Source organism: Brevundimonas sp. FV1ye4L (genome assembly GCF_058681255.1).
Genome location: NZ_CM178734.1, coordinates 2081121 through 2136056 on the forward strand (window position 1 = coordinate 2081121; position 54936 = coordinate 2136056).

Annotated in this window: 57 protein-coding genes, 1 tRNA gene and 1 pseudogene (1 of these 59 cut by a window edge); 31 read left to right on the forward strand and 28 right to left on the reverse strand. The window is 64.5% G+C overall.

All coding sequences use genetic code 11. The features are described from left to right. Positions 1-71 precede the first annotated feature (71 nt). The gene (mmcB, locus tag ACW17X_RS10045) at positions 72-518 is read left to right on the forward strand and encodes a DNA repair putative endonuclease MmcB (protein WP_492097037.1); all 447 of its coding nucleotides are present in this window, start codon (positions 72-74) and stop codon (positions 516-518) included. Between the two features lie 371 nt (positions 519-889). Here mmcB and ACW17X_RS10050 read toward each other — a convergent pair whose 3' ends face one another. Together ACW17X_RS10050 and ACW17X_RS10055 are read right to left on the reverse strand one after the other, a co-directional pair. After that, on the reverse strand, positions 890-1693 hold the full coding sequence (locus ACW17X_RS10050) for a C40 family peptidase (RefSeq protein WP_492097039.1): 804 nt from the start codon (positions 1691-1693) through the stop codon (positions 890-892). 84 nt (positions 1694-1777) lie between these two features. Continuing rightward, positions 1778-3157 carry a leucyl aminopeptidase family protein gene (locus ACW17X_RS10055; protein WP_492097041.1) on the reverse strand — a complete coding sequence of 460 codons (1380 nt, stop codon included), beginning with the start codon at positions 3155-3157 and terminating at the stop codon, positions 1778-1780. Between the two features lie 75 nt (positions 3158-3232). On the opposite strand from ACW17X_RS10055, the gene ACW17X_RS10060 reads away from it, so the two are divergent. Then, positions 3233-4033: a tetratricopeptide repeat protein gene (locus ACW17X_RS10060; RefSeq protein WP_492097043.1), complete on the forward strand. Its 801-nt coding sequence runs from the start codon at positions 3233-3235 to the stop codon at positions 4031-4033. 39 nt (positions 4034-4072) lie between these two features. Beyond that, a complete protein-coding gene (locus tag ACW17X_RS10065) occupies positions 4073-4744 on the forward strand; it encodes an HAD-IA family hydrolase (protein WP_492097045.1) in 672 nt (223 codons plus the stop codon). A gap of 7 nt (positions 4745-4751) precedes the next feature. Here the strand turns inward: ACW17X_RS10065 and ACW17X_RS10070 are convergent, their stop codons facing one another. Then, on the reverse strand, positions 4752-6470 hold the full coding sequence (locus tag ACW17X_RS10070; RefSeq protein ID WP_492097046.1) for a methyl-accepting chemotaxis protein: 1719 nt from the start codon (positions 6468-6470) through the stop codon (positions 4752-4754). A gap of 216 nt (positions 6471-6686) precedes the next feature. Further along, positions 6687-7886: an OprO/OprP family phosphate-selective porin gene (locus ACW17X_RS10075; RefSeq protein ID WP_492097048.1), complete on the reverse strand. Its 1200-nt coding sequence runs from the start codon at positions 7884-7886 to the stop codon at positions 6687-6689. An 876-nt stretch (positions 7887-8762) separates the two neighbouring features. On the opposite strand from ACW17X_RS10075, the gene ACW17X_RS10080 reads away from it, so the two are divergent. After that, positions 8763-9821, forward strand: a complete 1059-nt coding sequence (locus ACW17X_RS10080) for a DUF2332 domain-containing protein (RefSeq protein ID WP_492100460.1) — start codon at positions 8763-8765, stop codon at positions 9819-9821. On the opposite strand, the gene ACW17X_RS10085 is transcribed toward ACW17X_RS10080, so the two are convergent. Continuing rightward, complete coding sequence (locus tag ACW17X_RS10085) at positions 9818-10609, reverse strand: SDR family oxidoreductase (RefSeq protein WP_492097050.1); 792 nt, start codon at positions 10607-10609, stop codon at positions 9818-9820. The genes ACW17X_RS10080 and ACW17X_RS10085 overlap by 4 nt on opposite strands. Positions 10610-10747: 138 nt before the next feature. On the opposite strand from ACW17X_RS10085, the gene ACW17X_RS10090 reads away from it, so the two are divergent. Then, positions 10748-11131, forward strand: coding sequence for a hypothetical protein (locus ACW17X_RS10090; RefSeq protein ID WP_492097051.1), 384 nt, complete (start codon positions 10748-10750; stop codon positions 11129-11131). A 123-nt stretch (positions 11132-11254) separates the two neighbouring features. On the opposite strand, the gene ACW17X_RS10095 is transcribed toward ACW17X_RS10090, so the two are convergent. The 3 genes from ACW17X_RS10095 to ACW17X_RS10105 form a co-directional block, all read right to left on the reverse strand. Next, positions 11255-11545 (reverse strand): hypothetical protein, encoded by a 291-nt coding sequence (locus tag ACW17X_RS10095; RefSeq protein WP_492097053.1) that lies wholly within the window; start codon positions 11543-11545, stop codon positions 11255-11257. Between the two features lie 87 nt (positions 11546-11632). Next, positions 11633-11866: a hypothetical protein gene (locus ACW17X_RS10100; protein WP_492097055.1), complete on the reverse strand. Its 234-nt coding sequence runs from the start codon at positions 11864-11866 to the stop codon at positions 11633-11635. Positions 11867-12100: 234 nt separating this feature from the next. Continuing rightward, positions 12101-12616 carry a hypothetical protein gene (locus ACW17X_RS10105; RefSeq protein ID WP_492097057.1) on the reverse strand — a complete coding sequence of 172 codons (516 nt, stop codon included), beginning with the start codon at positions 12614-12616 and terminating at the stop codon, positions 12101-12103. A gap of 212 nt (positions 12617-12828) precedes the next feature. Here ACW17X_RS10105 and ACW17X_RS10110 point away from each other — a divergent pair, with 212 nt between their 5' ends. Beyond that, positions 12829-13089, forward strand: a complete 261-nt coding sequence (locus ACW17X_RS10110) for a helix-turn-helix domain-containing protein (RefSeq protein ID WP_492097058.1) — start codon at positions 12829-12831, stop codon at positions 13087-13089. Positions 13090-13152: 63 nt separating this feature from the next. On the opposite strand, the gene ACW17X_RS10115 is transcribed toward ACW17X_RS10110, so the two are convergent. Together ACW17X_RS10115 and ACW17X_RS10120 are read right to left on the reverse strand one after the other, a co-directional pair. Next, positions 13153-13314, reverse strand: a complete 162-nt coding sequence (locus ACW17X_RS10115) for a hypothetical protein (RefSeq protein ID WP_492097059.1) — start codon at positions 13312-13314, stop codon at positions 13153-13155. A 717-nt stretch (positions 13315-14031) separates the two neighbouring features. Beyond that, the gene (locus ACW17X_RS10120; RefSeq protein ID WP_492097061.1) at positions 14032-14442 is read right to left on the reverse strand and encodes an SMI1/KNR4 family protein; all 411 of its coding nucleotides are present in this window, start codon (positions 14440-14442) and stop codon (positions 14032-14034) included. A 410-nt stretch (positions 14443-14852) separates the two neighbouring features. Between ACW17X_RS10120 and ACW17X_RS10125 the strand changes: the two genes are divergently transcribed. After that, positions 14853-15269, forward strand: coding sequence for a hypothetical protein (locus ACW17X_RS10125; RefSeq protein ID WP_492097063.1), 417 nt, complete (start codon positions 14853-14855; stop codon positions 15267-15269). An 86-nt stretch (positions 15270-15355) separates the two neighbouring features. Here ACW17X_RS10125 and ACW17X_RS10130 read toward each other — a convergent pair whose 3' ends face one another. After that, entirely contained in the window at positions 15356-15682 is a 327-nt protein-coding gene (locus ACW17X_RS10130; RefSeq protein WP_492097065.1) for a DUF6966 domain-containing protein, read from the reverse strand. 450 nt (positions 15683-16132) lie between these two features. Between ACW17X_RS10130 and ACW17X_RS10135 the strand changes: the two genes are divergently transcribed. Together ACW17X_RS10135 and ACW17X_RS10140 are read left to right on the forward strand one after the other, a co-directional pair. Beyond that, on the forward strand, positions 16133-16840 hold the full coding sequence (locus ACW17X_RS10135) for an SOS response-associated peptidase (protein WP_492097067.1): 708 nt from the start codon (positions 16133-16135) through the stop codon (positions 16838-16840). Next, complete coding sequence (locus ACW17X_RS10140; RefSeq protein WP_492097069.1) at positions 16837-17034, forward strand: hypothetical protein; 198 nt, start codon at positions 16837-16839, stop codon at positions 17032-17034. Before ACW17X_RS10135 ends, ACW17X_RS10140 begins: the two co-directional genes overlap by 4 nt. A 61-nt stretch (positions 17035-17095) precedes the next feature. Here ACW17X_RS10140 and ACW17X_RS10145 read toward each other — a convergent pair whose 3' ends face one another. Next, positions 17096-17422 carry a helix-turn-helix domain-containing protein gene (locus tag ACW17X_RS10145; RefSeq protein WP_492097071.1) on the reverse strand — a complete coding sequence of 109 codons (327 nt, stop codon included), beginning with the start codon at positions 17420-17422 and terminating at the stop codon, positions 17096-17098. A gap of 25 nt (positions 17423-17447) precedes the next feature. Between ACW17X_RS10145 and ACW17X_RS10150 the strand changes: the two genes are divergently transcribed. After that, a complete protein-coding gene (locus ACW17X_RS10150) occupies positions 17448-18086 on the forward strand; it encodes a hypothetical protein (protein ID WP_492097073.1) in 639 nt (212 codons plus the stop codon). Between the two features lie 847 nt (positions 18087-18933). Here the strand turns inward: ACW17X_RS10150 and ACW17X_RS10155 are convergent. The 3 genes from ACW17X_RS10155 to ACW17X_RS10165 form a co-directional block, all read right to left on the reverse strand. Continuing rightward, the gene (locus tag ACW17X_RS10155; protein ID WP_492097075.1) at positions 18934-19851 is read right to left on the reverse strand and encodes a hypothetical protein; all 918 of its coding nucleotides are present in this window, start codon (positions 19849-19851) and stop codon (positions 18934-18936) included. A 528-nt stretch (positions 19852-20379) separates the two neighbouring features. Continuing rightward, positions 20380-20910, reverse strand: coding sequence for a hypothetical protein (locus ACW17X_RS10160; RefSeq protein WP_492097076.1), 531 nt, complete (start codon positions 20908-20910; stop codon positions 20380-20382). Positions 20911-21052: 142 nt separating this feature from the next. Next, positions 21053-21601 carry a recombinase family protein gene (locus ACW17X_RS10165; protein WP_492097078.1) on the reverse strand — a complete coding sequence of 183 codons (549 nt, stop codon included), beginning with the start codon at positions 21599-21601 and terminating at the stop codon, positions 21053-21055. A gap of 197 nt (positions 21602-21798) precedes the next feature. Here ACW17X_RS10165 and ACW17X_RS10170 point away from each other — a divergent pair, with 197 nt between their 5' ends. Then, a complete protein-coding gene (locus tag ACW17X_RS10170; RefSeq protein WP_492097080.1) occupies positions 21799-25692 on the forward strand; it encodes an NACHT domain-containing protein in 3894 nt (1297 codons plus the stop codon). A gap of 44 nt (positions 25693-25736) precedes the next feature. Here ACW17X_RS10170 and ACW17X_RS10175 read toward each other — a convergent pair whose 3' ends face one another. The 3 genes and pseudogenes from ACW17X_RS10175 to ACW17X_RS10185 form a co-directional block, all read right to left on the reverse strand. Next, positions 25737-27473 carry a site-specific integrase gene (locus ACW17X_RS10175; protein ID WP_492100461.1) on the reverse strand — a complete coding sequence of 579 codons (1737 nt, stop codon included), beginning with the start codon at positions 27471-27473 and terminating at the stop codon, positions 25737-25739. A gap of 21 nt (positions 27474-27494) precedes the next feature. Next, a pseudogene (locus tag ACW17X_RS10180) lies at positions 27495-27671 on the reverse strand (DUF6538 domain-containing protein); the annotation flags it as partial. Positions 27672-27740: 69 nt separating this feature from the next. Continuing rightward, positions 27741-27816 (reverse strand) — tRNA-Ala (locus ACW17X_RS10185). Positions 27817-27982: 166 nt separating this feature from the next. On the opposite strand from ACW17X_RS10185, the gene ACW17X_RS10190 reads away from it, so the two are divergent. The 6 genes from ACW17X_RS10190 (at position 27983) to ACW17X_RS10215 (ending at position 34023) form a co-directional block, all read left to right on the forward strand. Beyond that, the gene (locus ACW17X_RS10190) at positions 27983-28288 is read left to right on the forward strand and encodes a YggT family protein (RefSeq protein WP_492097082.1); all 306 of its coding nucleotides are present in this window, start codon (positions 27983-27985) and stop codon (positions 28286-28288) included. 105 nt (positions 28289-28393) lie between these two features. Beyond that, complete coding sequence (locus ACW17X_RS10195) at positions 28394-29275, forward strand: 3-hydroxybutyryl-CoA dehydrogenase (protein ID WP_492097083.1); 882 nt, start codon at positions 28394-28396, stop codon at positions 29273-29275. Further along, a complete protein-coding gene (locus tag ACW17X_RS10200) occupies positions 29272-29829 on the forward strand; it encodes a phthalate transporter (RefSeq protein WP_492097084.1) in 558 nt (185 codons plus the stop codon). Before ACW17X_RS10195 ends, ACW17X_RS10200 begins: the two co-directional genes overlap by 4 nt. Positions 29830-29867: 38 nt before the next feature. Further along, positions 29868-31121: a DUF418 domain-containing protein gene (locus ACW17X_RS10205; protein ID WP_492097086.1), complete on the forward strand. Its 1254-nt coding sequence runs from the start codon at positions 29868-29870 to the stop codon at positions 31119-31121. A 41-nt stretch (positions 31122-31162) separates the two neighbouring features. Then, positions 31163-33046, forward strand: a complete 1884-nt coding sequence (gene cobT / locus ACW17X_RS10210) for a cobaltochelatase subunit CobT (RefSeq protein ID WP_492097088.1) — start codon at positions 31163-31165, stop codon at positions 33044-33046. Beyond that, on the forward strand, positions 33043-34023 hold the full coding sequence (locus ACW17X_RS10215) for an esterase-like activity of phytase family protein (RefSeq protein WP_492097090.1): 981 nt from the start codon (positions 33043-33045) through the stop codon (positions 34021-34023). The genes cobT and ACW17X_RS10215 overlap by 4 nt, the downstream gene beginning before the upstream one ends. Position 34024: 1 nt before the next feature. On the opposite strand, the gene ACW17X_RS10220 is transcribed toward ACW17X_RS10215, so the two are convergent. From ACW17X_RS10220 to otsB, 3 genes are read right to left on the reverse strand one after another with little or no spacing between them, the layout of a single operon-like run. Continuing rightward, entirely contained in the window at positions 34025-35437 is a 1413-nt protein-coding gene (locus ACW17X_RS10220; protein WP_492097092.1) for an alpha,alpha-trehalose-phosphate synthase (UDP-forming), read from the reverse strand. Positions 35438-35490: 53 nt separating this feature from the next. Further along, positions 35491-37275 carry a glycoside hydrolase family 15 protein gene (locus ACW17X_RS10225; RefSeq protein ID WP_492097093.1) on the reverse strand — a complete coding sequence of 595 codons (1785 nt, stop codon included), beginning with the start codon at positions 37273-37275 and terminating at the stop codon, positions 35491-35493. Between the two features lie 4 nt (positions 37276-37279). Next, positions 37280-38038 (reverse strand): trehalose-phosphatase, encoded by a 759-nt coding sequence (gene otsB / locus ACW17X_RS10230; protein WP_492097095.1) that lies wholly within the window; start codon positions 38036-38038, stop codon positions 37280-37282. A gap of 170 nt (positions 38039-38208) precedes the next feature. On the opposite strand from otsB, the gene ACW17X_RS10235 reads away from it, so the two are divergent. From ACW17X_RS10235 to truA, 10 genes are all read left to right on the forward strand, one after another. After that, complete coding sequence (locus ACW17X_RS10235) at positions 38209-39201, forward strand: KpsF/GutQ family sugar-phosphate isomerase (RefSeq protein WP_492088706.1); 993 nt, start codon at positions 38209-38211, stop codon at positions 39199-39201. A gap of 10 nt (positions 39202-39211) precedes the next feature. Then, complete coding sequence (locus tag ACW17X_RS10240; protein WP_492097097.1) at positions 39212-40495, forward strand: glycosyltransferase family 4 protein; 1284 nt, start codon at positions 39212-39214, stop codon at positions 40493-40495. Positions 40496-40525: 30 nt separating this feature from the next. After that, positions 40526-41698, forward strand: a complete 1173-nt coding sequence (locus tag ACW17X_RS10245; RefSeq protein ID WP_492097099.1) for a polysaccharide biosynthesis/export family protein — start codon at positions 40526-40528, stop codon at positions 41696-41698. A 1-nt stretch (position 41699) separates the two neighbouring features. Beyond that, positions 41700-42290 carry a hypothetical protein gene (locus ACW17X_RS10250; protein WP_492097101.1) on the forward strand — a complete coding sequence of 197 codons (591 nt, stop codon included), beginning with the start codon at positions 41700-41702 and terminating at the stop codon, positions 42288-42290. Between the two features lie 34 nt (positions 42291-42324). After that, positions 42325-42726, forward strand: a complete 402-nt coding sequence (locus tag ACW17X_RS10255; protein WP_271165442.1) for an acyl-CoA thioesterase — start codon at positions 42325-42327, stop codon at positions 42724-42726. 84 nt (positions 42727-42810) lie between these two features. Then, entirely contained in the window at positions 42811-43080 is a 270-nt protein-coding gene (locus tag ACW17X_RS10260; protein WP_492097103.1) for a hypothetical protein, read from the forward strand. A 59-nt stretch (positions 43081-43139) separates the two neighbouring features. After that, positions 43140-43718 carry a peptide deformylase gene (def, locus tag ACW17X_RS10265; protein WP_492097105.1) on the forward strand — a complete coding sequence of 193 codons (579 nt, stop codon included), beginning with the start codon at positions 43140-43142 and terminating at the stop codon, positions 43716-43718. Continuing rightward, a complete protein-coding gene (locus tag ACW17X_RS10270; protein ID WP_492097107.1) occupies positions 43718-43960 on the forward strand; it encodes a hypothetical protein in 243 nt (80 codons plus the stop codon). Before def ends, ACW17X_RS10270 begins: the two co-directional genes overlap by 1 nt. 27 nt (positions 43961-43987) lie before the next feature. Next, positions 43988-44911: a methionyl-tRNA formyltransferase gene (fmt, locus tag ACW17X_RS10275; RefSeq protein WP_492097109.1), complete on the forward strand. Its 924-nt coding sequence runs from the start codon at positions 43988-43990 to the stop codon at positions 44909-44911. Next, a complete protein-coding gene (truA, locus tag ACW17X_RS10280; RefSeq protein WP_492097111.1) occupies positions 44911-45654 on the forward strand; it encodes a tRNA pseudouridine(38-40) synthase TruA in 744 nt (247 codons plus the stop codon). The genes fmt and truA overlap by 1 nt, the downstream gene beginning before the upstream one ends. 18 nt (positions 45655-45672) lie before the next feature. Here the strand turns inward: truA and ACW17X_RS10285 are convergent, their stop codons facing one another. Continuing rightward, positions 45673-46716, reverse strand: a complete 1044-nt coding sequence (locus ACW17X_RS10285; protein WP_492097113.1) for an aspartate-semialdehyde dehydrogenase — start codon at positions 46714-46716, stop codon at positions 45673-45675. Positions 46717-47719: 1003 nt separating this feature from the next. Here ACW17X_RS10285 and ACW17X_RS10290 point away from each other — a divergent pair. Beyond that, positions 47720-48184: a nuclear transport factor 2 family protein gene (locus ACW17X_RS10290; protein ID WP_492097115.1), complete on the forward strand. Its 465-nt coding sequence runs from the start codon at positions 47720-47722 to the stop codon at positions 48182-48184. After that, complete coding sequence (locus ACW17X_RS10295) at positions 48181-48762, forward strand: TetR/AcrR family transcriptional regulator (protein WP_492097117.1); 582 nt, start codon at positions 48181-48183, stop codon at positions 48760-48762. Before ACW17X_RS10290 ends, ACW17X_RS10295 begins: the two co-directional genes overlap by 4 nt. Before the next feature lie 126 nt (positions 48763-48888). Here the strand turns inward: ACW17X_RS10295 and ACW17X_RS10300 are convergent, their stop codons facing one another. The 4 genes from ACW17X_RS10300 to ACW17X_RS10315 all read right to left on the reverse strand — a co-directional run bounded on the left by ACW17X_RS10300 (position 48889) and on the right by ACW17X_RS10315 (position 51821). Further along, positions 48889-49347: a GNAT family N-acetyltransferase gene (locus ACW17X_RS10300; protein ID WP_492097119.1), complete on the reverse strand. Its 459-nt coding sequence runs from the start codon at positions 49345-49347 to the stop codon at positions 48889-48891. 4 nt (positions 49348-49351) lie between these two features. Then, positions 49352-50569: a beta-ketoacyl-ACP synthase I gene (fabB, locus tag ACW17X_RS10305; protein WP_492097121.1), complete on the reverse strand. Its 1218-nt coding sequence runs from the start codon at positions 50567-50569 to the stop codon at positions 49352-49354. A 64-nt stretch (positions 50570-50633) separates the two neighbouring features. Next, on the reverse strand, positions 50634-51170 hold the full coding sequence (gene fabA, locus ACW17X_RS10310; RefSeq protein WP_008263519.1) for a 3-hydroxyacyl-[acyl-carrier-protein] dehydratase FabA: 537 nt from the start codon (positions 51168-51170) through the stop codon (positions 50634-50636). A 78-nt stretch (positions 51171-51248) separates the two neighbouring features. Then, positions 51249-51821, reverse strand: coding sequence for an SH3 domain-containing protein (locus ACW17X_RS10315; RefSeq protein ID WP_492097123.1), 573 nt, complete (start codon positions 51819-51821; stop codon positions 51249-51251). A 63-nt stretch (positions 51822-51884) separates the two neighbouring features. Here ACW17X_RS10315 and ACW17X_RS10320 point away from each other — a divergent pair, with 63 nt between their 5' ends. After that, positions 51885-52871, forward strand: coding sequence for a 2-hydroxyacid dehydrogenase (locus ACW17X_RS10320; RefSeq protein WP_492097125.1), 987 nt, complete (start codon positions 51885-51887; stop codon positions 52869-52871). 12 nt (positions 52872-52883) lie between these two features. Here ACW17X_RS10320 and ACW17X_RS10325 read toward each other — a convergent pair whose 3' ends face one another. Beyond that, positions 52884-54089, reverse strand: coding sequence for a DUF6880 family protein (locus tag ACW17X_RS10325; protein ID WP_492097126.1), 1206 nt, complete (start codon positions 54087-54089; stop codon positions 52884-52886). Positions 54090-54207: 118 nt separating this feature from the next. Between ACW17X_RS10325 and ACW17X_RS10330 the strand changes: the two genes are divergently transcribed. Next, complete coding sequence (locus tag ACW17X_RS10330; protein WP_492097128.1) at positions 54208-54465, forward strand: hypothetical protein; 258 nt, start codon at positions 54208-54210, stop codon at positions 54463-54465. Between the two features lie 3 nt (positions 54466-54468). On the opposite strand, the gene ACW17X_RS10335 is transcribed toward ACW17X_RS10330, so the two are convergent. Beyond that, positions 54469-54936, reverse strand: partial view of a HesA/MoeB/ThiF family protein gene (locus tag ACW17X_RS10335; RefSeq protein WP_492097129.1) — the 3' portion only. 270 nt of this gene lie beyond the right edge of the window; 468 of the gene's 738 nt are visible here — the last part of the coding sequence; its start codon lies off the right edge, out of view — the gene reads right to left on this strand; it ends in the stop codon at positions 54469-54471.

A 54936-nucleotide genomic window follows, 5' to 3' on the forward strand; every position in this document is an offset into this window, starting at 1 on the left:
CCGCAGACAAGCCTGTCGTCCCTGACGACAGGCCGCTTGCGTTAGGAACATATCCGGAACATAAATCGGGCATGGCCGCCGCCGCCCTCCATCTCGAACTGGTCTTCAGCCGGCCGGAAACCACCCTGTCGGTCACACGCGGAGCGGCGCGGTTGATGCTGGATCTGGGCTATGCGCCCCTGCTGGAGGTCGGCCTGCCCAACGGGCGGCGCGCCGACGTCATGGCCATCGGGCGGCGGGGCGACATCGTCATCTGCGAGGTGAAGTCGGGGGTCGACGACTATCGCGTTGATCGCAAATGGCACGAGTACGCTCCCTTCTGCGACGCCTTCTATTTCGCCGTCGCGCCCGAGTTTCCGCAAGACATCCTGCCGGACCAGCCGGGCCTGATCGTCGCCGATGGCTTCGGCGGGGCCGTGGTGCGCGAGGCGCCGGCGACGCCCCTGGCGCCCGCCCGCCGCAAGGCCCTGACCCTGGCCTTCGCCCGGCTGGGGGCGATGCGGACGATGCGGGACTAGGGTTCAGCGCGCGCGATTCTGAGAAGAAGACCGCGTCGATTCAAGACCATGAAGAAATCCTGCGGGGTTCGACCTGACGCGGTCCAGAACGGGCTTATGATCGGATCTGGGTCTTTGACATCGCAAGCAAGCCACGCACGCGGGCGCCCGAGGCTGACGCGCTACCTATGGTCGAAAGAATAGACTCAAATAGACTCAAAATTTTCTCAGTGGATTGAGTCTATTTCGCCGCCCCAGCCCACCCAATTGCACAGTCCAATTTCACCGCTAGGCTTTCATTAGCTAAAACAGTGCGTTGATCGTCAATTGCACAGATTGCACCGGTTTCGACCGACAGTGCCATTCCGGCGGCGAGATCGGGACGTCCCGTTTCAGAGGCGGCGGAACACAGCGGTGGCGAAGCCTTCGGCGGTCAGGCGCGCCTCGACCTCGGCCAGGGCTTCGATCACCACGCCACCCCCATGGCCGACCGTCGTGTCGCCGGTCGAATGGATGATCCGCTCGGCGTCGATCATCAGGGCCGAATGGCCGGTCCAGTCATGATCGCCGGCGGGCGCGAGCCAGACCACGACATCCCCGCGCTTCAGGGCGTCAACGGACACGCCATGACCTAGCTCGGCCTGGGCGTTCGAATGGCGCGTCCCCGGCAGGCCGCAGGCCAGCAGAGCCTGCTGCACCAGGCCGGAACAGTCGGTCGAGATCGAGGACCGGGCGCCCAGTTCGTGCGGTCGCCCCAGCAGGCGTTCGGCCACGGCGACCAGGTCGCGCTCGAACTCTCCGACGGGCTGAAGATCCGTTTCCGCCACCCCTTCGACCGTCTCGACCACCAAGGCGTTCAGCGGCAGGGCGGCGTCCACGGCGGCGACCCGGCGCGTGGCCAGGGGCGCGCCCATGGACAGGCTGTCCAGCACCACCCAGCCGACCACGCCGTCGCGTCGGGCCCGGCCCCAGGCCAGGCCATTGGCCCGGTCCAGCACGTCGAAGGCCTCGCCGTGCAGCAACTGGTCGATGCGCGTGTCCTGGTCCGACAGAATATCGGCGACGGCGACGCGGCAGTGCATGGCCTCGGTCTTGCGATAGGCCGAGGCGCGCACCAGCCCTTCCAGCGCCTGTTCGGCGAGGTCGGGGCGAGCGAGGCGGTCGCCGGGCGGAAGAAGATCGAGGACGTCGGTCAAACGTGGGCTCGCGAAGATTGAGCCCACAGTCTTATCCCCCGATGGCTTAGGGGCCGTTAACGGCCGCCTCTTTTCTGAAAGAAATCAACAGAACCTTGTTTTCAGATAGTGGAAACAAGCCCTTAGGGCCTGGGCCTCACCCCCTTCCGGGAAGCCGGGCCGGGCGCGAGGGTTCCAGGCGAAGATGTCCATATGGGCCCAGGCGCCGGTCGTCGGCGCGAACCTTTGCAGGAACAGGGCGGCCGTCACCGACCCCGCCTGAGCCCAGCCCGAGGAGTCATTCTTCAGGTCCGCGATCTCGGTATCCAGGGCGCTGCGATAGCCGGCCCACAGCGGCATCCGCCACAGGGGATCGCCCACCTCGCCCCCCGCCGCCAGCAGGCCGGCCGCCAGGGCCTCGTCGTCGGTATAGAGGGGCGGCAGGTCCGGCCCCAGGGCGACCCGCGCCGCCCCCGTCAGGGTGGCGAAGTCCAGGGTCAGGTCGGGCGCGTGCTCCCCCGCCCGCGTCAGGGCGTCGGCCAGGATCAGCCGCCCCTCCGCATCGGTGTTGCCGATCTCGATCGTCAGCCCCTTGCGGCTGTTCAGGATGTCGCCCGGCCGGAAGGCGTCGGCCGAGACCGCATTCTCCACTGCCGCCACGATCACCACCAGCCGCACCGGCAGATCGGCCTGCATGACCAGCCGCCCCAGGGCCAGGGCGTGGGCCGATCCGCCCATGTCCTTCTTCATGTTCCGCATCCCGGCGGCGGGTTTCAGGTCCAGCCCCCCGGTGTCGAACACCACCCCCTTGCCGACCAGGGCCACCAGCGGCAGGTCGGTCTGGTCCAGCTTCCAGCCGATCTCGATCAGCCGCGGCGCCCGATGCGGCGCGGCCGCCCGACCCACGGCGTGGACGGCCGGGTAGTTCTCCTCCAGCAAGGCCTCGCCCTCAGTCACGGTGATGGCCGCCCCGGCGCTCTCGGCGATCTCGCGGGCGATTGTCTCGATCTGCAACGGCCCCATGTCGGCGGCGGGGGTGTCGACCATCTCGCGCGCCAGGGCGCAGGCGGCCGCGATCCGGGCGGTCTCTGCGACATCCAGCCCCTCAGGCGCGACTAGCCTCACCGGCGCCCGATCCGGCCGCGCCTTGTACCGGTCGAACACATAGGCCCCCAGCAGGAAGGCCAAGGCCGCTCGCCCCGCCGCCTCGGGCTCGACCTCCAGCCGGTACAGGCCGCCAGGCAGGCGGGCCGACAGGCCCCGCGCCGACATCGGATCGAAGGCCCCGCCGGTCCCAACCAGCACAGCCCCGATCCCCTCGCCCTGGGGCGCGATCAACAGCTGACCGGCCTTGCCCTCGAATCCGTGCAACCCGGCCCAGCCCTTCACGGCGTCGTCCAGCACGTCCTTGGGCCCAACGAAGCGGATCGGAACGGCGCCCGCCCCGTCTTCAGCGGCGACCAGAAGCGGATGAGATTGGGACATGGGAGGCCTTCTTAACCAACAGTTGACGCGAACCGGCGACTCTGGAGCCGACCGAGGACCGTCAGGACTCCACCCATGTCGCCCATGCCCGCCCTTCTCGCAACCGCCGCCCTGCTGTGCCTGTCTGCGGGTCCGTCCTTCGCGGCCGATCCGGCGCCCGCCCGCGCCGCCGCTTCGGCCGAGGCCCGCGCCGCCTATGAGCGGATGGACGCCCTGTCCCGCTCGGTCTTCTGGGCCAGCGAGCAGCAGGCTAATCCCGCCGATCCCGTGGCCGGGGTCAAGCTGGCCCAGGCCCTGCGCGAGCTGGGCCGCTATGACCAGGCGGCCGAGGCCGCCCAGGCGACCCTGACCGTCCAGCCCACCAATCTGGACGCCCTGCTGGAGCTGGGCCGCGCCCATATCGCCCGGGGCCAGGCCTTCTACGGCGTCGCCCCGCTGGAGAAGGCGCGCGACCAGGCGCCGCGCGACTGGCGCGCCTATTCACTGCTGGGCGTGGCCTATGAACAGGTCCGCCGCTTCGACGACGCCCAGGCCGCCTGGAGCCAGGCCCTGGCTCTGTCGCCCGACAATCCCGACGTCCTGACCAATGCCGCGACCGCCGCCCTGACCCGTGGCGACGCCCCCGGCGCCGAAGCCCTGCTGCGCCGCGCCGCCGCCCAGCCGACCGCCTCGGCCAAGGTCCGCCAGACCCTGGCCATGACCTTGGGCCTGCAAGGCAAGATGGGCGAAGCCGAACAGATCCTGCGCCGCGAACTGCCGCCGGAACAGGCCGAGCGGAACCTCGAGTGGCTGCGGACACGCGGCGCCCCCGGCGGAGCGGCCGGTTCGACCGCGCCGGACACGGCCCGCACCTGGGATTCGCTACAGGGCGGCTGACGGGGTTTGCGCCGGGTCGTCCCCCGTGCTGGATAGGGCATGGCTTCCTCCCCCCACGCGACCAAGACCTATCAGGCCTTCCTGTTCGACATGGACGGCACCCTGATCACCTCGACCGCCGCCGCCGAGCGCGTCTGGACCCGCTGGGCCCAGCGTCACGGCCTGGACGTGGCGAGCTTCGTTCCCACCATCCACGGCGTCCGCGCGGCCGACACCATCCGCCGCCAGAACCTGCCGGACATCGACCTGGCGGCTGAGGTCGCCTGGGTCGAACGCGGCGAGATCGAGGATGTGGACGGGGTCGCGCCCATTCCCGGCGCCATCGACTTCGTCAAACGGCTTCCGCCCGACCGCTGGGCCGTGGTCACCTCGGCCACCGTGCCCCTGGCCCGCGCGCGACTCGCCGCCGCCGGCGTGACCCCGCCGGGCCTGATGATCACCGCCGAACGGGTGGAGCGCGGCAAGCCGGACCCGGCCGGATATCTGCTGGCGGCCCAGATCCTGGGCTTCGACATCGCCGACTGTCTGGTGTTCGAGGACGCCGAGGCGGGGATCAAGGCCGGCGAGGCGGCGGGCGCCGACGTCGTAGTCGTCACTGCCGCCTGGACCCACCCGCTGGAGACCGCACATCCTCTGCTGGCCGACTACGGCCAGACGAGACTGGAGATCGAAGACAACGGTCGGCTGAGCTTCGCGGCCCAGGCCGACTGAGCGGGCGTTACGCCGCCGCCGATACGTAAGACTCGTCGTCGGGCACAGCCTTGAACACGGACACCTTGCTCCTCAACCGGTCGGTCTCGGCGCGGATGGAGTGGCTGGCGGCCGTGCTCTCTTCCACCATGGCGGCGTTCTGCTGGGTGAAGCGATCCATCTGGGTCACGGCGGTGTTGACCTCGTCCAGACCGCTGGCCTGTTCGACGGTGGCGCTGGCGATCTCCGACACCAGGCCCGAGATCTCGCGGACCTGATCGACCACCTTGCCCAGGGCCGCGCCCGTCTGGTTGACGAGGCGGGCGCCCAGCGAGACCTGCTCGTTTGAGCTGGAGATCAGGCCCTTGATCTGTTTGGCGGCGTCCGCTGACCTTTGGGCCAGGGCGCGCACTTCCTGGGCGACGACGGCGAAGCCGCGCCCCGACTCGCCCGCCCGCGCGGCCTCCACCCCGGCGTTGAGCGCCAGTAGATTGGTCTGGAAGGCGATCTCGTCGATGGTGCCGATGATCAGTTCCATCTCGCGCGACGAGGCTTCGATCAGGCCCATGGCCGTCACGGCTTCCGTCATGGTCTGGCCGCTGCGCTCAACATCCGTATGGGCGGAATCGACGGCCTGTTTGATCTTTCCTGCGCCGGCGGATGTGGCGCGGACCGTGACCGTGATCTCGTTCAGGGCCGCGGCGGTCTGTTCCAGGCTGGCGGCCTGCTGTTCGGTGCGCTGGGCCATCTGGTCGGCGGCGGCGCTGACGTCATGGGCGCCTTCGCCCAGGCTGGCGACGCCGCTGGAGATGTCGGCGATCAGATCCTTCAGGCTCTTGAGCGCCGTGTTGTAATCGCTGCGAAGCTTCTCATAGTCCGCCGGGAAACGCTTCTGGATCGGCGACGTCAAATCGCCCTGCGCCAGCTGTTCCAGGGCGGTCGAAAGGTTCTGCACGACTTCGCGCGCCGCCGCGTCGGCGCCGGCGCGGGCCTCGTCGGCCTCCGCCTTGGCGCGGTCGGCCACGGCCTTCGCCTGGTCGGCCTCGGCCTTGGCCAGGGCGGTGTCGCGGAACACCAGAACGGCGCGCGCCATATCGCCCACCTCGTCGGCGCGATCCGCGTCCACTGCAATGTCATTGTTTCCGCGCGCGAGCTGGGCCATGGCCCCGGTCAGGGTCGTGATGGGCCGCGCGATCATGCGGCTCAACATCACCGACAGACCGACGGCGATCCCGATGAGCGCCAGACCGCCGATGACCAGCGCGGCCATGGCCGTGATGATGGCGGCCTCCTGCCGCGCGCCGTTATCTTCAATCCGCCGGACCTGCTCATCGCGAATTTCGCGTAGCGGTAGGACAGCTGCACTGACCAGAACCGTCTTCCCGGCGTCGCGGACAGCCTGTTGCGCCTCTTCGCGCCGCCCTTCACGGACCTCGCCGATCAGCCGATCGCCCCAGTCCTTGCGCCAGGCAAGCGTGGCGACCCGAGACTTTTCAAGCTCTTCCAGCAGCGCAGGATCTGTAAGCGTGGTCTTCAACTCCTCCGAAACACTGTCGTATTCGTCGCGGCCTTCGAAATAGGATTTGAGGTAGGTCTCATCGCCGGTGACGAGGAAACCACGAAACTGGCTGTTCTGGCGTAGGATAGCCGTCTCCAACGCCAGGCTCTTGGAGTGGATGGACTGCGCGAGGTTGTTGCTCTCGGTGGACGACCGGATCGCCATGATGGTGGCGAAGAAGATCATCATTATAACGGCCGCCGAAACGCAGATCGCTACAAATGAAAAACTCAGCTTACGCGGAATGTTCATTGCATTGATCATTACCTGCTCCACAAGAAACACATTCGGACATTAATCTTGCGCCGAATGGCTTAATAATTCGCTCTTTTTCAAAGCGGAAACATACACACTAAACGCCATCCTCATCCCGGCCTGCTGCCGGGATGAGGACTAAAAGTTGCGTTAGAAGGTGACGCCGACGCCGGCGCTGACGGTTTGCCCGCTATCCTCGGTCGGATAGGCGCCGGAGCGGTTTTCTGCGTTCCAGTGGATCAGGTTGAACTGGAGGCGGATGACGTTATCCAGGTACCAGTTGACCCCCGCAGTCGCCGCCCAGCCCTCGCCCGCCGTCGGGACGCCGGAGTAGTCGATGTTCTCATAACGAGCCAGCAGCTCGATCGCGCCGGGGCCGCCGTCCAGGACCGGCCGCAGAACGCGCGGCTGCGCGAAAGTGCCGAGGTGAGCATTGTACGGCGGCAGCTCGCCGGTAAGGAAGTAGCCGCTCGACAGACTCCAGGCTTCGCTGACGAAGTCAGGCCGCCCCGCATCCAGTTCGGCGTTGCGCTTGCCCGCCTCGCCCATGACCCAGAAGGGTCCGGCATAACCGCCGGCTTCGACGCCATAGCCTCGCGTGCCTGTGCCGCCGGTCAGGGTTCCGCTCGAGACCCGCAAGGCCCCATTGAAGCGGCCACCGATCGACGTGTTGCGCGTCAGAGACCCGGCGCCCTCGGCCAGTTGCTCGTCGAAGCCCCAGGCGCCGAGGTGAAGAGTGGCGCGCTCGGTCTTGACCGGATTCCAGTGGACCCGCCCCATTAGCGTCTGGCTGTCGGAGACCACTTGGCGGTTATCGATATAATCGCCGCTGAGGGTCAGCGAGGCGTGCCCGCTCTTCCAGAACACGCGCGGCATCAACGAAATGCCGTAGAAGCCACGCTGCGGAATGATGGCGGTCGCGACGACGTTGCGCTCCAGGAAGGGCGGAGCGTCAGAGCCGCTCGACCCCTCGAAGCTGCGGTCGTTGAACATGTTGCCGAAGCGGACATCGTAGGAAATATCGCCGACCTTGTCGCGCCAACCGACGAAGGCCGTGCCCACGTCGGACACGTTGTCGGCAAAGTCGTTTTCGAACTGATAGAAGAAGTTCGGACCCGCAGAACCCTCGATCCCGATCCGCAGGGCGCGCATTCCGGTCGTCGTGATGTTGCGCGCGTCATAGTCCGACCCAAAGGTCGAACTGGCGTGGCTGATGATACGGCCGCGCATTTTGAACCGGTATTTGCCGTCCGCGGAATAGAAGGCCGGCAGTCCGCCTTTCCATTCCGTCGTCACGCCGGCGGTGTTGTTGGCCTCGGCGCGGGCCTGGTCAGCGGTCTGTTCCGCCAAGCCGGGCTGCACGATGTTGGTCGCGAAAAGTTCTGCTGCGCTGTCGCCATCTGTGCTTGCGCGACGCGGAACGCCTGGCGTCCGAACCGCAGCCGAAGGTGACGGAGCGGCCGTTCCGACGGGTTTGGCGGCTTCGATCGCATCGAGCCGGGCGCGAAGCGCAGCGATTTCACCAGCCTGGGCGCGAACCAGAGCAGCAAGCTCAGCCTGATCAACAGATTCCGTCTGTGCGAAACCAGGGCTGGCGAAAAGAACAGCCACTAACGCCGTGCCAGCAAGAAGCGTATTTTTCATTTCATGATATTCCCTGATTGTCCCGAAGACCCGCATCAATATTCGAGTGCACAAATATTTGGAGATTACGGTTCAGTTTACTTATGTTTCTGCGCCATTTTGATGCGATACATTTCTGTAATCACATCGAAGTCCATATTGCTTACGCCTCAAGCGCGCACCCTTATCGGAACGAACGAAGATTTAGCACGCCAATATTGGTACAAATACATACGTAAAAACCCCTAACCCCTAATCGGCCCTGCCGTCATTTATTGGTTTTGAGGTTAACTTAACGATAATCGCCAATGCGTAGCTTCCCCTATACGTTCGGATCAATTTTATTGGGATTTCAATATTTAACCTTCTGAAAATGTTTGGCGTTGCACATGTCTTCACTCATGGCTGAATAGATTTTAGGCCGATATAGGCGCCCCTCAATATGAATGCGGAATTTATGTCAGCGTCATACATATCGAGCCCGACAATCATCAATACTGATTACCTTTAGACCGATGCAGGCAAATATAGATGAAAACCGTGCATCGACAGCATACATATGCGCCCTTTCCTGAAGTTCAGAGCCCCAAGAATATTGGAAATATGAGCTTGAAGACTGACGGCACGCAGGACTTTTTACTCACAGCCGACAGATGTCGCGCTATGGGCTCGACCTTTATCGCCTCTGTCCTAGAGTCCGTCGTCGCCCAGTTGCCACGCGCCCCGGTCAGCGCCGCCATGATTCGCAACTGGCCGGGCGACCCAGCGGCAGCCGCCCTTGCCCTGCGGGTCAACGGCGCGCTCCACGCCCTTGCGCGGCGGGAAACCCCAAAGCGGCTCGCGCAGCTCTACCGTGGAGAGCACAACGACTTCGACGGCACCATCGCCGCCGCGTTATCGGAACAAGACCAGTTCATCGCCGACTGGCTTCGGCACCCGACCCAGACGAACGAGGTGGCGCGCGCAGGCGCGACCATGGCCGCCCTGATGGCGTCAGCGCGGCGATGGGGCATGCCGTTCGAATTGCTGGAATTGGGATCGAGCTGCGGTCTGAACCTTAATCTCGCTCACTACGCTTACCGCCTGGGCGGAACGGAGGCGGGGGATCGTGCGTCCACGGTTCGGATCGAGCCCAGATGGCGGGGTGCGCCTCCGCCGCTGGTCCCGGTCTCGATCGCCACGGCGCGTGGAGTGGATCTACACCCGCTTGATGCGTCAGACTCACAGGATCGCGAGCGCCTTCTGGCCTTCGCCTGGGCCGACCAACCCGCCCGGATGGACCGCCTGGAAAAGGCGCTCGAGATCGCGCACGCCCATCCGCCCCAGGTCGATCTGGGCGACGCGCCGGCGTGGCTGGCGCGGCGTCTCAGCGAGCCGCAAAGGGCGGGCTACTGCCGGGCCGTGGTCCACACCATGTTCCTGCAATACCTCGACCAACGTCATCGCGCCGACCTCACGGCCATACTGGATGCGGCCGGCAGCCGGGCGACGCCGGACCGCCCGCTGGTCTGGATCAGCTTTGAATGGACGGCCGACCGCAGCGAGGTCGAATTACGCCTCACATCCTGGCCTCGCGGCGAGACGAGGGTTCTGGCGAAGTGCCACCCCTATGGCGATGCAATAGAGTGGCTGACCGACGAAACGGGCTCGCTCGCCCCCTAGATCGCCTTAATCGCCCCGCCATCCAGCCGGATCAGTGATCCGGTGACATAGGCGGCGAGCGGGCTGGCCAGGAAGGCGGCGGTGGCCCCGAACTCCTCGGTCGTCCCAATCCGCCCGACAGGGATGGATTTGACGGATTCGGCCCTGGCCTCCTGCGGCGTAACGCCGGTGCGTTCGGCCGTCGCCTGATCAAGGCGTTCAATGCGGGGGGTGTCGATCCGGCCCGGCAGCAGGGTATTGACCGTAACCCCGTCCGGCCCGACCTCGTTGGCCAGCGTCTTGGCCCAGGCGGCCACCGACGCCCGCAAGGTGTTGGACACCCCCAGGGCCGCCGACGGCTCGACCACGGTCATCGAAGCGACATTCAATATCCGCCCCCAGCCGGCGGCCCGCATCCGCGGCAGCACCCGATCGGTCAGCCGGAAGACCGACAGCACCATGGACTCGAAATGATCGCGCCAGACCGAGGGCTCCAGCCCCGACACGCCCGACGGCGGCGGCCCGCCGGTGTTGTTCAGCAGTATCTCGATATGTCCGCCCAGCAAATCCTCCGCCAGGTCGACGGCCTTCAGCAGCGCCTCATGGTCCGCCAGGTCCGCCGCGACCACGACCGCCCGACCCGGCCCTGTTGCGTTCAACTCGTCCGCCACGGCCTGAAGCTTCACCGCATCGCGCGACAACAGGGCCACATGGACGCCTTCCGCCACCAAGGCGGTCGCTACGGCGCGGCCCAAACCGGACGATCCGCCGCAGATCAGGGCGCGCTTGCGGGCGAGTTTCAGGTCCATGTCGGCTCCATGCTTAGGTGGGGGTGCAGATATCGGGTTTCCGCTGCGTCAGTGCAACGCGACGTTAACCGAAGCGGCGCACCATCCTTCTCATATGGCCGCCAGAAGCTGTCTGGATCGGCCTTGGAGGGCCGGCCCATGTCGACCAAGATGACCTCGAGCGTGCGTCGCCACAGCGACCATTTCGAGCCGCAGGACACCGATCCGCACGACCAGCGCCGCCTGCGCGGCCAGCTGGAGCAAATCGATTACGCGGCCTATATCGCCAATAAGGAGTTGATCGGCCATACCCTGACCGGGCTGGACGCCGCCTCCTTGCAGAAGCTGGCGGTCCTGACCGCCGGCGCCCGCGCCAAATGGGCCGCCGAGGCTCTGCGCCTGGCCCACTCCGGCTCGCCCGTCACCGCCGACCAGGTCGCCCGCCTGACCGCCGCCCGCACCGCCTTCGACGAGCTCGCCGAAGTCTACGAGGCCCTGCGACGCATGGTCGAGCGCGGGTATGTGGCGTTGAAGCCGTCCTAGATGGAGCGCCTGGTGGAGCCGAGGGGAGTCGAACCCCTGACCGAGATCCAGGCGCTACCGCAACGACTTAGGTCGTCAGACAGCGCTTGATTGCTCTCTGCGTAGCAGATGTGCGTAGCAGCGTCAGCCCTCAACGTGGTCCACCCACATCAGCTTCGGCTGACCACCGGAAAAGACGAGTCGCCACGCACCGACCCTGCGCCCGGCTGGAACGGTGGCGTCTGCTAGGGCGCGATTGCCTTCTTCGACTACCCAATGGACGCCGAGGTTCGCGTACATCTCAGTGTGCGACTTTGTTCGCTCGGTCAGGACACCGCACGAATAGGCCACCGCGTCCTGCTGATCGGCGCATACGATAGGTTCGAGCCCGGAAACCTGGTCTCCGAGCATGGTGATAAGATTGTAGGTATGCATGAGGTTCGTCCGCTCTTGATGTCGGACGACCATATCAAGTCAGAGTCGCACTGGTTCTGGCTTCGTCACCCGCGATGTTGGCGATCGTCATGAACCCTGCAGCTTCGCGACGAGCTCGCCGATAGTCTCGGAGCCGAACTCCGGATTGGTATTCTTGGTGGCGAGACGGAGAGCATCGACCACTCTGGCTTCGTTGGCGGAAATCGTACGGCGCTGAATCAGCTCAACGAAGTCCGCCGGGACTTCCTTGTCTCGGTCGCGCTGTTGAGCGAGCCACAGGCGATAGAGCTCGGTTGGATCTACGCCTAGGAGGGCCGCCAAGCTCGGTATTCGGGCTAGAGGAACTGGCGTCTGGCCCGTCCTCCACATGCTGATCATGTTTGGCGCACCCATCCCAAGGCGATCGGCTGCCTCAGCATTAGTCAGACCCAATGAGGACCACCGGCTGTCCAAGAACTCGGAAAGCGGCGTAGGCGATTTCCCATGTGCCGTCCTTAAGGCACCGCGACGTTTCGTGGCGTCCATATTCAGTCTCCGATCAGCTATGTGAGGGCGTTAATAGTAGGCCGTTAGGCCGCCTCGGTTGCAGGTGAGCGGAAAACGCTGCTTGTCTCGTCCGAACGCCTCCTCGCAGGTTGGCCCCGCTCCCTTCCCCGACAGACGCGCTTCCAGACGGCGATGGAACAGCTCCATCTCTTCGGGGGTCAAACCGCCTTGGGAAGCGAGAGGAATGTCCGTCAACAAACCGGATGCGTCGGGACTCGCCATTTCCAGCGGACCGCGATTGCCTGACCTGGTAACGGCATTCACGAACACCTCTGCCCCGCCGCTCACGGGCTCGATCCGCACCACCCACAAATCGGTTCCGACTACATTGGAGAAGCCCATGTAGCTGCTCCAACCTCTGGCGGCGGAAAGACCGCTTTCGGTCAAAGCTATCTGGAACTTGCGATCAATACCCGCCAGCACCTGCGATGCGGCGAGGCGGACATCATCAGGGTTACCTGTATGGACGCGGGTTGAGGCGCCTCGCTTTGCGTCGAGCACCGTTTGCTGAGACGCAAGGTCCATTGCCGGAGCACTTGCGCATCCTGCGAGAAGTGCGACGCAGACCACAGTGACGGATCCCAGTGCTCGGGCTCCTCGCGCAATCCCACCCATCTGATCGTTTGGCATCACCGCCATCGAGCGCCCCTCCACTGTCACCTCAACTCTCTGGTTCCGAAATAGAACCAGACCGCTGCGCCTCTAGCGCAGGTCTTCCTCCCTTGGAAGGCGCGCGGATGCGGAAGTGGGTTTCATCGCCAGACTACAAGGCGGCGATCCAGGTGATCGTCGAAGCCCGCCATGCGGCGGGGCTAACGCAGCGCCAAGTCGAGGAGCGCCTCGGGAAGGCACACCACGGGTGGCTCGCGAAAATCGAAGTCGGAGAGCGACAGATGAACGTCTTGGACATGATCGCCATAGCAAGGGCAATCGGCATTGATGAACGCGGCCTGTTCGATCAGCTTCTTGATCGCCTTCCGGCTCATATCGACGTGTAAGTTCGGCGCATTGGTCCGCGCACTGGGCGACGATCCCTTGCTGCCTGGGCGCCGGCGAGCGATCTATTTTCTCTCTATTTGAGCCGCGCCCTGACGCTCGTTTTCTTCTTCCGCCGCGATCAAACGGCCTAGCCTATCGCTCCGGCGCTTCGCGTAGATGCCGTACGCCATCAGCGGGGCGCAGATCAGCAGTATGGCGAGGAAACCCTGGAACTCGTTCGGCATGTTCGTCACCTTCGTGGACAGATTACCACCGTAACGCACCAGCCAGTGAGATCGCCACCATGCATTCGGTACAATGGATGGCACGTGGTCTTTGCGCCCTATGGCTCGAACCGAGGTGAGCCATCAGCGTTCTGGCCCCTCACTGCTGGAAACGAGTCGTTCAGGTTACCGTGGCCTCAGGATTGAAGTTGACGCCGGTCAAGTCGATGCGCGCGGCTCTGGCCCCCACGATGGCTGCAGCAGAAAAGCCAGCGCCTTGCGGGGTTTCACTGATCACACGGCAATCTGACAGCGTCCCGTCTGCTCGAACACGACAGGTGACGGTTGCTGCTCCGTTTCCAATGTTTTGGGACCGGGCCAATCTCGGAAAGTCAGCGCGCGGCGTTACCACCCACCTTGGATTGGTGATTAAAGACCGCCGAGGCATCAAGCGCTCAGGAGCGCTTTGATCCTGCTGCTGCAGCGGCGTTTGCGGGGCTGGCGCCGGCGGCGCGTCTTGCCCAACGAGGGCCAATATCGAAATCAGAATGAGCATAGCCCTACGATACGAGGGGTATGGGTAATGACAAGGCCCAGTTCGCCCGAACTACCATCGGATCAGGACGTAGAGGCTGCTTAGCTGTTATGGCGCTCACCCTACAGGAGGCACTGCGCTCCGGTCGGGGACGTTGAAGCAAATGTCCAGTTTTGACGCGGAGCCCCCTCTATCCCCGGCCCTTAGCGGACGATAGCGATGTCGGCTTCACACCCGATCATTCCCGAAAATGAATCGAAGTCAGGCGCGACCGTTTCGGCGGTCTCTGATCCTGCCACCATATCGATGACGACCACAGGCCAAGGCATCTGTCCCCGAATGTCAAAGGCAAGGTACTCGCCGCCACCGTTGCCACCGAAGATCAAGAAGCCATCCGAGCCAGTCCGCCCTGACCGTACGGCCTCAATGACCTCTTCGGCTGGATCGAGAATCAGGGTGTATGGCGATGCGGGAAGGGGACCCTCGCCACCATCGCTAAAAGCAAGCAGGCTGAAATAGCTTTTAGGAAGTTCCACGGGCGTGACTTGCCGTAGCTGTTCGAGCACTTCCGCCTTTGCCGCTAGCGCGGCGAACCAATCTCGACCTTGCAACATCTAAGTTCCCTCGCCTGTATAGATCATGGATCAGGCGATGACCGCTTTCCACACCTACTCGCAGTTCGGTGCGCCCGCATTTGGGTTGTGCCGCTGATGTCCGCTTTTCGCGCGGGTGTCGATGTCGCGGTCCGACCCATAGCAGACATCCGGCAGCGTCCTCCTGAGATCGAACACAGGAGGATCTGACTATACGCAAGCGCATATGCCGCTGCGCGGTCGTCAGAATTTCTGTGTGCGCAGTCGCTGCTTTTCAGCTTGATGGTAATTGTTGACCAGATGGCCGAACGTGTGAGGGTATTATGCTCATGAGAACATCGATTGTCGGGGCCGTCTGCGCCAGCGTCTACCATCTTGTGCTGTTGGGTGGCGGCCAAGCACACACCGCTGACGGCGAGAGAAGCCCTATAGTGTATCGGGTCGATATACCCGGAGTGACACCTGATGCAGAAGACTGGGTCACCGTCTTCGACGTCGATGGAGGCGTCACGAGTATAGGCACTATTGGCCCAGGCGGTTTTAGATTTATTGGCCCGGACAGCAATGTCTCTAACTGTGCTGAGCCCCACGCGGGATGTTTGCTGTTCGGAGGCGTCCTGATCGTTGATGATCGCTATCCACAAGAAGCGCGCGGCGGCGTGAAGGTCTCTCGCTATCCACATCTTGGGTGCACCCTGACGACGATTGACGTGGGGGACGGCGGCACGACGAAGTCAGTTTATTGCCCTGGCAGGGGAGTGGTCGAGTGGAGTGTTTTCCACGGCGAAGGCATGACTGCTCGCTATTCTCTTCTCAGCAGTTACGGCCTGCTTTCCACCTCTCGCTGACTTCGACCGCGACCGTTTTCCGGGCTGGACACCAACGTCCGCTTTCGGCGGCAATGCCCAAGACAGAAATCGACCCATTTCGGACCTTAGCGCCGCTCCCTCTGCAACCGGCGCGCCAACTCAAACGCTTCATTTAGTAAGCGATGTAGCTCGCTGTTTTCGTGGTCCAGCAAAACGTCGTCGCGATGCAGGACGACGTCGTTAAGCGACCCCATGCCACCAAACAGGCCGAGGAAACGGTCAAGGCCGTAGGAGTCAGACTGCTCAACTATGTCCGCACATTGGGCCACTTGCTCTGCCCAATGAGGCGAATTTCCATCACGGAGATGTCGTTCAACTGCCCGCATCAAAGCGGCAAGCTGCGCAACGTCATGATGCAGCTTATTGGGCTTTCGCCTAAACCACCCGAACATGAGCCCCCCGCGATCCAGACCAGAGAGGCTACCGGAAGCAGGGTCTGCTTCCCACCCCTAGGCGAAGTCCGGAAGGTCAGCTCACCGGTGATCCGGGCAGTGTCCAGATCCCGGCCTGAGAGTGGGGACCGACCCATTGCAGAACCGGACCGCTTGTGGTTGTTCTGTAGGCGGCGAGAACACTAAAGGTAATAGAATGTCGAGATTGCGCATCGGCTTGTGGGGCGGCTTGGCTGGCGTAACCTTCGGGGCCTTGCAGTCCATTTTCCCCGCTGAGTGGGGCGGGCGACTCGGACTCCTTGCTGTGGTTGTAATCGTCATCCCAACACTGGCCTACACGGTGGAATACCTTCGCGGTCGAAATGTCCGCTAACCACCCCTTGCGGAAGTCAGATGCGTCCGCTTCCGGGCTGACTCCACAAACCCGAGCCGCCGTGCGAGCCTCTCGGGATGTGCAACCTCTACCGCCAGCGCACCGGCCCCCAGGCCATAATGGACGTCGCGAATGCCATGCGGTCTACCGTCGGCAATCTGGCGCCGGGCGACATCTATCCCGACTACCCTGCGCCCATCGTCCGCACCGACCCCGACGGGGTCCGTACATTGGCCTTGGCCCGTTGGGGCATGCCGTCGTCTAGGAAGGCGATCTTCGACAATGCGACGAAGCGGGCGGACAAGCTGCGCGCCAAGGGCGGAACGGTCGATTTCCAGAAGATCCTCGAGTTCGAACCGGATAGCGGCACGACCAATGTCCGGAATACCAACTCTTCGCATTGGAAGCCTTGGCTGGAGCTGACGCACCGCTGCCTGGTCCCCTTCACTGCTTTCAGTGAGCCGGGCCGCGACGCCGCCGGCAAATACCGCCCGATCTGGTTCAAACTGTCCGGCGACGATCCGGAGCCCCTGGCCTTCTTCGCAGGCATCCACCTCCAGGCCCACACGAGCGTGCGCAAAATCAAGAGTGGCATGGAGACCACCGACGTCTTCGCCTTCCTGACGACCGATCCCAGCGAGCCGGTGAAGTCGGTCCATCCAAAGGCAATGCCGGTGATCCTGACGAAGCGAGATGAGATCGACGAGTGGATGACGGCGCCTTGGTCGGAGGCGAAGGCGCTTCAGCGAGCGCTGCCCGACAGGGGGCTTGAGATCATACCATGACCGAACCCCGGGATCGGCCCGAAAGCGACGATGAGGGTCACGCCCGACCCTATCGGCCCGAAGACTTCACCAAGCTGCAGTATGTTCCGCCGACCCACTTTCAACGCGCCGTCGCCAAACTGAAGATCTTCAGTGCCCTCACCGGCCTCTTGATTGTCGTGGCGTTATGCGCGCGCCTCGCTGGCGTAGCTTGAAACGAAGTCCAGCGAACAGCACCCATTGAACGAGCAGTGTCATTGGCGCACCGCAGGCTCGTTATTCGCGGAAGGTCTCGACCATCGCGGTGACCGCCTCGCGCTGATGAGGACGCAGCTTCGACCAGGCGCGGATCAGACGCTTAGCGCCCGGTAGCTCCTCTTCCTCCCCGCCACACAGCTCTCCCACGTCGCACTTGAGCGCTTCAGCCGCCAAGATCAGCTTGGAAGCAGAGACGCGGTTCTTTCCCTGCTCGTATTTCTGGACCTGTTGGAACGTGACGCTGATCGCCGCGCCGAGTTGGGCCTGGGTGAGGCCCAGCGCATCACGTCGCTTGCGAATGGTGTCGCCGATCCGTGCGTCCAGGCGTTTTTCATACTCGCTCATGGGGACAAGTCAGGACGGTTTGGGGATGACGGTCAAGCGAGCATTGAAAAGGGAACAAAACATAAACATTGTGACGCCGGGTCGGTGTGGAGTTCAGGAATGGATCATCTGCACATCATTTACGCCGGTTTGCGCACCGACCAAGGCCGGCGCTTGCGCGCCGCAGGCCAGGATCATTGTCCTGCCCGTCGCCGTAATCCGGAACCCGCCACCTCATGGCGCAGAGGTGGATATGCGCGCGAAGCCTGAAAGCGAGTGGCGCCCGGAAACCGTTACGGCTCGAGATCTGGTTCAGGATTCAAGCGTCGTAGCGACGATCTCCTGTATTGGCTGTGGCATAATCACGGAGATCGACCTCTGGCGGATCGGCAACAACCTTGCCGACACCTCCCTTCAGAAACTTCGCCTTCGTTGTCAGCGGTGCGGTGTGTACCCCCGGCAGGTCGAGGTCGCACGGCGAAACCCGAGCAGTGGCGTCTTCATTCTCGCCATTCCTCTAAAGCCATGGTGCTGGGACAGCGGCCACGACGAGGCCCAGCGCGACGCCCTTCAACGCGCCCAGAAACGCCGGGAAGCGCGGGCCGAGGCAGCGTCGCAGCAACGAATGACCAAGGTGGACCTGCCCGAGCCTGTTCGAGGCCGACGCCGAGATAACTGGCTTTAATGTCTGCCTGGCAAGACAGACAGATGATGACCGTTCAACACCGAGCCCGGACGACCTCTGAGCAGCCGCACAGGTGTCGAGAGAGGTCGAGCGACCGGATGTTCAAGACCCCCGCCGCACTAGCGCTCCTTGGGCTCCTGGGAGGGCTACAGGGGGTTCCTGGTGACGCGGAAGCGTCGACGACGGCGAGGCGTCCTCAAGCCGACCGCTTCACCTGTCAGGTCGCTTACGTGAACGATGGAGACACCCTACGCTGCAAGGATGGAACGCGGGTTCGGCTTCATGCCGTGGCGGCGAGGGAGTCTGACGAGACCTGCTCACCGGGACATCCCTGCCCCACAGCGTCGGCAGCGGCGGCAAAGGCAGAGCTGGAACGCCTAGTCAGCGGATCGACCATCAGCTGCCTCCGGGTTGGCCGCAGCTACAATCGCGTCACCGCGATCTGCTGGACCCCCAGAAACGTCGAAGTGAACTGCGCCATGATCCGGAGCGGCACCACCGTCGTCTGGGAACGGTTCAACCGTCAGGCGCCGATCTGCGCCGGGCGACCGGTATAAGGCTTTCGAGTTTCGGACTGCGGGATACGCCAGCGCGTAACCGATCCGATTGAGCAAACCTGGTTCCACCTCGTTGTTCTTATACCCCGGATCGGACGGACGTTCAGACTCAACGAATACGACCTCGATGCCCGACACGCCCCTATACCGACCGAGACGATCCGCACGAAAGGCGCACACCGGAAGCCATGAAACGGTCAAAGCCGACAGGGGTGTAAGGGATCTGTTCCCGACCTGTCGGCAATGAAGGCATCTGGGTGGCTATAGGCGCCCCAAACCTAAGACTTTGTCTAATGGCGCATCCTATGCGGGACGAACAGTCGCTGCTCCTGACGCTCGATGATGTCCCTGGTTTCTTCCTGCGTCATGTCCGGCGACAGGATCGAGAAGGCTTTCCGATCTTGCACCAAGGCGAGGTTGATCAGGCCCCACACACCGTCGTTTGCGAACCGCTTCTCCAGATCGTCCCGGATGGTATCGCGGGTCATCTGCGACTGGTCGCCATGGTGTAGACGAAGAGCCAGATCCTCCTTCGCCAACACCTCGACACAGCGGCAAACCAAGGCGCGTGCTCTTGTGGCTTCGTCGGCGGCGTCGCGGCGGGGAGCGGCCCTGGCGAAGCGCCAGTCAGGCTCCAGGTCGGTCCAGTGCGCTTCCTGCTTGAGGAACCAGTGCATGCGATGGAAGACGTACTTGATCGCTTTGCGCGCTGCGTCCTCGCTGACGACCTGATCCAGACCGACGTAGGACCGGAAGCGTGCTCGGTCGATGGGGTCCGAGATCCGTCCAGCGCAGCTTCGGGCGTCACGTTCCCACTGCTTCAGGGATACATTGTAGTGGGCCGTCAGAGCGTCGCTGAGCGCTATGCAGACCCTTTCCTTCAGCCCAGCAAGGAACGGCTCTAGACGGGCATCCTGGGGCACCTGGAGACTCATTTTCCGGATGCTGGTCTTGTTCAGGTCAGTCCGGATGATGTCGGTGATCCACCGGGCGATGTGGGCGTTGGCGAGGTCCCGGGTCTGCCAGCTGCCATCGAACTCGAAGGCTTCGGCGAAGACGTCGTCCCATTCGATGTCGAACGCCAATGGATCGGTACTGGTCTGGATGACCCTCCAGTCAGTCAGCTGGGTGATGAAGTCTGCCGCTTCCCAGGCGATAGGGGCGGTGATGTTGTCCGGCAGGGTGATGCTCGGTGTGGGGGTGATCATAATCTCGTCGCTCTCGACAGAGGGTTTGGCTTGTTCGGACTGGTTGGTCCGATTGAGGAGGTGCAGCCCGCCGTCCTTGTTGCCTTGAAGCTCCGGTCTCGGTCTCTTGGACCAGGCTCCTTTTTCAAGGAAGGATCGTCACCCTTCCTTTCAGGCAGCATTGGAACTGGAGGAGGAACGTCTTCCCTCTCCAGGTCCTCCGCTCGGATGGCGGACTGCGGTTGAGACGTGCCGACTGAGGCTTTGCCGCTTTTTAAACGGGCGACTAAGCCCCGTCCGGGCGTTGTCGCTTTTGGCGCCGGCTGGCACGTGGTTCACCGGGACCCCCGACGCCTGCCGCCATCATCCGATGGCTTGGATCGACTCGGAGGATTTCGCGCCGACGAAAGGTCGTGGCGCGTTGGCAGCGGCATAGCTTCAGAGTGTCAGAGCTTCAGAGTGTCAGAGCTTCAGAGCGTCAGAGCGTCAGAGCGTCAGAGCGTCAGAGCGTCAGAGCGTCAGAGCGTCAGAGCGTCAGAGCGTCAGAGTCTAGGCGAGGAGGTGGTTTGTCGAGATGAAAGCGAAGTCGGATTTAACGGCGTGTTTGGTGGAGTAGCGTTGCCATAGCGGCGCGGTCTTCAGGCGTTGGAAGTCAAAAGTGAGCGGTACGCGAGTCGGTGAAAGCGGATTTGTTGTTCTGGTCGGTTCGAGCGGTTGAAGTGGCTTGTTTCTGTCCTCGCCGATCCTCTCCCAAAGAATATTTCGGAAGGCGATTTCCTCCAGCGGACGGAGTGCGACACCGCCATGCATGTGCATGAAGGTGGAGCCCGTCTTCGTTTCGCCTTCGATGAAGCCGGCGATGAAAACCAGGTTGGGATCACGGTGATCAATGTCCCGGAGGCGCCGCCGAGACAGACCACGCATCTGGTGCGTGGCATCGCGGACCAACCGTTTGAGGGTTTCGGTCAGGGCGTCAGCGTCAAACCCGCTGGCAGACACGCCCGGCGAAATCGTCAGAGCGTGCGTGATGCCATGCGTGCGCCAGAGCTTTGCGTACGCTTCGGCCATGTCATGCGACATACCGTGATGCGCCAACGCACTCGGAGACCGAGGGGCGATATTAGCCATATAGATTGTGGGGGGGGCTAGGAGTTAGGGCAGGCGTACCCCGAGAAGTGGGGAGTGACAATAATATAGCCCAGCAAATCGATGTTGTCCAGCCTTAACTGTTGATCGCTCTGTAGACAGAGGCTCGCCCGATGCCGAGTTGCTTGGCAATCGCTGTGGCGCCGACGCCGGTCTTGACGAGCTTATTGATTTCGTCCGGATCGATTGTCTTCGGACGTCCCCTGTAGCGCCCTTCGGACTTCGCCTTTTCGATACCCTCCGCCTGGCGCTCTTTGCGGATGGCGTTTTCGAACTCGGCCATGGATCCGAGGATCTGGAGCATCAAGCGCCCTTCAGGCGTGGTGGTGTCGACCGCCCCCTGCTGCAGACATCGGAACCCCACGCCCTTGGCGTTCAGCTCCTCAATGATTCTACTCAGGTCTGAAATCGACCGTGCAAGGCGATCAAGCCTCGTGACCATGAAAACGTCACCCCGGCGGACGAAGCGAAGCGCGAGATCCAGTTGCTCTTGCCCAGCTCGACTCGTCCCAGACTTCTTTTCAGAAAACACCTCAGTGCAGCCAGCGGCTCGAAGCTGTTCTTCCTGGATGGCGACCGACTGATCCGTCGTGGAGGCCCTTCCGTAGCCCACGCATTCACCCACATCGCTCTCCGTCTCGAAAGGTCTAAACCTTGGAGAGTCTACCGTCCCAAAAACGGGAAACAACCCAAAAGAGGCGGCATTCGCAACCCAGAGAGGCGTCTCGATACGGTATACCTATGCAGAACGAAAGGTTGGTTGACGCCGCCCCGCCGCCCCGCCACAACCGTAGCGTTAAAAATACTCGGGAGGGGCGTTGTATGGAAGCGTTTGAACTGTCACGGCTCGACCCAGCAACGTTTGAGCAGCTAGTCAATATGTTGGCATTGCGCGTCTTGGGCGCAGGAGCCACAGGCTTTGGTCCTGGCGCAGACGGAGGGCGGGATGGATGGTTCGAGGGCGAAGCCCCCTATCCTAGCGAAACAGACCGATGGTCCGGTGTTTGGTACATTCAATCCAAGTTCCACAAACAGCATCTATCGAAAGATCCAAATAAATGGCTGCTGAGCCGGATCGAGGAAGAATTGAAACTCTTCTCCGATCCATCCGGGGACCGGCATTTTCCTAATAACTGGATAATCGCGACCAATATCGATCCAACGGGGAAACCTGAAACTGGCTCGTTTGATAAGGCACGCTCTTTGGTCGAGAGTGCGTTTCCAGCACATAGCGACAATTTCCATATTTGGGGCGGTTCGAAGATCATCGCCCTTCTTGCGGCTCACCCTGACGTAGCAAACTACTACGCTGACATGGTGACGCCGGGCCACGTAATAGCTTCAATGTATCGCAAGATCATAAACTCAGACGCATCCCGGGAAAGCGTGATACGCGACCTTGTTGTCACAAGATTTGACGACCACCAGTATACAAAGCTAGATCAGGCTGGATCTGACGCTGACAACAGACCAGGAATTCATTCTTTATACACCGACCTACCTTATCATTTTGGCAAATCTTCAAGAAAGCGAAAAGTTGCAGTAGATCTTGCCCACGCCTCATCACTGAACCACAATCTGACACCATCCGCACCTCAATCTGAAGCTTGGCAATCATGGCTACGCCATCCGAAGCGCAGCCGTGTTTGGTTCATAAAAGGCGGACCGGGACAAGGGAAGTCGACATCGACCCAGTTCTTGGCGCAAATCCATCGCGCCGCGATCATATTGGGTCCGCAAGGACCGGCAGTGACGCCAAAGCAAAGAGACCGCGCGGAGGAGGTAAGGGCACGCGCGATCGATGACGCAATCTGGCCGCTGGTCCCACGCGTGCCAGTTTCAATAGAATTGCGCCTTTTCGCCCAGTGGTTTGGTGCCAGGACATCAGGTCAATCCAAACGGATTATCACTTATCTTGCGGAGCAGCTGGCTGCCAGCATTGCCCAGCCAGTTTCGATCGGCGATCTGAGGAGCGCGGTTTCATCAGGTCGTTGGCTGTTTGTATTCGATGGACTGGACGAAGTACCAGGCGACGTAAAGGATGCTGTCGCCGATGAGGTGACATATTTCACCAACGATTGGCTTATTGCCCTACATGCCGACGCCTTGGTCGTATGCACTTCACGCCCCCAAGGCTACTCAGGTCAGTTCGATGAACTTGATCATGCAGCGGTAAACTTAGCCAAGCTCGATGTGCGCCAAGCCTTAGCTTGCGCTCGACCGGTTCTTCAGATTGGTCGGAGCGCCGCCGAGAGCGCAGAGTCAATCGCGATCTTAGAGGAAGCCGCCCAGAGCGCCACGATTCGAGAGATCATGACGACCCCCCTTCAGGCCCACATCATGGCCGTAGTGGTTAGAGGTGGAGGACGACCGCCCGAGCGCAAATGGCAGTTATTCGATAATTTTTACGAGGTGATCAAAAAGAGGGAAGCCAACAGGACACTCCCGAACCCTGCTTTGGCAGACATGCTGAGACGTGACAAACTATTGAAAAGCCTGCACGCCCGCCTAGGGTTTGAACTGCACTCCCGAGCGGAGACCAGCGCAGGCGCGACCACATCAATACCCAAGGACGAGTTCAAGATTATCGTCAAAGACGTGGTCGAGACTCTGCAAGAAGACGACATTAATAGCACCGTTGAAGTTGTCATGGAGGCCACTACAGATAGGCTTGTGTTAGTTAACACGCCAGAAAGTGGCAATTTTGTTAGGTTTGATATTAGACCACTTCAAGAATTTTTTGCCGCTGAGTATCTGTACGAAGCGGGTGGCCGCCAGGACTTGAAAGACCGACTCCTTCTATTGGCGCGAGATTCCCATTGGAGAGAGGTTCTTCACTTTTACATCAGCGCTCTGATCGAGGAAAATCGGAAGCCCGAAATCGCCGTGGTGATCGAGGTACTGCAGGAGGTTAACGAACGTGCGTTCGGCGAAGACTCGCGGCTCCTCTCGATGCGGTTGGCTCTTGGGGCAATTCAAACATCGAGAGTGATCGAAGAAGGAGTACTTGAGGAAGATAGACGCATCCGAGCAGACTTCCAATACTGCATATCTGCGCTATGTGGATGTGCCGATGCACTCTGGATCACTGAAGACGTATTTCCTCATCGAAGTAAATCTTGGCTCAAAAAGTTGTTTCTAAACGCTCTTTCTGAGCGCTCAGAGTCAGAGCTGCTTGGTGCCGTTCTCCTGCTCACCCGAATGGTAATGGATGATGAGGAAGAAATTACGCAGGTCACACGCTATCTGAACCAATCATCACTACAACTGAAGAGATTTGTGCTACAGACCCTCGCGATCCGCGCAGAGCCTTGGCAAGATTACCCGCCACTTCCAACTTGGATCCGTGCCTGGGCTTTGCAGTTGGTCGGTTCTGAGGGGTGGCGCCAGATCGGCGACGCTGCCGACGCTGCTTATACGATCATCTGTTCGCGCGATGAACTGCCCGACGAGGTCATTATCCGAGCAGGGCTCTCGTTAGAGATTGCCCCTACATTGAGAGCGATCTTTCGTAGCGCCCGCTATGTCGGTCGCCATCGCGTGCAAGAGATCAAAGAGGTGGAGATTGATCTCGCGGGCTTGGGAACCCTAACAATGTACGAATCTCAGCTCGCGCATGACATTCAGTCTTGGAGCAGCGACCACTGGAAAGCGCTTAGCCAAACCGAGGGCGCACTCCAGGGGTGCTACTTGGCGTTAGCTGCTTATGCCGAGGCAAATGGCGTGACTTTCGAAAATTTGGTTGAGTGGGCGCAGACAGATCTTGAAACTCTGACGCTGATGCCGGGTTCGATTGGGCCTTTCATTCGAGATCATCTCTCTGCTCAGTCCGAGGCATCAGAGAGGGAACCCTTTGGACGGGGATACCCAGGATATGAGACCTCGATAACTTTGGAGAGCAATTTCGACGATACCGATTGGGCGGATGGATTTGCGCGTTACCCGACGATAGTCGCCCACCTCTTATTCAGCCCGCACAAGGAGTCGATCACCATCCCTCAGTCAGCGGCAGACTTCTTCCAGACTGAAGAATCAGCATCGGCATTGGAAAAATTCATCTCCTCGGGATTTGCCGATAGGATGTTAATAGACTTCACGGCAACCTTAAGAGAATACTCGCCGCATCATGAGAATTTAATGCCGGCCATATCGGCTCGGGCAGCCCTCGTTCAGCCGCGCCGATACCTATCACCAACCAGACGCTGCACTTTATGTCTTCCGATTGACGATGTTCTGCTGCCCCATATTCTCCCCGGTGTCGCCTCACAAGGCTCAATGCTGCTGAGGGAGCGAGACTCGTCTAACTCTGTCGGTGATCGAATTAGACGTGAGCTGAAGGAGCGGTTCGCTCTGGATTTGAACATACTTATTTCGCTGGAGAAGGATTCGTTTTCCGGTCCGGAGCAACACCTTGCGGCGGCTGCTCTGTCCGCGTTTACGACGTCCGATCTAGATATGATCACCGAAGCCGTACGAAATGTTCTCCTTCTTGATTGGTCTGGCAGTGACGAAACGATCGCAAATATTCTCATGCTGTCACTCAGTGACGGCGTCATGGCCGGCGACGAAAGAGCTTGGTCCGCTGCGAGCGCGATATTAGAACGCACAAGGGATAACTATGATGTGAGGTACGGCTTTCACACGCTTCTACAACGATGGAGGGAACGAACCGCCGCGCCCGTGAATGATACCCTGTCGTCATTGACGTGGCACTGAGCAAGTCTGCATACAATTCAAGCAGATTGACCGCGTGCTATAGATCAATGGGGCCGTCGGCGCAGCCTAGATAGGTCGAGGCCCGGATAGGAGATCTTATCGATCGCGGTCTTCAGCGTCAGCAAGTCCACCTTCCCGTATCCGGCATGAACGTCACCCTCTTCGTGCCCAACGATTTCGTGTGACACGTCCTGCCGCACTTCGGCGGCACGCAGGCGCGAAATGACGGTATGACGCGTCGAGTGGAATACCAGCTTGCCGGGATCGTCGGGGTCATCGTCAGCGATGCGCTTGATCCACGCGAGAAACTTCTTCGACGGTCCGTGGCTGTAGTAGCCGCTCTTGTCCACCTTCAGCTCCGGGAACAAACGGTCGTAGCCCTCCCGCTTCCACGAAGCGATCTGGTCGATCAGTCCGAGATCAACGAGCTGCCGATGGATCGGCACTTTCCGGCGAGCTGCGTTGGACTTGATCCTCTGGTTTCGAAAGTCGTCGCGGATGTGGACATAGGTGATCCCGTCTTCTTCCTTCACGTCCGTCATCGCCAATCCGCACGCCTCGTTCAGCCTCATCCCCGAGAACACGCAGATCAGCGGCACCCAGTACCGATGATCGGCAACGAGAACGTCGCCCGAACGCGCCGAATTCGACCCGTAAAGCGCTTTCGCCCCTGTGAAGGCTGGCAGATCGAAGAAGCGCTGAAGCTCTTTGATTGAAAAATCGCGACGCTGCTCCTTTGGGTCCGACTTTCGCGGCGTCTGAGCGGAAATCCCGTCAAACGGGTTGCTCAGACCGGAACCAGCCTTTTTGTGGTACTCGCAGACACGACGGAGCGGGGTCAGGTATTTGCCGTTAATCGTGACTGGTCCAAGCGTTTTCTCGTCGCCATCGGCTTTTGCTTTCGCGGCGCGCTCGGCGAAGCTGCTTAAGCCCCTATATTCAGGTCTAACATTCGCGTTGGCGGGCTGTTCGGACAAAGCGACCTGAAAATCGCCTGCGATCTCTGGCGTTATATCCGCAAGTGTTGGGTTTCGCCCTACCCAATTGATGAAGACATCAAAGGCGTTTTGATAATCCGCGCGCCGTTTAGGCTTGAAATTATCCGTCTTCGCTATTGCGTGGAGCGCCTGTTGTGCGGCGACGGTGAACGGCAACAGGGCTCGTCGCGAGTGTCGAGGTGACGGCAGCGAAGGCATCGCCGGTTGCGACGCAATCCTTTTGTCTAAGGCCGCCACGACATCTTCGACGGGATCCCGCTCCAAACCGGGGCGCCAAGAAACGCTATCTCGCTTCCCCGATGCCTGAGCGAAATCAGCGTGCGCTCGGGCCATCGACCGAACAGCCAGGTCGAAGGCATCACTATTCGGATCGACCGACAGGCCGGCTGCATCCAACAGGCTGATCACGTCCTGGCGAGCAAGGCTGAGATCACCTGTAGCGAGCCGCTTGGCACTGTCCTCGTATCGCTGGTGTCGAAGACCCCGTCGGAGGTGGATCTCGTTTACATCAGTGATCAGCTTCCTCGGCGATCCTGTTCGAGCAGCTATCACAGCTTCACTCGACGCATCGAGTTCGTCCAGATCTTCGCGCGAAAGCGTCTCTACAACGACGCTACCCGCGCCGACCGGATCCGGTTCAAGGATAACGGCAGCGAGCCATTCACCCTCCCGATCTTGCTCGGTGCGACGCCGGAGAACGGCATCCTCATCCAGGTTGCTACGAAGCCAACGGGCAATTAACGCGTCGATATCGGCTCGGGTCGGCCTAGGCGTACTTAACATGAGGAGCTCAAGATCGCGCCATAGAGCTTCCGTCAAGAGGGCCGCTACAGAAGCTCGCTGACGCGCTTCGCGCCCGTCCGGCGTCCGAAGTGACCTCCATAGCTCCTTTCGCTCCAGCAGCGTCGTGAACCGTGCTGGAACACGTGTCCGGAAGTAGTAGGAAGCACCGCGTCGGAAGACGTTCGTGACCAGCGGCATAGGGCCTCGCGTAGCAGCTGTGCGTAGCAGCGCCGCTGAGGCAACTCTAAGTCATTGTAAGATAACGCCTGGTGGAGCCGAGGGGAGTCGAACCCCTGACCTCGTCATTGCGAACGACGCGCTCTACCAACTGAGCTACGGCCCCGTTTCCATTGCTGGGTCGGGCCTCCAGGCGAGCGCGGGACATAGAAGGCGGGCGGGCGTGGTGTCAACGGGCTTGTGCGCGCAATCGAAGCAGGCGCGCACGGAAGATTGTGGGATGGGCCGGGTACGGCTAGAAGCCGCAGTTCGCGCCTTGCAGGAGAATACATATGGGCACCGCCCTGGTCTGGCTTGTGAACACCGTCATCGGCCTGATGGTCTGGTTCATCATCATCCAGGCGATCCTGAGTTGGCTGTTCGCCTTCGACGTGATCAACCACCGCAACCGGTTCGTCAGCCAGATCGCCGACTTCCTGGATCGGATCACCGCCCCAATCCTGGAGCCGTTCCGCCGAATCATTCCGCCCCTGGGCGGCATCGATATTTCGCCGATCGTGGTGCTGCTGCTGCTGCAGTTCGTCCGCATCCTGTTCAACGCCTCCGCCGCCCCGATCCTGATCGGGATGCTGGGCTGAGGCGACACGGCGGCCGGGATTCCGACGTCCAGGGGCGATTCCGCCCTTGCGCCGCGCCGCCAGCTTCCTAAAGGTGCCGGCCCCGACCATTTTTGACCACGGTTCATGAGCACGATCACCACAGTCGCCGTCCTGGGCGCCGGACAGATGGGCGCAGGCATCGCCCACGCCGTGGCCCTGGGCGGCTATTCGGTCCGACTCTATGACGTGACCGCCGCCCGGCTGCCGCTGGCCCAGGGCGAGATCGCCGCAAGCCTGTCGCGCCATGTCGGGCGCGGCCTGGTCCCCCAGGCCGACGCCGACGCCGCCCTGGCCCGTATCAGCGTCACCGAGGACATCGCAGACGCCGTGGCCGGCGCCGACCTGGTCATCGAAGCGGCGCTGGAGGACGAGGCGGTCAAGAAGGCGATCTACGCCCAGGTCGCGCCCCATCTGGGACCGCAGACTCTGCTGGCCTCCAACACCTCGTCGATTTCGATCACCCGCCTGGCCTCGGCCTCGGACCGGCCTGACCGGTTCATCGGTCTGCACTTCATGAAGCCGGCGCCGGTGATGAAACTGGTCGAGATCGTGCGCGGCATCGCCACCTCGGCCGAGACCCATTCGGCCGCCGTCGCCTTCGCCGAGAGCCTGGGCAAGACCACCACCGACGCCGAGGACTTCCCCGCCTTCATCGTCAACCGCATCCTGGTGCCGATGATGAACGAGGCGATCTTCGCCCTGTACGAGGGGGTCGGGAATGTCGCCTCCATCGACAAGGCGCTGCGCCTAGGCGCCAATCATCCGATGGGGCCGCTGGAGCTGGCGGACTTCATGGGTCTGGACGTGGTCCTGGCCATCATGAACGTGCTGTACGACGGCCTGGCCGACAGCAAATACCGCCCCTGCCCCCTGCTGGTGAAATATGTCGAGGCCGGTTGGCTGGGCCGCAAGAGCGGACGTGGCTTCTACGACTATTCCGGCGACACGCCGGCGCCGACGCGATGAGCCGGTTCGAGAGCTATAGCGACCTGCCGGGTCAGGCGACGATCCATGCCCGCCCCACGCCCCTGTACCCAATCCTGGCGTCCGTCGCCGGCGCCGCCTGGCCGCCCCTGCTGCTGACCCTGCCCTTCTGGCCGCCCAAGACCGTCGGCGTGGGACGCGATCTGGACTGGCGGCTGCTGGTGCTACTGATCGGCCTGGTCGTGGTGCCCGTCGCCCTGTGGCGCATCATCGAGGAACGCCGGCGCAGCGGCCGGCCGGGGTCGCGGCTGGGCGTCGTTTGGCGGTTCATGCTGTTCGGCGGCCTGGCCGCAGCGGCGGTTCAGGTGTTCTGGGTCCTGGGGATGACCCTGTTCGGCTGGTTCGAGGCCGGCGACGTGATGCAGGCCCTGGGCGCGACCGAGACGACCTTGCTGATCTTCGGCGTCGGCGGGCTTCCGATCGCCATGGTCGTCGGCGTCAGCTATGCGCTCTGGGCGGGGCTTTGCGCCGCCTTCATCGCCTTCGAGGCCAAGCCGGCCGTGAAGGACAGACTGGGCCTGATGCCGAAAGCTTGAGCAACGCGGCGGCCTGACCGCAGGGATTGGGGGATCCCATGTCGATGGAAACACAAGCGAACGAAACGACGCCGAACCAGAGCGGGGCCCTGGCGCCCGTCAAGTCGGAAGCGCGCATCGTCACGCTGGACATCATGCGGGGCCTGGCCGTTCTGGGCATTCTGGCGGTCAATGTCGTGTCGTTCGGCCTGCCCTTCATGGTCTACAGCAATGCGGACCTGAGCCCGTTTCCTGTGACCGGGCCCAACGCCGTGGCGCGCTGGGCCGTGGACGTCTTCTTCCATCAGAAATTCATCACCCTGTTCTCGATGCTGTTCGGCGCCTCGATCTTCCTCGTCGGAGGCGACCGCGATGACGAGGCCCGCGGCCGGCTGCTGCGTCGCCGACTGTTCTGGCTGGCGGTCATCGCCCTGATCCACGGGCTGGCCTTCTGGTACGGCGACGTCCTGCTGCTCTACGCCTGGTCAGGCCTGTTCGTGATGCTGATGCGATCAATGCCCGCCGCCGTGCTGATCGGGGTCGGTCTTGGGGTGACCTTGTTCCTGGGGGCCATGCAGGCGGGGCTGGCCTGGCTGATGGTCGCCGGGCCGCCCGAGGTCGTCGAGGCGATGAAGCAAGGCCAGCCGCAGGACACGCTTGAAGCCGTGCAGGCCGCCATCGCCGCCTATCGCAGCGGTTGGGCGGGCGCCATGGGCCAGAATCTGATGTCGTGGGCGTTTCTTCAGGGCGCCAGCCTGACGATGTTCGTCTTTTCGACGGTGGCCCTGATGATGACGGGTCTGGGTCTGTTCAAGGCCGGCTTCCTCAGCGGGCGGGCGCCGACCTGGCTTTATCTGGCCGTGCTCGCTGTGGGCGCCGCCGTCCTGGCCCTGCTGGGCGTACTGGAATGGCCCGAGATCATGGCGCCGAAGGGCGCCCACCCGACACGGGGGCTGGCGGAGGTCGTCGCCTCCTTCCCCATCTTCGTCACCCTGGCCTATGTCAGCCTGATCGTGCTGGTCGCCCGAAAAGGCCCTTCCTGGCTGGCGCCCCTGAGGCCCGTGGGCCAGATGGCCTTCACCAACTACCTGTCCCAGACCCTGATCATGACCACCGTCTTCTACATGCCGTGGGGGCCCCGCCTGTTTGGGCAGGTCGATTATGTCGGCATGTGGGGGCTGGTGGCGGCCGTTTGGGCGCTGCAGCTGATCTGGTCGCCGCTGTGGCTGTCGCGGTTCAGCATGGGGCCGCTGGAGTGGGTCTGGCGTTGTCTGACCTACGGTCGGCTGGTGCCGATCCGAAAAGAGGCCTGATCGCGCTTTTATCGCAGGCGCGAAGGGATTAACTGGGGGCCATGGCCGCCCCGGATACTCCCGCCGAAACCTTCAAGCGCGCGCTGGGCCATGCCGCCCGCGCCCTGGCCGAACAGCCCGAGCTGGAGGTGGTGTTCGGTTCGGATGGTCCCAAACTGGTCGGCGGGGTTCTGACCCTGCCGCATCCGCCGCGCGATCCCTCGGGACCCGAGAGCGCCTCCTTGCGAGGTCAGGCCGACCGTCTGGCCCTGCGCCTGGCCAATCACGACACGGACATCAACGCCCGCATGCGGCCGCTCGACAGCAAGGCGGCCGAGGTGTTCGACGCGGTCGAACAGGCGCGGGTGGAGGCCGTGGGCTCGGAATATCTGGCCGGGGTGCGCGACAATCTGGGCGCCGCCCTGTTGACGCGGCTCGAGAAGACCGGCGCCCTTCGCATCGCCGAGCCGGACCGGGTGCCGGTGTCCGAAGCGGTGGCCCTGCTGGTCCGCGAACGCCTGACCGGCCGCCCTTCGCCGGACGGCGCCAAGTCCATGCTGGACCTGGTCCGCGCCGGCATCGAGGCCAAGGCGGGAGAAAAGCTGGACGCCCTGGCGGCGACCGCGGCCGACCAGGCGGGCTTCGCCGAGAAGATGCGCGACGTGCTGCGCGCTCTGGACCTGGATCCCGGCGACGGACGCGGCGAGGACACGTCCGAGGACCCCGGCGACGAGGAGCCGGATCCCCAGGAGCCCGACGCCAGCGACGAACCCGACGAGGACGAGGACGAGCAGGGCGGCGAGGGCTCCCAGTCGATGGAGGGCGACGCCGATGATCAGTCGTCGGAGCAAGAGCGCGAAAGCCGCCCCGAGGGCGCGCCCGCCGACCCCGACGGCGACGGCGCCGAGGACGGGCCGGAGCTGAACGAAGGCCAGCAGCCCAATCGCCAGCAGACCGCCGACGACGGCCGGGCGGTCGACTTCTACCGCGTCTTCACCACCGCCTATGACGAGGTGGTGGACGCCGCCGACCTGTGCGACCCGATGGAGCTGGAGCGGCTGCGCAACCTGCTGGACCAGCAGTTGACCATCCTGTCCAGCGTGGTCTCTCGCCTGGCCAACAAGCTGCAACGCCGCCTGCTGGCCCAGCAGAACCGCTCCTGGATGTTCGATCTGGAAGAGGGAATGCTGGACACGGCGCGCCTGACCCGGATCGTGACCGACCCCACCGCCCCCCTGTCGTTCAAGGCCGAGAGCGAGAGCCCGTTCCGCGACACAGTCGTGACCCTGTTGCTGGATAACTCCGGTTCGATGCGCGGGCGACCGATCATGGTGGCGGCGGTCTGCGCCGACATCCTGGCCCGGACCTTGGAGCGGTGCGGGGTCAAGGTCGAGATCCTGGGCTTCACCACCCGGGCCTGGAAGGGCGGACAGAGCCGCGAGGCCTGGATCAGCGCGGGCAAGCCCGCCAATCCGGGCCGCCTGAACGACCTGCGCCACATCATCTACAAGGCCGCCGACGCGCCTTGGCGCCGGGCCAAGAAGAACCTGGGCCTGATGATGCGCGAAGGCCTGCTGAAAGAGAATATCGACGGCGAGGCCCTGCAATGGGCGCACAATCGCCTGCTGGCCCGGACCGAGCAGCGCCGCATACTGATGGTCATTTCCGACGGCTCGCCGGTCGACGACTCCACCCAGTCGGCCAACGCCGCCCTCTATCTGGACAAGCACCTGCGCCAGGTGATCGCCGAGATCGAGGACCGGTCGCCGGTCGAGCTTCTGGCCATCGGCATCGGCCACGACGTGACCCGCTGGTACCGCAAGGCCCTGACCATCGTCGATGTGGAACAACTGGCTGGCGCCATGACGGAGAAGCTGGCGGAACTGTTCGAGGCCGAAAGCGCCGCTGTTCCGGCCCGGCGGGTGCGCAAGAAGCTGGCCGCATGAGCCGGTTGCGTCGCCTCGCCGTCGCCTGGGCCGCCCTAGCGCTGACGGCCTGCGCCGCCACCCTCGGCCCGCCCCAGCCTGATCTTTCCCACGGCGACGGCTGGACCTTCGCGCCGGCGGAACTGAAGACCGTCGGCCTGGGCCTGCCTGGGGCGGTGCTGGCGCCCGACGTCCGTTTCGCCGGCGGGGTGGAGATCGTCGCGGGCCTGGGCTCGCCCCTGCACGGGCTTTCGGACCTGAAGCTGACCGGCGACGGGGGTTTCGTGGCCGTGTCCGACGCCGGAGATCTGGTTCGGGGCGTGCTTCGGCTTGACGCCCAAGGACGACTTGTGGGCGTCGATCGCCTGGCGTCGCGTCGCTTGACGCTGGAGAATGGCCAGCCGATCGCCGACAAGATCGACGGAGACGCAGAAGGCCTGGCCCTAACCCGCTCCGGCGATCTGCTGATCAGTTTCGAGCGCCGTCACCGCATCTGGAACTACGGCCCCCTGTCCGCCCTGCGCGCACCGGCGCCTGTGTCGGCGCCCGACGCGGCCTTCCCCGAAAATGAGGGTATGGAAGGTCTGGCCGCCGCCCTGCCGCGCCAAGGCGAAGGCTGGCGCGCCCTGGGCGAAGGGGGCGGCGTGTGGGACTGCACGGCCGAACGGTGCCGCATGGTCACCCCGCCACCGGCTGAAGCGCCGAAAGACAGCGACTATCGCTCCACCGGCCTGGATCGCGATCCCTCGGGAGAGGGGTGGTTCATGGTCGAGCGTCGCTATTCGCCGCCGTTCGACATGCGCGGACGTATTCGCCGATTGGCGCCCGATGGGACTCCGGGTTCGGTGCTGGTCGAGTTGAAACTGCCCGGCACGACCGACAACTTCGAGGGCGTCGCGGCCGAGCGGCGGGGCCAGGGCACACGGCTCTATCTGCTGTCAGACGACAACGCCAACCCCGCCCAGCGCACCTTGCTGCTGGCCTTCGACCTCCGATAGGTCAGGCCGCGCCCGCCCATTGGGCGTTTTCCGGTTCGCCCTCGACCGCCAGCAGTCCCTTGACGAAGGCGTCGCGCCAGATGCCGACGTCGGTGTCGCGCACCACCTGCATCAGGGCCTCCCATTTCCGGATTCGCTCGGACAGGGGCATGGTCAGGGCCTTCTGGATGGCGTCCGAGAGCTCCTCGCGGCTGTAGGGATTGACCAGCAAGGCCTCGCCCATCTGTTCGGCGGCCCCCGCAAAGCGCGACAGGATCAGCACGCCGGGATCTTCCGGGTTCTGCGAGGCCACATATTCCTTAGCCACCAGATTCATTCCGTCCCGCAGCGGCGTCACCAGCCCGACGCGGGCCGCCCGATAGATGCCCGCCAACTGATCGCGGCGATAGGTGCGGTTCAGATAGCGGATCGGCTGCCAGTCCATGTCGCCGAAGGCCCCATTGACCCGACCCGCCAGCGAGTCCAGCCGCGCCCGCAGATCCTGATACGAGTCCACGTCGTCGCGCGAGATCGGCGTCACCTGCAGCAGGAAGACCTCGCCCCGCATCGAGGCGTTGTCGTGCAGGAACTGCTCGTAGCCCAGCAGCCGCTCCTCCAGCCCCTTCGAATAGTCGAGCCGGTCCACACCCACGATCATCGACCGGAAGGCCGCCGAGGCCGCCATCCGGTCGTAGGTCCGGGCCCCCAGGGTCGAGTTGCGCGCCGCCAGGAAGCCGTCCACGTCGATGCCGATGGGGAAGACGCCGGTCTGGACCCGTCGCCCGAAACACTCCAGCCCGCCATGACCAAACAGTTCGCCCTGGGCCTCGCTGACCACATAGTCGGTGAACAGATCGCTCCATTCCTGGGTGTGGAAACCGATCAGGTCGAAGTCGAACATCGACTCCACCAGTCGCCGATGATGCGGCAGGGTGACCAGCAACTGACGCGCCGGCCAGGGCGTGTGCAGGAAGAAGCCGATCCGATTCCTGATCCCCAGGCGGCGCAGATCCCGCGCCATCGGGATCATGTGATAGTCGTGGATCCAGATGATGTCGTCCGGCTCGATCACCGGGGCCAGAACCTCGGCGAACCGGCGGTTCACCCGCTCATAGCCCTCGCCATAGGACCGTTCGTACTGCGCCAGGTCGATCCGGTGGTGGAACAGGGGCCACAGGGTCTTGTTGGCGTAGCCGTTGTAGTATTCATCGACGTCCTGGGGCTCCAGATCGACCAGTCCGACGGTGACCCCGGCCCGGTCTTCCACCTTCATCTCGCCGGTGAAGGTCTCGACCGTCTCGCCCGACCAGCCGAACCAGAGGCCGTCGTATTTCCGCAGGGCGGCGGACAGGGCCATGGCCAAGCCGCCGGCCGAGCCGGCGGCAGGATCGGAAGGGGCGGAAACCCGGTTGGATACGACGATAAGGCGACTCATGACTTCACTTCGGCAGCGACCCCAGCCCCGGGGTCAGACAGGTGTTCGGCGTATCAACGCACGTCGGTCCATGAACGGCTCAACATCACGGCGCAATTGATGATGCCGACCAGGGAATAGGTCTGGGGGTAGTTGCCCCAGAGCTCGCCATCCTCGACCGAGATGTCCTCGCTCAGCAACCCCGCATGGGTGCGCCGCGCCAGCATCTCCTCGAAGATGGCCCGCGCCTCCTCGACCCGGCCGTTCTGGTGCAGGGCCTCGATGAACCAGAAGGTGCAGAAGTTGAAGGCGGTTTCCGGTTCGCCGAAATCGTCAGGCTCGACATAGCGGAACAGGAAGGGCCCCTTTTTCAGGTCGCGCTCGATGGCGTCGAAGGTCGCCACCTGGCGGGGATCAAGGGCGTCGAGAAAGCCGAGGTCCGTCAGTTGAAGCAGGGAGGCGTCCAGTTCACGCCCGCCGAAGCTGGCAGCGAACCGCCCCTCGTCCGGGAGGAAGGTCTCGGCCTCGATCCGCTCGCGGATGGCGGCGGCCCGCTGACGCCAGACCTCGCCTCGTCCCGTCAGGCCCAGATGATCCGCCGCCTTGGCCAGGCGATCACACGCCGCCCAACACATGACCGACGAATAGGTGTGGACGCGGGCGATGGTGCGGAACTCCCACAGGCCGGCGTCGGTCTGATCGTGCATGGCGAAGGCCCGCTCGCCGACCTTCTCCAGGGCGTGGAAATCCGCGATCGTGCCGGGACGCAGCAGCCGTTGATCGTAGAAGGCCTGGACCAGCGGAAGCACGATCTGTCCGTACACGTCATGCTGCAGATGCTCATGCGCCTGATTGCCGATCCGCACCGGCTTCATGCCGCGATAGCCCTCGACCGTATCGACAATGCTTTCGCCGATTCCGGGCTCCAGACCCACGCCATAAACCGGCTGCACATGTCCCCCGGCCGAGTCATCGACCAGATTGCGCAGATAGCCCAGATAGTTCTCCAGGATATCGACCGCGCCCAGCCGGTTCAGCGCCCGCACGGTGTAATAGGCGTCGCGGATCCAGCAGTAGCGATAATCCCAGTTGCGCCCGCTCTCCTTGAACTCGGGCACCGAGGTGGTCATGGCGGCGACGATGGCCCCCGTCTCTTCATACGCGCAGAGCTTCAGGGTGATGGCCGCCCGGATCACCGCCTCCTGATAGTCCAGCGGCAGATACAGTTTGCGCACCCAGTCCTGCCAGTAGGCGACCGTGCGATCCAGGGCCGCCTGGACGCCCGGGCCGACATCCTGATCATAGCCCTCGTCCGGGCCGAAGAAGAAGGCGTGCGCCCGCTCCAGCCGGAAGACCCGCTCTTCCAGCACATGCGACACGGGGCAGTCCGTGGTCAGGCGGAAGGTGACGTCCGGACACATGAAGCGGATATGGTTCGATCCCGAGGTGCAAGGCGCCGGCCGAGCGCCCCAGTCTGCAGACGGGCGCAGCCGTATGCGTATCCGCGGCGTCCCCTGCAAAGGCCGCACGATGCGGCCGAAGGCGAGCGGCCGATAGGTGCGCGAATGTTTGGGGTGACGGGGCGCGAAATCGATGATCTCGACCGCAGCTCCATCCTCCGCCGTCAGAACGGTCCGCAGCACCGGCGTATTGCGGACATAGGCCTGGCTGACATGTTTCAGCCCCTCCAGCTCGACGGCCCAATAGCCGTGATCCGGCGCCTCGCCGTTCATCAAGGCCGAAAAGACCGGATCGCCGTCCACACGCGGGGCGCAGGCCCAGACGAACCGGCCCTGACGGTCGATCAGGGCGCTGATGGCGCAGTTGCCGATAGGGAAGAGGTCGAGATTGGGTTTCATCGGATCAGGCCTCCGCCACGGCTTCGAGCCAGGACAGGACGGCGTCGACGTCTTCCAACCGATAGCGGGCGGCGGTTTCGCGTTCAGGCCCCACCAGCACCCCATAGCCCCCCAGAGCAGCGGCGGCTTCGAACCCATGTTCGTCGGTCAAATCATCGCCCAGCATGACGGGGATCGCCCCCTTGAACGGGTCGTCCTGCATGAAGGCCGTCACGGCCGTGCCCTTGTCCGCGCCGGGCGTCTTGAGCTCCAGCACCATATGGCCGGGCTGCAGGCTCAGGCCGGTTTCAGCTTGGAGGCGCTGGGCCAGCGCCAATGCGGCGGCTGTCTGATCCGCCGCTTGTCGGTAGTGCAGACCGGCGGACACGCCCTTGTCCTCGACGATCACGCCGGGCCGGTCGGCCGCGAAGGCCTGAAACGCCGTCAAGGCCGCGGCGACGCCGGCGTCAGCGGCCTCGCGCTGGATCGAACCGTCCTTGAGCCGGCGCTCCAGCCCGTGCACGCCGGACGCCGAGGTCAGGGCCGAGCCCGAAATCCGGTCGATCTCGACGATAGTGCGCCCGCTGACGATAGCAACCCGACCCGCCAACCGCGCTTCGACGGCCTTCAGCGCTGCAGTGCGGCGCGCAACCGGCACGACTTCGTCGGGTGTCGGCGCCATAGGGGCGAGCACCCCGTCCATATCGAGGAACAGGGCCACCCCGTCTGCAAGGACAGGCGGCGTAGGCAACAGCAGCGCGGCGGCTCCGGCGTGAGACGGCATGTGAGTTCGGACTCTTTCTTGGCTTCCCCAGCGCCCTTAACGCGCCAGTGCGGCAAAGGTTGACCCGAAAGCGACAAAGTCGTCTGAAAGGTGGTGTTGCGCGCGGCCTTGGGATGGGGCAGATCGCGCGCCTCGAACCAAGGAGAGCCCGGACACGGGCCTGTCAGACCATGACCGAGACCGTCCATTCGTCCCCCGAAGACATCGCCGTAATGACCGACCGCGCCCGCGAGGTCCTGCGGCTGAACATCGAGGCGCTGGAGGCGCTGGAGCGGACGATCGACGTTTCCCTGGCCCGCGCCGTCGACGTGATCATGAGCCGGCCGGGCTATGTGGTCGTCACCGGCATGGGCAAGTCGGGCCATATCGGCGGCAAGATCGCCGCCACCCTGGCCTCGACCGGCACCAACGCCTTCTTCGTCCATCCCGCCGAGATGAGCCACGGCGACCTGGGCATGCTGCGGCCAGACGTCACCGTGCTGGCCATTTCCAACTCGGGCGAGAGCCGCGAACTGCGGGATCCGCTGATCTATTGCCAAAGGAACGGCATCCCGGTCATCGCCATCACCCAGCGTCCCGCCAGCTTCCTGGGCCGCAACGCCGCCGTCTGCCTGACGATGCCCAGCGTGGCCGAAGCCTGCCCCAACGGCCTGGCACCGACGACCTCGACCCTGATGACCCTGGCCCTGGGCGACGCCCTGGCCATGGTGCTGATGGATCGGCGCGAATTCAGCGCTCTCGACTTCGGCCTGCACCATCCCGGGGGCGCCTTGGGCATGAGCCTGCAGAGCGTGCGCGAATGGATGGGCGACAATGCCGCCGCCCCCGCCAGCGTGCCGCTGACCGCCACCTTCAGCGAGGTAGTCTCGGCCATCACCGAGGGCCGCAAGGGCGCCGTCGCCGTCTTGAGGGCGGACGGTTCGCTGGCAGGGATCGTCACCGACGGCGACCTGCGCCGCGCCTTCCAGCGCGACATCACCAACTTGAAGGCGGCCGACATCATGGGCCCCAATCCGATCACCGTCGAACCGGACGCCCGGATGAGCGACGTCGTCGACCTGCTGACCGCCAACAAGATCGCCAATCTGTTCGTGGTCGAGGAGGGACGCCCCACGGCGATCGTCCATATCGCGGAACTGATGCAGGCCGGCTACGTAGCCTGAGCGCCCGGTCATGCGTATCCTCTACGACGCCAGCCGGCTGATGAGCCGAGCCGACAGATCCGCCCCCACCGGGGTGGACCGGGTCTGTCTGGCCTATGCCGAATGGCTGCTGTCCCGGCCCGACGTGATCCTGATCCCGGTACGCGGCCGCAAGAACCGGCTTGTGACCGTCAAGGCCGACTGGTTCCGCCGCTGCGTCGCCGATCTGCGGAGCCGGTGGAACGGAGCAGGCGACGCCCAGGGCGACCTGGCGCATGAAGCACAACTGCTGGCCGCCCTCGCCGCCCCAGTCCGCCCCCGCGTCTCAGTCATCAGTCCCCCACCCGCTCCAACGGCGGACAAGCCTGCGGACAAAGGGCGGGTTCTGAAGCAGTTCTTCCACTCGCGCCACGTTGCGGCGCTGCCTGCGGCCGACCTGTATCTGAACGTGGGGCACACCACCCTGCACGACCCTACGGCGTTGCAGGATCTGGAGGCCGCGGGCGTCGAACGCGTCGTCCTGATCCACGACCTGATTCCCATCACCCATCCAGAGTTCTGTCGGCCTGGCGACGGCGACAAGCACCACGCCCGCGTCGCCAACACCCTGCGCCACGCCAGCCGGGTGATCGTCAACTCGGCCTATACCGAGCATGAGTTACGCGCCTTCGCCTCGCACGAAGGCCTGCCCCAGCCCCCCGTCCACGTGGCCCATCTGGGACTGGAGCCAGCCTTCGGAGCCGGCGAGGCCTTTTCGACGCCACGCCCCTATTTCGTGCATGTCGGCACGATCGAAGCACGCAAGAACCTCGCGCTTCTCCTCACCCTATGGCGGCGCTTGGAGGAACGGCTGGGCGGGCAGACCCCTTCGCTCGTTCTGGTCGGCCGCTATGGCTGGGAGAACGAGGCGGTGCTGGACCATCTGCAGCGATCGCCGAACCTCCGCGGAGTCGTCCACCAGGCCTCCAACTTGTCTGACATTCTACTCGCGCGACTGATGCGGGGCGCCCGCGCAGTTCTGGCGCCCTCCTCGGTCGAGGGGTTCGACCTGCCGGCGGTCGAGGCCCGCGCCATGGGCCTTGCGCTCATCGCCTCAGACATTCCGCCCCACCGCGAACTGACGCCAGAGGCGGAACTGATCGACCCTCTGGACGGTTTGGGCTGGCTGGCGGCGATCGAGCGCGCCGCCCTGAACCCGCCGCCAGGCCACACAGCCCGCGCCGCACCGTCCTGGCACGCCCATTTCGACATCGTCGCCCGCGCCATAGGGCTGGAGCCGACCTCGCCTCTGGCGGGCGTCTCCAAAGGCTTGTAATCAACCTGCGAACAAGGGCCGACCCGCTTCATGACTCGCACCATCCTGCCCCTCGCCATCGTCGCCATCCTGGGCGGTTGCTCCACCTTGCCGCGGGACGGGCCCTCCGGGGCTTCTATCGACGCGGGAGCCAGCACGGCCCAGACCCAGGGCAGCTACGCCCTGGTGCCGCTGACCTATGAGGTGACCGAGCGGATGAAGGCGGTCCCGCCCCAGTTCTTCGGCACCCTGGCTGCGGCGTCGAGCGAACAACCCGCTGATGTCATCGGCGTCGGCGACACCCTGGCCATTTCGATCTACGATCCTTCGGGCGCCCTGTTCGGCGGCCCACTGGGAAGCGGCTCTAGCGCCAGTCGCACGCAAACGACCCTGTCCGGCGGTTCCCAGGTCCTGCCCGGCGTCACCGTCGACCGCAGCGGCTCGGTCGCCGTGCCGTTCGCCGGCCAGGTGCGTGTCGAAGGTCTTACGGCGCCCCAGGCTGCGGCGGCCGTCCGCCGCGCCCTCGCAGGCAAGGTCGCCAATCCGCAGGTTCTGGTCGGCATCGCCGACAACGCCTCGAATACGGTCAATGTCTTCGGCGATGTGCGCCAGCCCGGTCGCGCGCCCCTGGGCGTCAACAGCGACCGCATCCTGGACGTGATCGCGGCGGCGGGCGGCTCGGCCCGTGAAACCGACGACTTGACCATCAGCATCCAGCGTGGCGGACAGACATTCACGGCGCCGATGACGGCCGTGACGACCGAGTTCGGCGAGAACGTGCGCCTCCAACGCGGCGATGTGATCAACGTCCAGTACAAGCCGCGTCGCTTCTCCACCTTCGGCGCCCTGAATGCGGTGACGCAGGTCGATATGCCGTCCGGCGTCATGACTCTGACCGGCGCCATGTCCAAGGTCGGCGGACTAAACACCAACACCGCCAACGCCCGTCGCGTTATGGTCTTCCGGTTCGAGCGTCCAGAGGTCGCGCAAGCCCTGGGCATCAACCAACCCGCCACCCCGCGGGGCGTGCCCGTGGTCTATGAGCTGAACTTCAACGAGGCGGCCAACGTCTTCGCGGCCACCAATATGCAGATCATGCCCGAAGATGTGATCTACGTACCCCTGGCGGGGGCAGCCGAGGCGAGGAAATTCTTCGAGTTCGTCCAGACTGTCACTCGCGTGGTCTATGACGTGTCAGTGACCAGCGCCATCAACGTCGACTGAGGTGCTGGGGCGCTGGCGGGCCGCACTGTCTAAACTGAGCGGCCCCGCACCGGGTCACCTTCGAAGGACGGACGACGATAGCGCGGCGTCTCCGTTCGATCGTCCGTCCGATTTCGAGCCATCAGCGCCAGACCCTCTGGAAATCGCGCTCGCCGAGATCGAGGCCGGCGCGCTGGAGGTCTATGCCCGCGCCGGACTGCCGACCGAGCCGGGTCACTATCGCAAGCCGCCCGGCACTGACGCCTGGACCTTAATCGCCGCCACTCTGCCGCCGGAGGCGCGCTTCGCTCTGACGCTGGAGCATCCACCGGAAAGGGGCTGGCGGTTCGCGCGACTGCAGGACCTGGGTGCGAGGTCAGACCGCCCCGATCTGCAAGCCGCCTCGCGCCTGTTGAACGACATTGCCGATCTTCGAACGGCGCGGCGCGGCGTTCTGACCGAGGATCATCTACTGGTCGCCATGGAGCTGGGCGGGGCCTGGCGGGCGCTCAGGGACTCCAAGGCCGTAAAGGCGACGCGGCTGACCCTGACGCCGCCAACAACGCCAAAGCCGCCTCGCGCCAAGCGCGACAAGACGCCCAAGCCGCGCTAGGAACGCCGCCTTCCCCGAACGCCAGAGCTTGCCCATGTCCGACGCGCCCGAATACCCGCCCGAAACCCCGCCTGTCGGCCGTATCATCGCCATGCCGGCCGACACCAACCCCGAAGGCGACATCTTCGGCGGCTGGCTGTTGGCCCAGATGGACGTGGCGGGCGCCACCCCGGCCTTCGAACTGGCCCAGGGCCGCTGCGCCACCGTGGCGCTGGACGGCATGGTGTTCCACCAGCCGGTCGCCGTCGGCGACGAAGTCAGCATCTACGCTGAGGTCATCGGCACCGGCCGCACCTCGATCCGCATCCACGTCGAGGCCTGGAAACGGTCGCGCGGTCAGCCGCTGGCCACCTCGGTGCGCGTGACCCAGGGCGTCTTCACCTATGTGGCCATCGACGAGAACCGCAAACCCCGCCCCCTCCCCGGCAAGGAATAGGCGGGGCCCTCAAGGTCTGGCGTCGTCCGGTTGACAGTGGCGCAGCCGGACCACCAAATGCTCAGGCCGTTTGGGGGGAACAGCATGGTCATCATCGCCGCCTATATCGCGGGTCTCTTTCTGATTCTGCGGGAGGGCGTTCCGTGGCTTAAAGCGCGAGCGTCCGGGGTCATCTACACACGCGGCCACCGACGCCATAAGGTGTTGCGCGCGGAAGAGCCGGAACGCTTCGCCGCCCTGGCCGCGAACCGGTTTCGAGCCATGGGCGTCGGCGCACTGGTTCTGGCGCTCGCCGTCGGCTGGACCGTTTGGAGCGTCTTCGGCGCCGCTTTGCAGGCGGCTGCTCCGCTGTAGAACAGCGTGCGACGCCTGGAAATCTTGACCTCGCGCCGGGGCGCGCCTACGTCCCGACCATGGCCCTCCGACGTATCCTCACCATCGACATACCCGCCGACCTGGCGATCCTGAAACAGGTGTCCAAGCCGGTTGCAGCCGTGGACGACGCTGTGCGTTCCCTGATGGACGACATGCTGGAGACCATGTACGCCGCGCCGGGCATCGGCCTGGCCGCCGTTCAGGTGGGCGCCCTGGACCGGGTCATCGTCATGGACCTGGGCGATCGCGACGGAACCGTCTGCGAAACCGAAGAGGAAGACACGCCGGAAGCCGCCGAAGCGCGCAAGAATCCGCGTTTCTTCGCCAATCCGGAGATCCTGTGGGCCTCGGACGAGCTCTACACCTACGAAGAGGGCTGCCTGTCGATCCCCGAGTATTTCGACAAGGTGGAACGCCCGGCCCGCGTCCGCATTCGCTATCTGAACCGTGACGGTCAGTCGGTGGAGGAAGAGGCTTCGGGCCTCTACGCCGTCTGCATCCAGCACGAGATGGACCACTTGAACGGCGTGCTCTTCATCGACCATCTGTCGCGGCTGAAGCGGGATCGCGCCGTGACCAAAGTCAAGAAGGCCGCCCGCGACAGGATCGCCGCCTGATGACCCGACGCCCCACTCGCCCCATCCGCCGCGGCCAGTCTCTGGTCATCGACACCCAAGGGCGACGTCGCCTGACCCGCAGCCAGAAGATCGGCGTCGCCGGGGTCGCGACCCTGGCCGGCGTCGCCCTGCTGGGCATGGTGGCGGGCCTGCTGCTGGACCGGCTGCTCGATTTCGACGACGCCCTGGACGCGGGCGGCGAGTGGGATGAGGGCGGCGGCGTCTTCACCCGCTGGCAGTAGGCGGCCTAAAGTTCTAAAGGCGTGCCCATGCGCCTTGCCTTCATGGGAACTCCCGACTTCGCCGTGCCGTCCTTGGCCGAGCTTCTCGCCTCGGGCCACGAGATCGTCGCCGTCTATTCGCAGCCGCCGCGCCCGAAGGGCCGGGGCCAGAAGCTGACGCCGTCGCCGGTTCACGCCTTCGCCGAAACCATGGGTCTGCCGGTCTTCACGCCCGAGAGCATGAAGTCGCCCGAGGCCGTCGCCGACTTCCAGAGCCTGGACCTCGACGCCGCCTGCGTCGTCGCCTACGGCCAGATCCTCAAGGCCGAGGTGCTGGATGCGCCCCGCCTCGGCTGTTTCAATCTTCATGGTTCGCTGCTGCCCCGCTGGCGCGGCGCCGCCCCGATCCAGCGCGCCATCATGGCCGGCGACGCCCAGACCGGCGTCCAGATCATGCAGATGGGCGTGGGCCTGGACGAAGGCCCCATCCTGCTGACCGAACTGATGGACATCCGCGCCGACGATACAGCCGCCACCTTGTCCGAACGCATGTCTCATGTCGGCGCCGGCCTGTGGCCCCGCGCCCTGGCCGCCATCGAGCGGGGCAGCGTCACCCCCTCGGATCAGGTCGGTGAACCGACCTATGCGAAGAAGATCACCCCCGCCGAGGCCCGGATCGACTGGACCCGTCCGGCGGCCGAGGTGGACGCCCATATCCGCGGCCTGTCGCCCTTCCCCGGTGCCTGGTTCGAGGCCCCGTCTGAGGCTGGCCCGGTTCGGGTCAAGGCCCTGCTGTCGGCCCTGGCGGACGGATCAGGCGCGCCCGGTGCGGCGCTGGACGACGCCCTGACTGTGGCCTGCGGGACCGGCGCCGTGCGCCTGATCCGGGTTCAGCGCGAGGGCAAGGCGGCGCAATCGACCGATGAGATGTTGCGCGGCTTCCCCCTGCCGGCAGGGACCGTGCTCGGCTGATGCCGCGCTACAAGCTGACCCTGGAATACGACGGCACGGCCTATAACGGCTTTCAGGCCCAGGCGGACCAGCCGACGGTCCAGGGCGCGGTCGAGGCCGCCATACTGGCTTTCTCCGGCGAGCATATCCGCATCGCTGCGGCGGGCCGCACCGACACCGGCGTCCATGCCACGGCCCAGGTGATCCATGCCGATCTGGAGCGGGACTGGCCGGTGGACACCGTCCTGAACGCCATCAACGCCCATCTGATCAAACAGGATGTCTGCGTCCTGTCGGCCGAATACGCGCCCGATCCCGACTGGCACGCGCGCTTCTCCGCCACCGGTCGGGGCTATCTGTACCGGATCCTGAACCGCCGCCCCCAGCCGGTGCTGGAGCGGGACCGGGTCTGGCACGTCAAGAAGAGCCTGAACGCCGAGGCCATGCACCATGCGGCCCAGGTCCTGGTCGGCCTGCACGACTTCACCACCTTCCGCGACGTGGGCTGCCAGTCCAAGTCGCCGGTCAAGACCCTGGACGTGGCCCGCGTCTCCCGCTTCGGCGAAGAGGTGCATCTGGTCTTCCAGGCCCGCAGTTTCCTGCACCGCCAGGTCCGGTCGATGGCCGGGACCCTGGTCGAGGTCGGGCTGGGCCGCTGGACCGCCCATGAGGTCAAGGCGGCGCTGGAGGCGAAGGACCGCGCCCGGTGCGGTCCCGTCGCCCCCTCGGCGGGGCTCTATCTCAGCGGCGTGCGCTACGACTGAACCCCGCCTGCGGACCGGTCAGCCGCGCTGCTGAACCAGCACCTCAGCGATCTGGACCGCGTTCAGAGCCGCGCCCTTCCTCAGATTGTCGTTCGAGACGAACAGGGCCAGGCCGTGCTCGACCGTGGGATCGGGACGCACCCGGCCGACGAAGACCGGATCCTGACCCGCAGCCTCCAGCGGGTTCGGCACGGCGGTGACGACCACGCCCGGCGCCTGGCCCAGCAGGTCCAGCGCCTGGGCCGCCGACAGAGCCCGCTCGAACTCGACATTGATCGACAGCGAGTGGCCGGTGAAGACCGGCACCCGCACGCAGGTGCCCGAGACCGGCAGGCCGGGGATTTCCAGGATCTTGCGGCTCTCGTCGCGCAGCTTCAGCTCCTCGTCGGTATAGCCGTCCTCGCCGAGCGTATAGTTCAGGGCCACCACGTTCGCGGCGATCGGCACGACCCACTTCTCGGGCGCGCCGAAGTCCACCGCCCCCCCGTCGCGGGCCAGGGCCGCGCCCTGCCCCACGGCCGCGCGCGCCTGATCCTCCAGCACCCGAATGCCCTCAACCCCGCCGCCCGACACCGCCTGATAGGTCGAGACCGTCAGACGCTTCAGCCCCGCCGCGCCGTGCAGGGGCTTCAGCACCGGCATGGCGGCCATGGTGGTGCAGTTGGGGTTGGCGATGATTCCCTTGGGCAGGTGCGCCAGGGCGTGGGGGTTCACCTCGGCGACCACCAGCGGCACTTGCGGGTCGCTGCGCCAGGCGGAGGAGTTGTCGATCACCACCGCCCCGGCGGCCGCCACCTTGGGCGCCAGGGCCCTGGACGTATCGCCGCCGGCCGAGAAGAAGACGATGTCCAGACCGGCGTAGTCGGCGGTCGCCGCATCCTCGACCACGATGTCGGTCTCGCCGAAGCGGACCGTCTTACCCGCCGACCGGGCCGAGGCGAACAGGCGCAGCGAGGCCAGCGGGAAGTTCCGCTCGGCCAGCAGGCCGCGCATCATCTCGCCGACGAGGCCGGTGGCGCCGACGATACCGACGTGGGGGGGATTGGACGGGGAAAAGGACATTCAGGCGTCTCCTGGAAGGATGGAGGCGCGGGGTTCAGCCGGATCGACCGCCCCGCGCGTCGGCGGGGCTTGGGATCGGGGTTCGGCGCTTCAGACCTCGCGCACACCCGAAACCGCCCCGCCGAAGCCGGTGGTTTTCGAGGTAATCGCTTTGGTCATGGGGCGGGTCACGGCGACGCTCTCTAAGGGCAAGGATCATCCCTGTAAACAGGCGTTTGGCGATAAGACCGGCGCAGCGCGCAGTTTTGACGGCTCGACACGCAAAAATCGGTCGCCTTCGGCCTGAAGCCATGGGGCGCCTGTCCGGCCGGGCGGGTGGTTGGCAAGCCTTGTCAATTGTCGCGGGGCGGCGGGAGATTTCAGACGTTGTGGCGAAAAAACAGAGTCTGAATAGTATGAATTGTCTGAAATCGGGGCGGGACGAAATTGAACTGCACCCTCGAAAACGGTGCAATGTGCAAAAGAGTGCAATTAGGCGGGCCTCCCTTCGATATCGACGGGCGGGAGTATAGGCCCGCTGGAAGGCATGGTTGGTTGGAGGCCGAATCTTTCAGTCAGGCGACTGTTTTGCTGACGGAATATTTTCAGAATTAGGATGGCTGCCCACGCTGGGCCTACCCAATATCCGCAACGGGTGGATCGCGGACCTCGGACCTGGCCACACCAGTCAACAGAAGCGCGCCAGAGACGGCAGCGAGGCCGAAGGTGCAGCAATCCCCCTTCTCGCCAGAGGCTTGGCGAAGAGGACCCTGCGCTCAAGTGCTTGCCGCGGCGCGGAATTTCGAAGCTCAGCCTCCCCGAGCCGCATCAGTGCCGGCGCAAGCGCGCGTAAAGATCCAAAAAAGTACTTGTACCGTACGGTACAACATTGTACCAAACGGTACACGCCAGCGAGCCTTCAGGGGGTCAAAGGCGTCACCGCACTTTCCTAGCCACCCTTCCCGTTACGGCCCTCGCGACCCCCGCGCTTGCCAAGACCATTCAAACCTCGAAAGGAAATCAAATGTCGCGACCTCCGCTGCCCCCGTTCACCCACGAAACCGCTGTTGAAAAGGTCCGTCTGGCCGAAGATGGCTGGAACACCCGCGATTCGGCCAAAGTCGCCCTAGCCTACACGCTTGACACTCGCTGGCGGAACCGTGTCGAGTTCGCGGTCAACCGGGATCAGGCCCAGGCGTTCCTGGAGCGCAAGTGGAACAAGGAACACGAATATCGGCTCATCAAGGAGCTGTGGGCGTTCACCGGCAACCGTATTGCCGTGCGCTACGCCTACGAGTATCGCGATGACGCCGGACAATGGTTCCGAGCCCACGGAAACGAAAACTGGCTCTTCGCCGAAGACGGACTGATGTCGAACCGCCACGCCAGCATCAACGAGATGCCGATCGAGGAGTCGGAGCGCCTGTTCTTCTGGCCACTCGGCCGCCGTCCGGACGACCACGCTTCTCTGAGCGACCTGGGCCTGTGAGTTCCAAGCGCGCCCTCACTGATCGCGAAAGCGCCTTGCCGGCGCTGGCGGAAGCCTTTCGCGAGCACGGGTTCGAGGGCGCGACCTTGGCGTCTCTGTCAAAGGCGACCGGCCTCGGCAAAGGCAGCCTCTACAACTTCTTTCCCGGCGGGAAGGAAGAGATGATGGAGGCCGTCCTGGAAAACATCGACGGTTGGTTCGCCAACACGATCTTTTCGCCGCTGGAACAGGCTGTTGATCCAGCGGCGGCGATCACGGCGATGTTTGACGACGTAACCACCTATTTCCGATCCGGAAGAAGGGTGTGCGTCGTTGGAAGCCTCGGGCTGAACTCCGCTGGTGAGGCGTTCTCGGTCAAAGTGAAGGAATACTTCGCTCGCTGGATCTCAGCCTTGGCCCACTGTCTAGAAGTGGGAGGGGCGCCGCCAGCTTTGGCCTTGGATCTCGCTGAAGAGGCGGTTTCTGGAATACAGGGCGCCATCGTCCTGGCAAGGGCGCTTGGTGACGACGCGAGCTTCCAACGGATTGTTCGCCGTCTCCAATCAACCTTGCTCGATGCGATCGGCCGCTCCGGCTGACGTCCCTACTCCGCCCGGCGCTCGGACAGCTCGACGGTGGAAACTGAACGTCCGCTCTGGCTGGTGGGACCAATTGATCGCCGCTCGGCGAACGTCCAGCCTCCCGCGGTTTCCGCAGGGCGGCCCTCACAAATCCAGATGCAGGAACTGGCTGAACTCATTCGCCTCGTATCCGGCGAAGGGTCCGCCATCCACGAAGCCGCGCCGGCGGTACAGGACCAGGGCCGGTTCGAAGGCGTCGCCGCGGCCGGTTTCCAGACTCAGCCGTTTCACGCCTGAGGCCCGCGCAGTCTCGATGATCTGTTCCAGCAGCACCGCCGCCACGCCGCGCCGCAGATGGTCGGGGTGGGTGCGCATCGACTTCACCTCGGCCTGGTCTGCGTCGATCAGCTTCAAGGCGCCGATGCCGGCCAGGGCCTCGCCATCCCAGGCGCTCCACACCGTGACGTTCGGCTGAAGCAGGCCAGTCAGGTCCAGGGCGTTGACGTGACAGGCCGGAGAATTGGCGTGCATGCCCGACAGGTGGAAGGCCAGCAGGGCGCGCACCGCCTCCCCGCTCAGATCATCCACCCGCAGGGCGAACATGGGCTCAGACCTTGGACAGGATCAGCGTGCCGTTGGTGCCGCCGAAGCCGAAGCTGTTGGACATGACGTGGGTCAGTTCGCCCTCGTGGCGCTGACGCAGGATCGGCATGCCCTCGAAGGCCGGATCGAGGGTCTCGATATGGGCGCTCTCGGCCGCAAAACCGTTCTGCATCATCAGCAGGCAGTAGATGGCTTCCTGCGCGCCCGCCGCGCCGAGCGAGTGGCCCGTCAACGACTTGGTCGAGGAGATCATCGGCATCTGGTCGCCGAAGACGGCGCGCACCGCCTCCATCTCCTTGGAGTCGCCGACCGGGGTCGAGGTGCCGTGCGGGTTCAGATAGTCGATCTTCGGATTGCCGGCCTGTTCCAGCGCGATCTTCATGCAGCGCTGGGCGCCCTCGCCCGAGGGGGCGACCATGTCGTAGCCGTCGGAATTGGCGCCATAGCCGGTGACTTCGGCCAGAATGGTCGCGCCGCGCGCCTTGGCCCGCTCGTATTCCTCCAGCACCACGATGCCGGCGCCGCCGGCGATGACGAAGCCGTCGCGGTTGACGTCATAGGCGCGCGAGGCGACCGAGGGGGTCTCGTTGAAGTCCGAGGACATGGCGCCCATGGCGTCGAACATGTTGGACATGGACCAGTCGATGTCCTCGCAGCCGCCGGCGAAAACCACGTCCTGCTTGCCCCACTGGATCTGTTCGACCCCGGCGCCGATGCAATGGGCGCTGGTCGCGCAGGCCGAGCTGATCGAATAGTTGACGCCGCGCATCTGGAACCAGGTCGACAGCACCGCCGACGGGCCGGACGCCATGGCTTTCGGCACCGCGAACGGGCCGATCCGCTTGGGCGAGCCTCGCTCGATGGTCGTGGCCGCCGCCTGCAGGATCACCTGGGTCGAGGGGCCGCCCTCGCCGACGATCAGGCCGATTCGGTCGTCCTTGATCTCGTCGGCGGTCATGCCCGACGATTTCAGCGCCTCTTCAAAAGCGATATGCGCCCAGGCGGTGCCGTTGGCCAGGAAGCGGGCGGCGCGACGGTCGACCAGTTCTTCCCACGGGCCGATCTTGGGCGGGGCCCAGACCTGGCTGCGGAAGCCGTATTTGGCGTGATCGGGGGCATGGACGACGCCCGAACGGGCTTCGCGCAGGGACTGAGTCACCTCTTCGGCGCCGTGGCCGATGGAAGAGACGATGCCCAGGCCGGTGACGACGACACGACGCATAGTGTTTCCTTCTTAAGCTTCTCGACCCGGGGGTCTTCCGCGCTGTCCGCGGTTATATAGGGGTTTAGGCGCCCGCCTGCTCGTCCTTGGCGGCGCCAAAGAGTCCTACCCGCATGTCGTTGCAGGTGTAGATCACCTCGCCGTCGGCCTCCAGCACGCCGTCGGCGATGCCCATCACCAGTTTGCGATTGATGACCCGCTTCAGGTTGATCTTGTAGACCACCTTCTTGATGTCCGGGGTGACCTGACCCGTGAACTTGACCTCGCCGACGCCCAGGGCGCGACCGCGGCCGGGGCCGCCGATCCAGCCCAGATAGAAGCCGACCAGCTGCCACATGGCGTCCAGGCCCAGGCAGCCGGGCATGACCGGGTCGCCGATGAAGTGGCACTGGAAGAACCAGAGCTCGGGATTGATGTCGAGCTCGGCCTCGACATAGCCCTTGCCGTGGGCGCCGCCGTCGGCCGAGATCTGGGTGATCCGGTCGAACATCAGCATCGGCGGGGCGGGCAGTTGGGCGTTGCCGGGACCGAACAGTTCGCCGCGCCCGGAGGCCAGAAGGGCCTCGTGGTCGAAGGACGAGGGGTATTGGGACTGGGTCAAAGCGGTTCCGTCTGGTCTGCTGTTGCCTGCGGGTTACACGACCGGGCCGCTTCGCTCAACACCGAGGCTGATCAGGCGTCAGTCCCGCCCGGTCCCGGCGGGGCGATTGGCGTTGCACAGGGCCCTCTGCTGGGTTCCGAACACCGCCCGTTCCTGGATCCAGCCGCGCAGGCGACGCGCCCGCACCCGGCACCAGCCCTCTTCGCACTCGTCCAGCGACACCAGCGAGCGGGGCGAAAGCCGCGCCCGCACGGCCGAGGCCTGGGACTTGCCGGCGTGGATCATCACCTCTTCGGGCGAGGTGTTCAGCACATAGCGACGGCCCGAGGAGACGGTGCGATGGATCCAGGCGACCGCGCCGTCCGAGTCGCAGACCTTGCGCCATTCCGTCGTCTCCGCGATCACCTGCACCGGCAGGCCGGCGGCGCGGTATTCCCACAGGATCGGATAGTCCAGCCCCGGCCCCTGGCGGGCGCGGACGTGCGAGGACTTCAGCGAGATCCAGCGCGGCACCTCCAGCCCCGACGGGGTGGGCCGCCCATCGGGCATGGTCGCGCCCGCGCCGGCCATCACGCCCACGCCCAGAACGGCGAGGGCGACGGCGATGCGGCGTCGCAGGCTTTGGAAGATGGCGGCGGCTTTGCTAGACACTGAGGAAACGACCCGTCGTGCGGGCTTCGATCCTGAACCGTCGCCCGCTAACCAAGGCCCGCAATGTCCGTTCGCAAGCTTAAGGTCGTATTAACCAGACGCCTGCCCGACGCGGTCGAAACGCGGATGCGCGAGCTTTTCGACGCCGAGCTGAACCTGAAGGATCAGCCGATGGACCGGGCGGCGCTTCAGGCGGCGGTTCAGCGGGCCGAGGTTCTGGTGCCGACCATCACCGACGTCATCGACGCCGACCTGATCAACGGCGCCGGCGACCAGCTGAAGATGATCGCCAATTTCGGCGCCGGGGTGGACCATATCGACATCGACGCGGCCGTGGCGCGCGGGATCATCGTCACCAACACCCCCGGCGTCCTGACCGAGGACACCGCCGACCTGGCCATGAGCCTGATCCTGGCCGTCAGCCGCCGCATCGTCGAGGGCGCCCAGGTGGTGGCCGAAGGGCGGTTCGAGGGCTGGACCCCGACCTGGATGTGCGGCCGCAAACTGTGGGGCAAGCGGCTGGGCATCGTCGGCATGGGCCGGATCGGCCAGGCCCTGGCCCGGCGCGCCAAGGCTTTTGGGCTTCAGGTCCATTACCACAACCGCAAACCCGTCTCGGCCCTGATCGAGGAAGAACTGGGCGCCACCTACTGGGACGATCTGGACCAGATGCTGGCGCGGATGGACGTGGTCTCGCTGAACTGCCCGGCGACCAAGGACACCCATCACCTGCTGTCGGCGGAACGGCTGGCCAAGCTTCAGCCCCACGCCATCCTGATCAACACCGCGCGCGGCGAACTGATCGACGAGGCGGCCCTGTCTCAAGCCGTGGCGACGCGGTCTTTGTCCGGCGTCGGCCTGGACGTGTTCGAGAACGAGCCCGCCATCCACCCCGGCCTGCTGGGCCAGCCGAACGTCGTGCTCCTGCCCCACCTGGGCTCGGCGACGCTGGAGGCGCGCCAGGACATGGGCGACCGGGTCATCGCCAATGTCATGACCTACCAGAACGGCCACCGCCCGCCGGACCGGGTCATTCCGGCGATGCTTTAGGTCGGCGACGCCTTAGGGCGCGGCCAGCAGCCGCTCGGCGGCGTCGGGATATTTCTGTGCCAGCCGCGCGGCCCAATCGGCCTTCATCGGCAAATGGGTGCGAACCTCGCGGACGCGGCGCTCGACCAGGGCGGCGGCCTCGCGGTGGGCGGGCCAGTCCATCAGGAAGCCAAGAGCGCTCTTGAAATCGGGATGGGTCGCGGCGTGGGCCAGGGCGCGGTCCAGGGCCTCGACATCGTCGAAATCGGGCAGCCGGGCGAGATAGTCCCGTAACGCCGGCGCCGACAGGTCGCGTTCGAACATCGCCCAGCGCAGATCCTGGGCCTCGGCCTTGCGCCCCTCGGCGTCGAGCAGGTCGATGGAGGCCGCTTCCCAGGCGGGGGTCAGGGGCGGAGGGCCCGCCGCGGGCGACCGACCGAAGGTGAAACGCCGGTTCGCCGCCGACGGCTTTAACGCCGCCTCCAGGGCCTGGCGCGCCTCGGCGATCCGACCGGCGGCCAGCAGCCGCCGCGCCGCCGCCGCCGCGAAGTCCGGCGAGCCCTGTTCGTCCGGTGTGACCAAGGACAGCCACAGATCCAGATCCTCGGCCCGGTCCGCCAGTCGCCGGATCGCCGTGCGCGCGCCGCGGACGCCCGAACTGGTGTCCAGCCCCGCCAGCACGGCCCGCGCCAGCTCCGGGCTCAGGGCCTCGCCCGCCGCGCCGATCCAGCGGGCGTAGTCGAGCGGATGGCGTTCGATCGCGGCGGCCAGACTTTCCATCGCCGCCGGATCCATGAGGGCTGTCTGGGCGACCGTCCAAAGCTCGGGCGCCGCCGCCTCGAACGCCGCCGTCATCTCGCCGCGCGGATCCTTGACCCGCAGCGTCAGCCCACGAAACAGATCGAACCAGGCGATCATCCGGTCCAGCCCGGCCACAGGCGCTCGCGGCGCCAGATCGTCCACCACCGCGCGGCGCAACATGTCGAGGTCGCGCAGCAGGTCCGGCCGTTTGCGCCAGGACACCCGCGCCCGCGCCCCCGCCAGAGCCGTCAGCCGCTTGTCCAGTTCCACCGTCAGGGGCTCGACTCCCGCCTCGGCCGCCAGCACCAGCCGCAGACGACGCTTCAGCAAGGCGTCGCCGTCCGCCGCCTGTATCAGCAGATCGCCCAGCCGATCCGCCCCCAGGGACGCCAGGCTGGCGGCGTTCAGACGTTTGGGCGAGGCGGGACGTCGGGCCATCGGGTCTCCTTTCACAAGTCTGTCGGACCGGACTCACACGGCTGTCGAAAACCACGGGCAGGGGAGGAACCGCCGCGAGCGAGCTTCGTTTCCGGCGACCTGTCTGAGGAAGCGTGCGTTGGACTCCTACTATTGTATCGTCAACCTGCCGGGCGTTCCGGTGCGTGACATCTGTGTTCTGGGCGCGAGCGACGACTCGGCGGCGAATCAGGCTCTGGCCGAGCTCGCCCGGACCTGGGTCGGGTTCGAGACCCTTTATCTGTACTGCGGCGAGCGGCTGGTGACGGTGCTCAGCAACCCCGCCCTGGGCTTCGCCCCGCCCCTCCCGGATCTGGATCTGGATCTGGCCGACGTCCGCTTCGCCACGGCCGCCTGAGCGTCAACCGCCGCAAACCGGGCAATGGGGGTCGGCCGTCACCCGCACCGTCCGCGCCGTCGCCGCCAGACCGTCGTACAGCATCAGCCGCCCGGCCAGGGCCTCGCCCGCCCCGGTGATCAGCTTGACGGTCTCCAAGGCCGCCATCGAGCCGACCACGCCCGCCAGGGCGCCGACCACGCCGACACGGGCGCAGGTCTCGGCGTCCGGCGGAACCTCGGGGACCAGGCACTGGTAACAGGGGCGACCGGCGAACACCCCCACCTGGCCGCTCCATCGCCCCAGCGCGCCGGACACCAGGGGCTTGGCGGCCGCCACACAGGCGGCGTTGACGATCAGCCGGGTCTCGAAATCGTCGGTCCCGTCCAGGACGATGTCGAAGCCGTCGATCCGCTCCGCCGCATTGGCCGGCGTCAGCCGTTCGGCGAAGGTCTGGATCGTCACATGGGGGTTCAACTGGCCCAGGCGGGC

Coding starts and splice junctions, on each gene's coding strand:
- mmcB (WP_492097037.1), top strand. CDS start 72: ATGGCCGCCGCCGCCCTCCATCTCGAACTGGTCTTCAGCCGGCCGGAA.
- ACW17X_RS10055 (WP_492097041.1), bottom strand. CDS start 3,157: ATGTCCCAATCTCATCCGCTTCTGGTCGCCGCTGAAGACGGGGCGGGC.
- ACW17X_RS10060 (WP_492097043.1), top strand. CDS start 3,233: ATGTCGCCCATGCCCGCCCTTCTCGCAACCGCCGCCCTGCTGTGCCTG.
- ACW17X_RS10065 (WP_492097045.1), top strand. CDS start 4,073: ATGGCTTCCTCCCCCCACGCGACCAAGACCTATCAGGCCTTCCTGTTC.
- ACW17X_RS10070 (WP_492097046.1), bottom strand. CDS start 6,470: ATGATGATCTTCTTCGCCACCATCATGGCGATCCGGTCGTCCACCGAG.
- ACW17X_RS10080 (WP_492100460.1), top strand. CDS start 8,763: ATGAGCTTGAAGACTGACGGCACGCAGGACTTTTTACTCACAGCCGAC.
- ACW17X_RS10085 (WP_492097050.1), bottom strand. CDS start 10,609: ATGGACCTGAAACTCGCCCGCAAGCGCGCCCTGATCTGCGGCGGATCG.
- ACW17X_RS10090 (WP_492097051.1), top strand. CDS start 10,748: ATGTCGACCAAGATGACCTCGAGCGTGCGTCGCCACAGCGACCATTTC.
- ACW17X_RS10095 (WP_492097053.1), bottom strand. CDS start 11,545: ATGCATACCTACAATCTTATCACCATGCTCGGAGACCAGGTTTCCGGG.
- ACW17X_RS10105 (WP_492097057.1), bottom strand. CDS start 12,616: ATGGACCTTGCGTCTCAGCAAACGGTGCTCGACGCAAAGCGAGGCGCC.
- ACW17X_RS10110 (WP_492097058.1), top strand. CDS start 12,829: ATGCGGAAGTGGGTTTCATCGCCAGACTACAAGGCGGCGATCCAGGTG.
- ACW17X_RS10115 (WP_492097059.1), bottom strand. CDS start 13,314: ATGCCGAACGAGTTCCAGGGTTTCCTCGCCATACTGCTGATCTGCGCC.
- ACW17X_RS10120 (WP_492097061.1), bottom strand. CDS start 14,442: ATGTTGCAAGGTCGAGATTGGTTCGCCGCGCTAGCGGCAAAGGCGGAA.
- ACW17X_RS10130 (WP_492097065.1), bottom strand. CDS start 15,682: ATGTTCGGGTGGTTTAGGCGAAAGCCCAATAAGCTGCATCATGACGTT.
- ACW17X_RS10135 (WP_492097067.1), top strand. CDS start 16,133: ATGTGCAACCTCTACCGCCAGCGCACCGGCCCCCAGGCCATAATGGAC.
- ACW17X_RS10140 (WP_492097069.1), top strand. CDS start 16,837: ATGACCGAACCCCGGGATCGGCCCGAAAGCGACGATGAGGGTCACGCC.
- ACW17X_RS10145 (WP_492097071.1), bottom strand. CDS start 17,422: ATGAGCGAGTATGAAAAACGCCTGGACGCACGGATCGGCGACACCATT.
- ACW17X_RS10150 (WP_492097073.1), top strand. CDS start 17,448: ATGACGGTCAAGCGAGCATTGAAAAGGGAACAAAACATAAACATTGTG.
- ACW17X_RS10155 (WP_492097075.1), bottom strand. CDS start 19,851: ATGATCACCCCCACACCGAGCATCACCCTGCCGGACAACATCACCGCC.
- ACW17X_RS10160 (WP_492097076.1), bottom strand. CDS start 20,910: ATGTCGCATGACATGGCCGAAGCGTACGCAAAGCTCTGGCGCACGCAT.
- ACW17X_RS10170 (WP_492097080.1), top strand. CDS start 21,799: ATGGAAGCGTTTGAACTGTCACGGCTCGACCCAGCAACGTTTGAGCAG.
- ACW17X_RS10175 (WP_492100461.1), bottom strand. CDS start 27,473: ATGTTAAGTACGCCTAGGCCGACCCGAGCCGATATCGACGCGTTAATT.
- ACW17X_RS10190 (WP_492097082.1), top strand. CDS start 27,983: ATGGGCACCGCCCTGGTCTGGCTTGTGAACACCGTCATCGGCCTGATG.
- ACW17X_RS10195 (WP_492097083.1), top strand. CDS start 28,394: ATGAGCACGATCACCACAGTCGCCGTCCTGGGCGCCGGACAGATGGGC.
- ACW17X_RS10200 (WP_492097084.1), top strand. CDS start 29,272: ATGAGCCGGTTCGAGAGCTATAGCGACCTGCCGGGTCAGGCGACGATC.
- ACW17X_RS10205 (WP_492097086.1), top strand. CDS start 29,868: ATGTCGATGGAAACACAAGCGAACGAAACGACGCCGAACCAGAGCGGG.
- cobT (WP_492097088.1), top strand. CDS start 31,163: ATGGCCGCCCCGGATACTCCCGCCGAAACCTTCAAGCGCGCGCTGGGC.
- ACW17X_RS10215 (WP_492097090.1), top strand. CDS start 33,043: ATGAGCCGGTTGCGTCGCCTCGCCGTCGCCTGGGCCGCCCTAGCGCTG.
- ACW17X_RS10220 (WP_492097092.1), bottom strand. CDS start 35,437: ATGAGTCGCCTTATCGTCGTATCCAACCGGGTTTCCGCCCCTTCCGAT.
- ACW17X_RS10225 (WP_492097093.1), bottom strand. CDS start 37,275: ATGAAACCCAATCTCGACCTCTTCCCTATCGGCAACTGCGCCATCAGC.
- otsB (WP_492097095.1), bottom strand. CDS start 38,038: ATGCCGTCTCACGCCGGAGCCGCCGCGCTGCTGTTGCCTACGCCGCCT.
- ACW17X_RS10235 (WP_492088706.1), top strand. CDS start 38,209: ATGACCGAGACCGTCCATTCGTCCCCCGAAGACATCGCCGTAATGACC.
- ACW17X_RS10240 (WP_492097097.1), top strand. CDS start 39,212: ATGCGTATCCTCTACGACGCCAGCCGGCTGATGAGCCGAGCCGACAGA.
- ACW17X_RS10245 (WP_492097099.1), top strand. CDS start 40,526: ATGACTCGCACCATCCTGCCCCTCGCCATCGTCGCCATCCTGGGCGGT.
- ACW17X_RS10255 (WP_271165442.1), top strand. CDS start 42,325: ATGTCCGACGCGCCCGAATACCCGCCCGAAACCCCGCCTGTCGGCCGT.
- ACW17X_RS10260 (WP_492097103.1), top strand. CDS start 42,811: ATGGTCATCATCGCCGCCTATATCGCGGGTCTCTTTCTGATTCTGCGG.
- def (WP_492097105.1), top strand. CDS start 43,140: ATGGCCCTCCGACGTATCCTCACCATCGACATACCCGCCGACCTGGCG.
- ACW17X_RS10270 (WP_492097107.1), top strand. CDS start 43,718: ATGACCCGACGCCCCACTCGCCCCATCCGCCGCGGCCAGTCTCTGGTC.
- fmt (WP_492097109.1), top strand. CDS start 43,988: ATGCGCCTTGCCTTCATGGGAACTCCCGACTTCGCCGTGCCGTCCTTG.
- truA (WP_492097111.1), top strand. CDS start 44,911: ATGCCGCGCTACAAGCTGACCCTGGAATACGACGGCACGGCCTATAAC.
- ACW17X_RS10285 (WP_492097113.1), bottom strand. CDS start 46,716: ATGTCCTTTTCCCCGTCCAATCCCCCCCACGTCGGTATCGTCGGCGCC.
- ACW17X_RS10290 (WP_492097115.1), top strand. CDS start 47,720: ATGTCGCGACCTCCGCTGCCCCCGTTCACCCACGAAACCGCTGTTGAA.
- ACW17X_RS10300 (WP_492097119.1), bottom strand. CDS start 49,347: ATGTTCGCCCTGCGGGTGGATGATCTGAGCGGGGAGGCGGTGCGCGCC.
- fabB (WP_492097121.1), bottom strand. CDS start 50,569: ATGCGTCGTGTCGTCGTCACCGGCCTGGGCATCGTCTCTTCCATCGGC.
- ACW17X_RS10320 (WP_492097125.1), top strand. CDS start 51,885: ATGTCCGTTCGCAAGCTTAAGGTCGTATTAACCAGACGCCTGCCCGAC.
- ACW17X_RS10325 (WP_492097126.1), bottom strand. CDS start 54,089: ATGGCCCGACGTCCCGCCTCGCCCAAACGTCTGAACGCCGCCAGCCTG.